Source organism: Flavobacterium sp. 1 (assembly GCF_002797935.1).
Lineage (GTDB): Bacteria > Bacteroidota > Bacteroidia > Flavobacteriales > Flavobacteriaceae > Flavobacterium.
In genome coordinates, this window is the sequence record NZ_PGER01000001.1 from 1672470 (window position 1) to 1730140 (window position 57671).

Annotated in this window: 42 protein-coding genes and 1 other RNA gene (2 of these 43 cut by a window edge); 16 read left to right on the forward strand and 27 right to left on the reverse strand. The window is 34.0% G+C overall.

The features are described from left to right. The 4 genes from CLU83_RS06750 to CLU83_RS06765 form a co-directional block, all read left to right on the forward strand. A protein-coding gene (locus tag CLU83_RS06750) for a gliding motility-associated C-terminal domain-containing protein (RefSeq protein WP_100430898.1) crosses the window boundary here: on the forward strand, positions 1-8236 show its 3' portion. It extends 1571 nt beyond the left edge of the window; 8236 of the gene's 9807 nt are visible here — the last part of the coding sequence; its start codon lies off the left edge, out of view; it ends in the stop codon at positions 8234-8236. A 129-nt stretch (positions 8237-8365) separates the two neighbouring features. Continuing rightward, positions 8366-9277 (forward strand): type IX secretion system membrane protein PorP/SprF, encoded by a 912-nt coding sequence (locus tag CLU83_RS06755; RefSeq protein WP_100430899.1) that lies wholly within the window; start codon positions 8366-8368, stop codon positions 9275-9277. A 76-nt stretch (positions 9278-9353) separates the two neighbouring features. Next, a complete protein-coding gene (locus CLU83_RS06760) occupies positions 9354-10043 on the forward strand; it encodes a tetratricopeptide repeat protein (RefSeq protein ID WP_157802020.1) in 690 nt (229 codons plus the stop codon). 50 nt (positions 10044-10093) lie between these two features. Beyond that, positions 10094-12043, forward strand: a complete 1950-nt coding sequence (locus CLU83_RS06765) for an OmpA family protein (RefSeq protein ID WP_100430901.1) — start codon at positions 10094-10096, stop codon at positions 12041-12043. Positions 12044-12116: 73 nt separating this feature from the next. On the opposite strand, the gene CLU83_RS06770 is transcribed toward CLU83_RS06765, so the two are convergent. The 6 genes from CLU83_RS06770 to pyrR all read right to left on the reverse strand — a co-directional run bounded on the left by CLU83_RS06770 (position 12117) and on the right by pyrR (position 16505). Further along, a complete protein-coding gene (locus CLU83_RS06770; RefSeq protein ID WP_369828755.1) occupies positions 12117-12620 on the reverse strand; it encodes a CAP domain-containing protein in 504 nt (167 codons plus the stop codon). Positions 12621-12780: 160 nt separating this feature from the next. Then, positions 12781-13425 (reverse strand): pyridoxamine 5'-phosphate oxidase, encoded by a 645-nt coding sequence (gene pdxH / locus CLU83_RS06775; protein ID WP_100430902.1) that lies wholly within the window; start codon positions 13423-13425, stop codon positions 12781-12783. A 156-nt stretch (positions 13426-13581) separates the two neighbouring features. Beyond that, on the reverse strand, positions 13582-14487 hold the full coding sequence (locus tag CLU83_RS06780; RefSeq protein ID WP_100430903.1) for a ribonuclease Z: 906 nt from the start codon (positions 14485-14487) through the stop codon (positions 13582-13584). A 137-nt stretch (positions 14488-14624) separates the two neighbouring features. Next, entirely contained in the window at positions 14625-14957 is a 333-nt protein-coding gene (locus CLU83_RS06785) for a ribonuclease Z (protein ID WP_100430904.1), read from the reverse strand. A gap of 11 nt (positions 14958-14968) precedes the next feature. Further along, positions 14969-15895 carry an aspartate carbamoyltransferase catalytic subunit gene (locus tag CLU83_RS06790; RefSeq protein WP_100430905.1) on the reverse strand — a complete coding sequence of 309 codons (927 nt, stop codon included), beginning with the start codon at positions 15893-15895 and terminating at the stop codon, positions 14969-14971. Positions 15896-15965: 70 nt separating this feature from the next. Beyond that, positions 15966-16505, reverse strand: coding sequence for a bifunctional pyr operon transcriptional regulator/uracil phosphoribosyltransferase PyrR (gene pyrR / locus CLU83_RS06795; RefSeq protein ID WP_100430906.1), 540 nt, complete (start codon positions 16503-16505; stop codon positions 15966-15968). 261 nt (positions 16506-16766) lie between these two features. Here pyrR and CLU83_RS22255 point away from each other — a divergent pair, with 261 nt between their 5' ends. Further along, a complete protein-coding gene (locus tag CLU83_RS22255; protein ID WP_198512266.1) occupies positions 16767-16940 on the forward strand; it encodes a hypothetical protein in 174 nt (57 codons plus the stop codon). A gap of 81 nt (positions 16941-17021) precedes the next feature. Here CLU83_RS22255 and CLU83_RS06800 read toward each other — a convergent pair whose 3' ends face one another. After that, the gene (locus CLU83_RS06800; RefSeq protein WP_100430907.1) at positions 17022-18638 is read right to left on the reverse strand and encodes an ABC-F family ATP-binding cassette domain-containing protein; all 1617 of its coding nucleotides are present in this window, start codon (positions 18636-18638) and stop codon (positions 17022-17024) included. A 388-nt stretch (positions 18639-19026) separates the two neighbouring features. Between CLU83_RS06800 and CLU83_RS06805 the strand changes: the two genes are divergently transcribed. Both CLU83_RS06805 and CLU83_RS06810 read left to right on the forward strand, forming a co-directional pair. After that, positions 19027-19545: a DUF2975 domain-containing protein gene (locus CLU83_RS06805; protein WP_157802022.1), complete on the forward strand. Its 519-nt coding sequence runs from the start codon at positions 19027-19029 to the stop codon at positions 19543-19545. Between the two features lie 2 nt (positions 19546-19547). Further along, the gene (locus tag CLU83_RS06810) at positions 19548-19754 is read left to right on the forward strand and encodes a helix-turn-helix transcriptional regulator (RefSeq protein WP_100430909.1); all 207 of its coding nucleotides are present in this window, start codon (positions 19548-19550) and stop codon (positions 19752-19754) included. A 259-nt stretch (positions 19755-20013) separates the two neighbouring features. Here the strand turns inward: CLU83_RS06810 and CLU83_RS06815 are convergent, their stop codons facing one another. The 4 genes from CLU83_RS06815 to CLU83_RS06830 all read right to left on the reverse strand — a co-directional run bounded on the left by CLU83_RS06815 (position 20014) and on the right by CLU83_RS06830 (position 29144). Beyond that, complete coding sequence (locus CLU83_RS06815; RefSeq protein ID WP_100430910.1) at positions 20014-22086, reverse strand: beta-N-acetylhexosaminidase; 2073 nt, start codon at positions 22084-22086, stop codon at positions 20014-20016. Positions 22087-22203: 117 nt separating this feature from the next. After that, the gene (nagB, locus tag CLU83_RS06820) at positions 22204-24141 is read right to left on the reverse strand and encodes a glucosamine-6-phosphate deaminase (RefSeq protein WP_100430911.1); all 1938 of its coding nucleotides are present in this window, start codon (positions 24139-24141) and stop codon (positions 22204-22206) included. A 366-nt stretch (positions 24142-24507) separates the two neighbouring features. After that, on the reverse strand, positions 24508-26088 hold the full coding sequence (locus CLU83_RS06825; protein WP_100430912.1) for a RagB/SusD family nutrient uptake outer membrane protein: 1581 nt from the start codon (positions 26086-26088) through the stop codon (positions 24508-24510). Positions 26089-26099: 11 nt separating this feature from the next. Next, on the reverse strand, positions 26100-29144 hold the full coding sequence (locus tag CLU83_RS06830; RefSeq protein WP_100430913.1) for a SusC/RagA family TonB-linked outer membrane protein: 3045 nt from the start codon (positions 29142-29144) through the stop codon (positions 26100-26102). A 281-nt stretch (positions 29145-29425) separates the two neighbouring features. Here CLU83_RS06830 and CLU83_RS06835 point away from each other — a divergent pair, with 281 nt between their 5' ends. From CLU83_RS06835 to CLU83_RS06845, 3 genes are all read left to right on the forward strand, one after another. Continuing rightward, positions 29426-30466, forward strand: coding sequence for a sensor histidine kinase (locus CLU83_RS06835; RefSeq protein ID WP_100430914.1), 1041 nt, complete (start codon positions 29426-29428; stop codon positions 30464-30466). Beyond that, positions 30456-31157 carry a LytTR family DNA-binding domain-containing protein gene (locus CLU83_RS06840; RefSeq protein ID WP_100430915.1) on the forward strand — a complete coding sequence of 234 codons (702 nt, stop codon included), beginning with the start codon at positions 30456-30458 and terminating at the stop codon, positions 31155-31157. Before CLU83_RS06835 ends, CLU83_RS06840 begins: the two co-directional genes overlap by 11 nt. Before the next feature lie 279 nt (positions 31158-31436). Then, on the forward strand, positions 31437-32876 hold the full coding sequence (locus tag CLU83_RS06845) for an MFS transporter (RefSeq protein ID WP_100430916.1): 1440 nt from the start codon (positions 31437-31439) through the stop codon (positions 32874-32876). A gap of 138 nt (positions 32877-33014) precedes the next feature. Here CLU83_RS06845 and fsa read toward each other — a convergent pair whose 3' ends face one another. The 3 genes from fsa to ffs all read right to left on the reverse strand — a co-directional run bounded on the left by fsa (position 33015) and on the right by ffs (position 34823). Next, a complete protein-coding gene (gene fsa / locus CLU83_RS06850; protein ID WP_100430917.1) occupies positions 33015-33671 on the reverse strand; it encodes a fructose-6-phosphate aldolase in 657 nt (218 codons plus the stop codon). A gap of 141 nt (positions 33672-33812) precedes the next feature. Further along, complete coding sequence (locus tag CLU83_RS06855; protein WP_100430918.1) at positions 33813-34616, reverse strand: SDR family oxidoreductase; 804 nt, start codon at positions 34614-34616, stop codon at positions 33813-33815. A gap of 109 nt (positions 34617-34725) precedes the next feature. Then, an RNA gene (ffs, locus tag CLU83_RS06860) (signal recognition particle sRNA small type) lies at positions 34726-34823 on the reverse strand. A gap of 87 nt (positions 34824-34910) precedes the next feature. Here ffs and CLU83_RS06865 point away from each other — a divergent pair. After that, entirely contained in the window at positions 34911-35960 is a 1050-nt protein-coding gene (locus tag CLU83_RS06865) for a glutaminyl-peptide cyclotransferase (RefSeq protein WP_100430919.1), read from the forward strand. A 7-nt stretch (positions 35961-35967) separates the two neighbouring features. Continuing rightward, positions 35968-37206, forward strand: coding sequence for an imidazolonepropionase (gene hutI / locus CLU83_RS06870; RefSeq protein ID WP_100430920.1), 1239 nt, complete (start codon positions 35968-35970; stop codon positions 37204-37206). 75 nt (positions 37207-37281) lie between these two features. On the opposite strand, the gene CLU83_RS06875 is transcribed toward hutI, so the two are convergent. Further along, positions 37282-38157, reverse strand: coding sequence for a hypothetical protein (locus tag CLU83_RS06875; RefSeq protein WP_100430921.1), 876 nt, complete (start codon positions 38155-38157; stop codon positions 37282-37284). Between the two features lie 88 nt (positions 38158-38245). Here CLU83_RS06875 and CLU83_RS06880 point away from each other — a divergent pair, with 88 nt between their 5' ends. After that, positions 38246-39286: a formimidoylglutamase gene (locus CLU83_RS06880; protein WP_100430922.1), complete on the forward strand. Its 1041-nt coding sequence runs from the start codon at positions 38246-38248 to the stop codon at positions 39284-39286. A gap of 106 nt (positions 39287-39392) precedes the next feature. Continuing rightward, a complete protein-coding gene (locus CLU83_RS06885; protein ID WP_100430923.1) occupies positions 39393-40643 on the forward strand; it encodes a DEAD/DEAH box helicase in 1251 nt (416 codons plus the stop codon). Between the two features lie 79 nt (positions 40644-40722). Here CLU83_RS06885 and CLU83_RS06890 read toward each other — a convergent pair whose 3' ends face one another. From CLU83_RS06890 to CLU83_RS06940, 11 genes are all read right to left on the reverse strand, one after another. Then, positions 40723-42930 carry a response regulator gene (locus CLU83_RS06890; RefSeq protein ID WP_100430924.1) on the reverse strand — a complete coding sequence of 736 codons (2208 nt, stop codon included), beginning with the start codon at positions 42928-42930 and terminating at the stop codon, positions 40723-40725. A gap of 196 nt (positions 42931-43126) precedes the next feature. After that, on the reverse strand, positions 43127-44383 hold the full coding sequence (locus CLU83_RS06895) for a dicarboxylate/amino acid:cation symporter (RefSeq protein WP_100430925.1): 1257 nt from the start codon (positions 44381-44383) through the stop codon (positions 43127-43129). 125 nt (positions 44384-44508) lie between these two features. Then, positions 44509-45570 carry a chorismate synthase gene (aroC, locus tag CLU83_RS06900; RefSeq protein WP_100430926.1) on the reverse strand — a complete coding sequence of 354 codons (1062 nt, stop codon included), beginning with the start codon at positions 45568-45570 and terminating at the stop codon, positions 44509-44511. 489 nt (positions 45571-46059) lie between these two features. Further along, positions 46060-47193 carry an N-acetyl-alpha-D-glucosaminyl L-malate synthase BshA gene (gene bshA / locus CLU83_RS06905; protein WP_100433647.1) on the reverse strand — a complete coding sequence of 378 codons (1134 nt, stop codon included), beginning with the start codon at positions 47191-47193 and terminating at the stop codon, positions 46060-46062. Positions 47194-47585: 392 nt separating this feature from the next. Next, entirely contained in the window at positions 47586-48200 is a 615-nt protein-coding gene (locus tag CLU83_RS06910) for a phosphatase PAP2 family protein (RefSeq protein WP_100430927.1), read from the reverse strand. Between the two features lie 19 nt (positions 48201-48219). After that, positions 48220-48702, reverse strand: coding sequence for an ABC transporter ATPase (locus tag CLU83_RS06915; protein ID WP_100430928.1), 483 nt, complete (start codon positions 48700-48702; stop codon positions 48220-48222). A gap of 52 nt (positions 48703-48754) precedes the next feature. Further along, entirely contained in the window at positions 48755-49546 is a 792-nt protein-coding gene (locus CLU83_RS06920) for a (Fe-S)-binding protein (RefSeq protein ID WP_100430929.1), read from the reverse strand. Positions 49547-49668: 122 nt separating this feature from the next. Further along, positions 49669-51000: a (Fe-S)-binding protein gene (locus CLU83_RS06925; protein ID WP_100430930.1), complete on the reverse strand. Its 1332-nt coding sequence runs from the start codon at positions 50998-51000 to the stop codon at positions 49669-49671. 4 nt (positions 51001-51004) lie between these two features. After that, positions 51005-51964, reverse strand: a complete 960-nt coding sequence (locus tag CLU83_RS06930; protein ID WP_100430931.1) for an MlaD family protein — start codon at positions 51962-51964, stop codon at positions 51005-51007. 55 nt (positions 51965-52019) lie between these two features. Beyond that, the gene (locus CLU83_RS06935; RefSeq protein ID WP_100430932.1) at positions 52020-53168 is read right to left on the reverse strand and encodes an N-acetylmuramoyl-L-alanine amidase; all 1149 of its coding nucleotides are present in this window, start codon (positions 53166-53168) and stop codon (positions 52020-52022) included. Between the two features lie 84 nt (positions 53169-53252). Beyond that, positions 53253-54224 (reverse strand): N-acetylmuramoyl-L-alanine amidase, encoded by a 972-nt coding sequence (locus CLU83_RS06940; RefSeq protein WP_100430933.1) that lies wholly within the window; start codon positions 54222-54224, stop codon positions 53253-53255. Positions 54225-54352: 128 nt separating this feature from the next. Between CLU83_RS06940 and CLU83_RS06945 the strand changes: the two genes are divergently transcribed. Beyond that, the gene (locus tag CLU83_RS06945) at positions 54353-57025 is read left to right on the forward strand and encodes a putative LPS assembly protein LptD (RefSeq protein ID WP_232727000.1); all 2673 of its coding nucleotides are present in this window, start codon (positions 54353-54355) and stop codon (positions 57023-57025) included. 190 nt (positions 57026-57215) lie between these two features. Beyond that, positions 57216-57596 carry a RidA family protein gene (locus tag CLU83_RS06950; RefSeq protein ID WP_100430934.1) on the forward strand — a complete coding sequence of 127 codons (381 nt, stop codon included), beginning with the start codon at positions 57216-57218 and terminating at the stop codon, positions 57594-57596. On the opposite strand, the gene CLU83_RS06955 is transcribed toward CLU83_RS06950, so the two are convergent. Further along, positions 57577-57671, reverse strand: partial view of a methylglyoxal synthase gene (locus CLU83_RS06955; RefSeq protein ID WP_100430935.1) — the 3' portion only. Its footprint extends 280 nt past the window's final position; only the last 95 of its 375 coding nucleotides appear in the window; the start codon falls outside the window, past its right edge; its stop codon occupies positions 57577-57579. The genes CLU83_RS06950 and CLU83_RS06955 overlap by 20 nt on opposite strands.

Genomic DNA, 57671 nt, shown 5'->3' on the forward strand with positions numbered 1-57671 from the left:
CACCCGAACCAATTCAGTAACCATTGATCAACCTAGCGTAGCTTTAAGTGCCTCCATCACTGCACAGACCAATGTGTTTTGCTTTGGCAACAATACCGCAAGCGTAACGGTCGCTGGGGCTAATGGAACTGCGCCTTATACTTATTCTAAAGACGGAATAGCATTTGTCGCAAGCGGTACATTCAGCGGTCTTACTGCTGGACCATATACCATTACCGTGAAAGATGCCAACGGATGTACCACGACACAAGCCGTAACCATCACTCAGCCAACTGCTGCATTGAGTGCCTCCATCACAGCGCAGACAAATGTGCTTTGTTTTGGCAACAATACCGCAAGCGTAACAGTGGCTGGTGCTAACGGAACTGCTCCCTATACTTATTCTAAAGACGGAATAACATTTGTCGCTAGTGGCACATTCAGTGGGCTTACTGCAGGGCCTTACACCATTACGGTGAAAGACGCTAATAGCTGTACCACAACGCAAGCAGTAACCATCACTCAACCAGCCATAGCTTTAAGTGCCTCCATAACAGCGCAGACCAACGTGCTTTGTTTTGGAAACAATACGGCAAGCGTGACTGTGGCCGGAGCAAGCGGAACTACTCCCTATACTTATTCTAAAGACGCAGTAACCTTTGTGGGAAGCGGCGTATTCAGCGGTCTTACTGCTGACCCTTATACCATTACTGTAAAAGATGCCAACGGATGTACCACGACACAAGCTGTAACCATCACTCAGCCAACTGCTGCATTGAGTGCCTCCATCACAGCGCAGACAAATGTGCTTTGCTTTGGCAACAATACCGCAAGCGTAACCGTAGCTGGTGCCAACGGAACTGCTCCCTATACTTATTCTAAAGATGCGGTAACCTTTGTCGGAAGTGGCATATTCAGCGGACTTACTGCTGGTCCTTACACCATTACTGTAAAAGATGCCAACGGATGCACCACTACTCAAGCCGTGACCATCACGCAACCAGCTGCTGCATTAACAGCCTCCACCACAGCTCAGACCAACGTGCTCTGTTTTGGCAACAATACGGCAAGCGTAACGGTGGCTGGAGCAAACGGGACATCTCCTTATACTTATTCTAAAGATGCAGTAACCTTTGTGGGAAGCGGTACATTCAGCGGTCTTACTGCTGGTCCTTACACCATTACCGTAAAAGATGCCAACGGGTGTACCACGACACAAGCCGTAACCATCACTCAGCCAACTGCTGCATTAACAGCTTCCATCACAGCGCAGACCAATGTGCTTTGTTTTGGCAACAATACGGCAAGCGTAACGGTGGCTGGGGCTAACGGAACTTCTCCTTATACCTATTCTAAAGATGCTGTAACCTTTGTGGGAAGTGGCACATTCAGCGGGCTTACTGCAGGCTCTTATACAATTACGGTGAAAGATGCCAACGGATGCACCACAACGCAGGCCGTAACCATCACTCAGCCCGCAGCAGCATTGAGCGCATCGATCACAGGGCAAACCAACGTGCTTTGTTTTGGAAACAATACGGCCAGCGTAACAGTCGCTGGTGCAAACGGAACCGCTCCTTATACATATTCTAAAGACGCAGTAACCTTTGTGGGAAGCGACACATTCAGCGGGCTTACGGCTGGGTCTTACACCATTACGGTAAAAGATGCTAACGGCTGTACCACAACGCAAGCCGTAACCATCACTCAGCCGGCGGCAGCATTGAGCGCATCCATCACAACACAGACCAACGTGCTTTGTTTTGGAAACAATACAGCTAGCGTAACGGTTGCTGGTGCCAACGGAACTGCTCCTTATACTTATTCTAAAAACGGAATAACTTTTGTCTCAAGCGGTATATTCAGCGGGCTTACTGCAGGCTCATACACTATTACAGTAAAAGATGCCAACGCCTGTACCACAACACAGGCCGTGACAATTACACAGCCGACTGCTACTTTAAGCGCATCAATCACAGCTCAAACCAACGTGCTTTGTTTTGGTGACAATACTGCCAGTGTAAACGTGGCTGGTGCTAACGGAACTGCTCCTTATACTTATTCCAAAGACGGAATAACCTTTGTAGCCAGCGGTGTATTCAGCGGACTTACTGCAGGCTCTTACACTATTACAGTAAAAGATGCCAACGCCTGTACCACAACACAGGCCGTAACCATCACTCAGCCAGCCATAGCTTTAAGTGCCTCCATCACAGCACAGACCAACGTGCTTTGCTTTGGAAACAATATCGCAAGCGTAACAGTAGCTGGTGCCAACGGAACTGCTCCCTATACTTATTCTAAAGACGGAACAACCTTTGTTGGAAGTGGCATATTCAGCGGTCTTACTGCTGGTCCTTACACCATTACAGTGAAAGATACCAACGGATGTACCACAACGCAGGCCGTAACCATCACTCAGCCAGCCATAGCTTTAAGTGCCTCCATCACAGCACAGACCAACGTGCTTTGTTTTGGCAACAATACCGCAAGCGTAACGGTGACCGGCGCAAACGGAACTGCGCCTTATACCTATTCTAAAGAAGGAATAACATTTGCCTCAAGCGGTGTATTCAGCGGGCTTACTGCAGGCTCATACACTATTACAGTAAAAGATGCCAACGCCTGTACCACAACACAGGCCGTAACCATCACACAGCCGGCAGCAGCATTAAGCGCATCCATAACTGCACAGACCAACGTACTTTGCTTTGGAAACAATACGGCTAGCGTAACAGTAGCTGGTGCAAACGGAACTGCGCCTTACACTTATTCTAAAAACGGAATAACATTTGTAGCCAGTGGTATATTCAGCGGTCTTACTGTAGGTTCTTACACCATTACAGTAAAAGACGCTAACGGATGCACCACAGCTCAAGCTGTAACCATCACTCAGCCAACTGCTGCATTAACCGCCTCCATCACAGCGCAGACCAACGTATTTTGTTTTGGCGACAATACGGCAAGCGTAACAGTTGCTGGGGCTAACGGAACTGCTCCTTATACTTACTCTAAAGACGGAACAACCTTTGTAGCCAGTGGCACATTCAGTAATCTTACTATAGGATCTTACACCATTACAGTGAAAGACGCTAATAGCTGTACCACAACGCAAGCCGTAACCATCACGCAGCCAACAGCTGGATTAAGTGCTACTGCTGTAATTATAAATAACAATAATTGCGTAGGATGCAGTAATGGTTCTATTATTCAAACTGTCACAGGAGGAACTTCACCTTATACTTATACTTGGTCAAATCTTGCTATAACAAAAGATTTAACTAATTTGGCAAAAGGCACTTATTCAGTTGAAATTAAAGATTCTAAAGGATGTACAATAAATAAAGAATATACTATCACAGAATCTGGAATTGCTCTTGTCAAAAAAGGTCTTTTTATTGATACCAATGAAGATGGTTTTGCTCAAGTTGGCGAAAAAATCAACTATACTTTTTCAGTAACCAATATTGGTAATGTAAATGTCTCAAATGTAGTTATTAGTGACCCCTTACTTGGAGCAATAAATATTACTGGAAATCCAATAGCTTTAATTATAGTTGGACAAACAAACAATACTGTAACCGGTACTTATACATTGACACAAGCGGACATTAATGCCGGAAAAGTAATAAACTCTGCTACTGCTTTAGGGAAAGATACTGAAAATAAAAATGTAACAGATATATCCGGAACTGCTATCGATAATGATATTCCTACTGAAACATTATTAATTCAAGTTCCTGAAATTACAATTACTAAAGACGGAACTTATGTAGATAACAACCATGACGGAATAACTAATGTAGGTGATCTAGTTACTTATAATTTTGTTGTTAAAAATACTGGAAACGTAACGCTAACAAATGTAACAGTTACCGATAACAATGCCGTGATTACTGGCGGACCAATAGCTACACTTGCAGTTGGAGCAACTGACTCAACTACATTCTCTGGCTCACATGTTATCACCCAAGGAGATATTGACACAGGCTATGTTTACAACTTAGCTACTGTAACTGCCAAAGATCCAAAAAACAATCCTGTAACAGATACTTCTTCTGACCCTACTCCATGCACTTCTTGTCCAATCAAGACTGACTGTCCTGATTGTACTATTACACAACTAACTCAGTCTCCTAAGATCGCTTTAGTGAAAAACAATGATATTACAGTTGGAGAGAATGGATGCGCAGCTCTCGCAGTGGGCAGTGTGGTAACCTATACCTTTACAGTGACTAATCCCGGTAATGTAAGTCTGCACAATGTAGCTGTCATCGATCCCCATGCCGGATTATCGGCTATTGCACTACAAAGCGGCGATGCCAACAATAACAGTATTTTAGAGGTTGGCGAAACTTGGATTTATAAAGCCACCTATAATGTAACTCAAGCTGATATTGACAATGGAACTATTACCAATCAGGCCGCAGTTAATGCTACTGCACCAAATAATGCAATAGTAACCGATCAATCAGGTAACTTGCCGACAAATAATAACCCTAATGTAATTCCTATTTGCACTAATCCTAGCATAGCTTTAGTGAAAAACAATGATATTACAGTTGGAGAAAATGGATGCGCAGCTCTGGCAGTGGGCAGTGTGGTAACCTATACCTTTACAGTGACTAATCCCGGTAATGTAAGTCTGCACAATGTAGCTGTCATAGACCCTCATGCCGGATTATCTGCTATTGCACTACAAAGCGGTGATGCCAACAATAACAGTATTTTAGAGGTTGGCGAAACTTGGATTTATAAAGCCACCTATAATGTAACTCAAGCTGATATTGATAATGGAACTATTACCAATCAGGCCGCAGTTAATGCTGCTGCACCAAATAATGCAATAGTAACCGATCAATCAGGTAACTTGCCAACAAATAATAACCCTAATGTAATTCCTATTTGCACTAATCCTAGCATAGCTTTAGTGAAAAACAATGATATTACAGTTGGAGAAAATGGATGCGCAGCTCTGGCAGTGGGCAGTGTGGTAACCTATACCTTTACAGTGACTAATCCCGGTAACGTAAGTCTGCACAATGTAGCTGTAATCGATCCGCATGCAGGATTATCCACTATTGCACTACAAAGCGGCGATGCTAACAATAACAGTATTTTAGAGGTTAGCGAAACATGGATGTATAAAGCCACCTATAATGTAACTCAAGCTGATATTGATAATGGCACTATTACCAATCAGGCCGCAGTTAATGCTGCTGCACCAAATAATGCAATAGTAACCGATCAATCAGGTAACTTGCCAACAAATAATAACCCTAATGTAATTCCTATTTGCACTAATCCTAGCATAGCTTTAGTGAAAAACAATGATATTACAGTTGGAGAGAATGGATGCGCAGCTCTGGCAGTCGGCAGTGTGGTAACTTATACCTTCACCGTGACTAATCCCGGTAATGTAAGTCTGCACAATGTAGCTGTCATAGACCCTCATGCCGGATTATCTGCTATTGCACTACAAAGCGGTGATGCCAACAATAACAGTATTTTAGAGGTTGGCGAAACTTGGATTTATAAAGCCACCTATAATGTAACTCAAGCTGATATTGATAATGGAACTATTACCAATCAGGCCGCAGTTAATGCTGCTGCACCAAATAATGCAATAGTAACCGATCAATCAGGTAACTTGCCGACAAATAATAACCCTAATGTAATTCCTATTTGCACTAATCCTAAGATCGCTTTAGTAAAAAATAATGATATTACAGTTGGAGAAAATGGATGCGCAGCTCTGGCAGTCGGCAGTGTGGTAACCTACACCTTTATCGTGACTAATCCCGGTAATGTAAGTCTGCACAATATAGCCGTCATAGACCCTCATGCTGGATTATCTGCTATTGCACTACAAAGCGGCGATGCTAACAATAACAGTATTTTAGAGGTTAGCGAAACATGGATGTATAAAGCCACCTATAATGTAACTCAAGCTGATATTGATAATGGAACTATTACCAATCAGGCCACAGTTAATGGTACTGCACCAAATGATGCAATAGTAACTGACCAATCAGGTAACTTGCCAACAAATAATAACCCTAATGTAATTACTTTTTGTATTAATCCTGGATTAACTGTTGTAAAAATTGCCACAACCTCTAGCTATAGTGCTGTTGGAAATGTAATAAACTATACAATAAACATAAAAAATACTGGTAATGTAACTTTACATGAGATAGCTGTTAAAGATCCATTAACAGGATTGGATACAATTATTGAAGTTTTGGCACCTGGTGCTAGTTCTGAATACGCGCAAAGCTATACAGTAATACAAGAGGATTTAAATAAAGGCTCCATTACCAATATCGCCACTGCTGATGGATTGACTCCAAACAACACCCCTATCAGTGCTACAGATGATGAAGTTGTTAACGAAAATGCCAATCCAATTGATGCTGTTGATGATAATACTGGAACTGTTGTTGGTGTCAATCAAATTACAGCAAATGTCATTAACGTTTTCACTAATGATACTTTAAACGCATTAGCTTTAAATCCTACTGATGTAATTTTAACAACTGTAACATCAAATCCATATTTGCAATTGAATCCTAACGGCTCAATAGATGTATTAGCTGATGCTCCTGTTGGCATACAAACAATGACTTATCAAATTTGTGAAAAATTAAACAGCACTAATTGTGATACTGCCACCGTAACTGTTACGATAGAGGCTCCAACTATGAAAATATCTGGAGAAGGCATTTGTATCAATGATGTTCCTTATTTTAGCTATACAGCAACCGCAGATAATTTCACCCCAGTAAATGGATTGACATTAACTTGGACTGACAGCAATAATAATGTAATTGCAACAATGACTAATTTGCCATTAAACGGCAAAGTATTATGGCCAGGCGCTACTGTGGATCAAAACGGAAATGGAACCGATTGGCCGGGCTGGGTTTTCGCAGATGGAAAATGGAGCGAAAGCGCTGATGGTTTTGAAGGCCTTAGACCAACCGCTTCAATAACATTTACATTAAATCCAAGTCAAACAATTATAGTTAATTATCCAGCTTCAGATCCAATGTGTACCGCCAGACCAACATTTAAAATTGATGCAGTTGATGACGCTGCAACTACACTTGAAGGGTTAGCAGGGGTTAAAAACATATTAACCGTATTTAAAAACGATTCCTTAAATACCTTGGCTTTAAATCCAGCTGATGTTACATTATCGGTTTTGATTCCAGATCCAAAAGGAGACATAACTTTAAATACAGATGGTTCAATTGATGTAAAAGCAAATACTCCTACCGGAATTTATACTTTAACCTATCAAATATGTGAAAAAGCAGATAATGGTAATTGTGATACTGCAATTGTCACTATTAACGTTACCAACATCCCTCTTGTAATAAAAGCAAATCCAGACACTTATAGTGTAACTCAATGTTCAATTGGTGAGGCGGTTCGTAATGCTCTAAGCAATGATTTATTAAATGGCACATCAGCAAACATAAGTGATTTAAAATTTAAATTACTATCTGTCATTGGACAAAATATTACAATTGATGATAATGGGAACGTGGCATTTTTAAATGGTGTGGCTGCAGGTCAATACATATTCAATTATCAGATTTGTGAAGCTGCAAATCTAACAAATTGCTCTACATCAACCATTACAATTAATGTAGCAGGAATTGAACCCATTACAATTACCAGTCCTGCATTTTGTAATGCCGATACAACTCTTATTGATTTGAATAGCTTATTGCCTCAGGGTACGGCAACTACAGGAAGCTGGGTTGATACCGATAATACAGGAGGGATAAGTGGCAGCCTTCTAAACGCTATTGGCATACCTGTAGGCAAATACAAATATGAGTATAAAATTGGCGGTGATTGTCCAAGAAGCATATTCTTAGAAATGGTAATCAATGATGACTGTAAAGTACTGCCATGTAAAACAATTATTATTCATAATGCACTCTCAGCAAATGAAGACGGCAAAAATGATTATTTCCAGATTGAGAACCTAGAAGATAACGACTGCTATAAAAACATAAAAGTTGAAATCTTTAACCGCTGGGGTGTCTTAGTTTTTGAAAGAGAGAATTATGACAACGCAGGCAATGCTTTCAGAGGTCGATCAGAGGGCAGAACCACAATCAATAAAAATGAAGGTTTACCAACAGGCACATACTTTTACATCATTAGTTATGATACTGTTGATGGAGTAGGTCAAACTCAAAATATTAAAAAAGACGGCTATTTATATTTAGTAAAATAAGCTGCTGAATACTCTGAGCCATGTAGGGCTCAGAGTATAGCATCTTATTCATTAAATAAGTTGAAATAAGACACGAATCCTCAAAACTAAGCTATCAAAAAATAGCTATTTAAACCAACAAAAGCTACTATGAAAACAAAACTATTTTCTATCGTTATGATGTTTGCAGCCATTGCAAGTTTTGCGCAACAAGATGCTCAATATACTCAATATATGTATAACACAATCAATGTAAATCCAGCATACGCTGGCTCTAGAGGAGCATTAAGCTTTTTTGCGCTACACCGTACACAATGGGTAGGGCTTGATGGAGCTCCTGTAACAAATACGATCTCTGTAAATACCCCTTTTAACAACACTATGCTGGGAGCGGGTTTTTCAATTGTAAATGATGAGATAGGCCCATCAACTTCTAATTCAGTATCAGTTGATATTTCATATACTATTCCAGTATCTGAATCGTTCAAACTGTCATTTGGCCTAAAAGGAACTGCCAACCTCTTCAATATTGATATTAATAAATTAAACCCTGGCGATCAGACTGATCCGCAATTTCAAAATTTTGACAATGAATTTTCTCCTAACATTGGTGCTGGTCTTTATTTGCATTCAGACAAAGCCTATGTAGGTTTTTCAATTCCTAATTTCTTAGAAGCAGATAAATACAATGACAATGATGTAGCTATTTATAAAGAAAAAATAAATTACTACTTAATTGGAGGATATATATTTGATTTATCCCCCACAACAAAATTCAAACCCGCATTTATGACAAAACTCGTTGAGGGTTCTCCTTTGCAGGTTGATGTTTCTGCCAATTTTATGTTCATTGACAAATTAACTGTTGGTATGGCTTACAGATGGAGTGCCTCGCTGAGTGCCATGGCTGGCTTTCAAGTCTCAGATGCATTCTATATAGGATATTCTTATGATTTTGAAACTACAGCACTGGATAATTATAATTCTGGTTCTCATGAGTTATTCTTGCGCTATGAATTATTCCAGAAAAACAGCAAAATGGTAACCCCTAGATTTTTCTAAAAAACAAAAAAATGTCTTTCTAAAGAATAAGGCGAATTAACAGGGATTAGATATTCAAAAAAATAAAACAGATATCATGAAAAATCAGATGCTCCTTTATATGCTAATCGTGAGTTTATCTTCATTTAATTATTGGCCGATGCAAAGTCAGATTTCTCCGGATAAAAAGAAACTGGAAACATCAAAAACGGCTGCTCCAATAACGAATATGAAGGATCATACTCCCGCACGAAAGATAAAATATTATCATGTAATGGAAACCGTTCCCTTAAAATTTGGCGGTTACACAAGTGAATACGATGTAACCAATCCAAACATAATAAATACATATGATCTGGGACCTAACGGCACGAGAGTCATAACTGCCATTTATGAAGATGAGGTACAAATCCAGCACGACGAACCGGCTCTTAAGCCTGACACTATAATGAACACTAAAAAGTCAGCCTCAATAGCAATCTCAGATACTCCAAAAAGGGAAAACTCTGTTGCCTATATCAATATACTAAAAACCTATGAAAGAGTGTCTGACAAAGGGTATGAATCTGTAGAAATGCTAAAAAAATTAGGGAATTCATACTTTTTTAATGACGAATTTGAAAAAGCTGAAAAATGCTACAGCAAATTATTTAGCATCACTGCTAATTTGGAACCAGACTTTTATTATCGCTACTCAATTGTCCTGAAAGCAATGGGAAACATTCAAAAATCAGAAGAATTTCTAAAAAAATTCAATCAGTTATCCAGTATTACATCTAGGCAATAATCCTGAAGAATCAAGTATCCAATTTATAGATTTCTAAAAAATTAAAGATCATGAAAAACATTGCAATACTTTACCTGACTATACTCAATCTTTTTGCAGTATCAATATATGCTCAAAAACGAAAAATAGCGAGTGCAGATAAAAAATACGATAGCTATGCCTATATCGATGCCATAAAAACATACGAGAGAATCGCCGAAAAAGGATATGAATCTCCAGATATGTACCAAAAAATCGGCAATGCCTATTACTTCAACTCTGAGTTAGACAAAGCCTATAAATGGTATGACAAATTATTTGCGTTAACAACAAACGTAGATCCAGAATATTACTACAGATATGCCTATTGCCTAAAATCTGTCGGACAAAATGACAAAGCCAAAGAGATACTGTCACTTTACAATGAAAAAACCGGAAATAAAGGCAAAGGAGAATATTATGGCAAGGACATAAATTATTTAGATAAAATAAAAGAAAACTCGGGCAGATATAAAATAAAAGATGCCGGCATTAATACTCAATATTCGGACTATGGCAGCTCAGTCTATAATGATAACAAATTAGTCTTTACATCATCAAGAGATACAGGAAGCTTAGCCCAGAGAAAACATACTTGGACTGATCAATACTTTACGAATCTATATGAATCTAACTTAACAGGAGATTCATTAACTCCAGGAAAAGCAATGAAATTTCCCAATAGTGTCAAATCAAAATTTCATGAAGCAAGTGCTGTCTTTACTAAAGACGGCAAAACAATGTATTTTACGCGAAATAATTATTTAGACGGAAAAAAAGGAAAAGATGAAAGCAGAGTTACTTTAATTAAGATATACAAAGCCAGCTTTGAAAACAATGATTGGGCAAAAGTTACGGAACTGCCTTTTGACAGCAATAATTACAGCACAGCTCATCCCTCATTAAGCCCAGACGAAAAAACTTTGTATTTTGTTTCGGATATGCCTGGAGGCTTGGGCGAATCCGACATTTATAGAGTATCTGTCAACAGTGATGGATCCTATGGAAACCCCATAAATTTAGGAAACGTAATTAATACTCCCGGCAAAGAAACATTTCCGTTTGTAACCGATGAAAATGAGATTTATTTTGCTTCAGACACACATCCAGGACTTGGCGGTCTAGATATATTCGTTTCCAAAATAATGCCAGACGGAACATTTGATGAAGTCAAAAATGTTGGTGCCGATGTAAATTCTCCTCAGGATGATTTTGCCTATCTTATCAACACACAAAACCGAATTGGATTTTTCTCCTCAAATAGACCTGGCGGAAAAGGCTTTGATGACATCTATCAGTTTTTGGAAACCAAAAGAATCAAAACAAAATGCAAACCAGAATTAAGTGGGACTATTAGCGAATTGGTTTTAAATCAAATGATTTCCAATGCCAAAATTACTCTTTATAATGACCAGCATAAAGCAGTAAGCACCACAGAATCTGATCAAAACGGGCAGTATTCATTTGACGTAGGAAGCAGTGGCACTTTTAGCGTTAGAGCAGAAAAAGAAGATTATGCAACAACTGAAAAAACTGTTGCTATAAAAGAAGATGACTGTAAAGCCCGATTGGATTTAGCCTTTGAAAAAGCTTTATGTAAAGTAGCAGTTGGTGACGATTTGGGCAAATGTTTTGGAATTAAATGGATTTACTTTGATTTAGACAAATCAGATATCAAACCTGAAGCCACATTAGATTTAGCCAAAATATTAGATGTAATGGGCCAATATCCAAATATGATGATCGATATTCGTTCCCATACCGATTGCCGAGCATCTTTCAAATACAATGAAGGCCTTTCTGAGAGAAGAGCTAAATCAACCAAAGAATGGCTAATTAAAAATGGCATTAGTTCAAATAGGCTAAGCTCTAGAGGCTATGGAGAAACCCAATTGGTCAATCACTGCTCTGATGGCGTAAAATGTACCGAGGAAGAACACCAACAAAACAGACGAAGCGAGTTCATAATTACAGCCTTATAAATTTCCTAATCCTAAAATGCGAAAAACTACCCGATGGGTAGTTTTTTTTGTTTTTTCAGAATAAATAATACTCCTAGATTTTTACAAATATATTAGTATAATACTTTTTGCCATTGGAAGGATTCTCTCTTATTGAAATACCAAAGTGAGTAAAATCTCCTTCAATATTTTCTTTATGCCCTTCACTTTTTAGCCAGGCATCAAAAGCGCCTTTTGCGCTATTATAATTATAAGCAACATTTTCACTTACCTTTTTTGCTCCTAAAACTTTCATTATATTATTTGAACGAGCTTCAAAATCATCATGGTTTACAACATTATTTGCAATCATATATTCATCATGTTCTTCTGATTTATAGGAAACATGATTAATTTTTTCTAAAGCATTTAAACCTTTGCTTACTCTATAATTATTTATCAAAGTCATCGTTTCTAATTCTATGGCAGAATAATCATACCTCAAAACAACTGCAGGAACATCAGAAGCAGTTTGATCAGAAACATCTTCAGCTGAGCAGGAAACCATAAAACACAAAACAACAGCAAAAAAAGAAAAACGAAAATACTTTAATTCCATAATATCAGTCAGTTTAAATTTAAAGCAGATTATGGGGCAAACTCCTTTAACATTAACACTTTATAAATTTGTTACTCAAATAAACTAACAATTCTTTAAACCACAAAATAAAACCGACAAACTGCACTAAAATAAAAAAATACTATATATTTTTCTTATATTACGGAGCTAAACGAGAAATTCTCCATGAATAATCTTCCTCAAGCTTATATCGAATGCGATCATGCAGACGATTAGGTCTTCCCTGCCAAAACTCAACTTCCAATGGGGTTACCAAAAAACCGCCCCAATGTTGAGGACGCAGAATTTCTTTTCCTTCAAACTCTTTTTCTAATTGTTTCAAATTTTCTTCAAGATAGGTTCTTGAAGGCACAACCTCACTTTGATTTGAAACTATTGCCCCCAGTTTGCTTCCATCTGGTCTCGATTCAAAATAACCATCAGAATTATTTTCAGAGGTTTTTCGAGCAATTCCTTTTATAATCACCTGACGTTCTAGACTTTCCCAAAAAAAAGAAAGACACACATTTGGATTATTAGCAATAGCCCTACCCTTTTCAGAATTATAATTAGTATAAAAAGTAAATCCTTCTTCGCTAAATTTCTTTAATAAAACGACACGTGATTTAGGAAAACCATCCAATCCAATTGTAGAAACTGTCATTGCATTGACTTCACCGCTTCCTTCAAAATTTTCAACCTCATGAAACCATCTGTTAAATAGATTTATTGGATCCTCAGGAATTGAAGATTCTAATAATTCACTTTTTTCGTATGATTTTCTATAATTGCTTAAATCACTCATTGTTTAGATTATTGGATTTTTAGATTATTGGATTTTTAGATTATTGGATTTTTAGATTATTGGATTTTTAGATTATTGGATTTTTAGATTATTGAAAATACTTTTTTTACATTTACTTTCGAACAGTCTAAAAATCTATAAATCTAACTATCCATTTTAAAACTCAAAACTTTTACCATCATCAGCCAATAATACTTCTTTAAAGACAGTTTCTGCTTCTTCTTTAAATAAATTAATAGTATCATAACGAGTGGAATAATGCCCTAAAATTAATTGCTGGGCATTTGCTTTCAAAGCAATTCTGGCAGCTTCTTTGGCGGTCGAATGCATTGTTTTGGAAGCCAGACTTTCTTCAGAATCTAAAAATGTGGATTCATGATACAATACTGAAACATTTTCAATTATTGGAATTATATCTTCATTGTATTTGGTATCCGAACAAAAAGCATAACTCAAAGCTGGATCTGGATCGTAAGTCAATTTACTGTTAGCAATCACACGTCCATCATCAAGAGTGATATCTTTACCGTTTTTTATATTCTGATAATAACAGGTTTCAATTTCAAAATCCTGAACCGCATTCAAATCGAGTTTGCGCTCCCCTATTTTTTCCTGAAATAAAAATCCATTGGTATAAACCCTGTGCTTTAATGGAATTGTCTTTACAATTACTTTTTCATCTTCAAAAATAATTTCACTTTGCTTAGATTCCAATTCATGAAAAAACAATTCATAATTTGTCCATGAATTTGATAATTTTAATTGCAGATCTATTATCTCTTTTATTCCTTTTGGTCCATAAATATGCAAATCCGTAGTTCTACCTAAAAGTGAAAAAGTCGATATCAAACCAACTAATCCAAAAAAATGATCCCCATGCAAATGGGAAACAAAAACATGATTAATTTTTGAAAATTTTAATTTGTTTTTACGCAATTGAACCTGAGTTCCTTCTCCGCAGTCAATCAAAAATAGTCTGTTTTTTATTTCTAAAACCTGAGAAGTGGGATTGGTTAAAGTACGAGGAGTAGCGGCATAACAGCCTAAGATGGTGAGTTTCAATTTTTTTTTGTTTAATATTGTTTTAAAATGGTTTAAACTTGTTTAAGTTAGTTTAACACAGTTTTAATCCTTAAAATTAATAATGTACAATCATTCGGCAATTTTAAACATTTAAACTCTAAACAATTTTAAACATCTTAGAAACCTAAATCTCTTTCAATTTCATCCATTTCTATTAAATCTTGAGCTTCCAATTGAGTAGGCACAACAATAATAGATCGAGGAACTTTATTAAAATCAATATTCTCTACAACCAAGACTAATGATTTTTTTGCTTTTTTATGTTTTTTGGATAAATCGGAGAAAATTTTAATTGACTTTACATCAACCGATTTATCATGGGTAATATCTAAAATAAGATTATGGTCTTTAAAGCTACTGTATTGGTTATTTATCTTTTCTAAAAAGGCTACAATATCTCCTTCAGTATCTTTAATTATAATAGTATGTCCTTTAGCAGTAACTTTCATGTATGCAAAATTTATTTAATTTTTGAAGCCAAAAGATAGATAACTGCCATCCTGATAGCAACTCCATTCTCCACTTGATTTAAAATTACCGATTGTTGAGAGTCGGCAACATCACTTGTAATTTCCACACCTCTGTTTATTGGACCTGGGTGCATGATTACAATTTCTTTATCTAATGAATCCAGTAAAGCTTTATCTACTCCATACTGTTGAGCATACTCTCTGGTCGATGGGAAAAAATTCACGTCCATTCTTTCATTCTGAACCCTTAACATATTAGCTACATCACACCATTCTAATGCTTTACGCAAATCAGACTCAACTGTTACTCCAAGTGATTCAATATATCTTGGGATAAGTGTTTTTGGTCCGCAGACTTTAACTTCGGCGCCCTGCATTTGCAAAGCATATATATTAGAAAGAGCAACTCTAGAATGCAGTATATCTCCAACAATCACCACTTTTTTCCCAGCTACATCTCCTAATTTCTCTCTAATTGAATAACTGTCCAACAAAGCTTGGGTAGGATGTTCATGAGCTCCGTCTCCTGCATTTACAATACTTGCTTTAACATTTTTGGATAAAAAATAAGCTGACCCAGGATTTGAATGCCTCATGACAACCATATCAACTTTCATAGAAAGAATATTGTTTACGGTATCAATTAATGTTTCCCCTTTTTTTACTGAAGATTGCGCCGCTGAAAAACTAATTACATCAGCAGATAATCTTTTTTGAGCTAATTCAAATGATAACTTTGTACGGGTACTGTTTTCAAAAAAAATATTGGCAATTGTAATATCGCGCAATGAAGGCACTTTCTTTATAGGACGATTAATTACTTCTTTAAAATGATCGGCAGTTTCAAAAATCAGGTTGATATCATTTTCATTAATATATTTAATACCTAATAAATGATTTACACTTAATTCGCTCATTATAATTTATTTTTTTTCAGATTTTTATAATTAATATATGGTAAAAGCGGTCTTATTGTTGTTCCTAAATCTAATTGGTCACTAAATAAACACCATCTTCTCCATCTTGTTCTGCCCAACAAACTTTTACTTTTTCACCATTAATAGCATCTACTTGACGGCCGCGATAATCGGGCTGAATGGGTAAATCTCTACTAAAACGTCTATCGATTAATGCCAGCAACTCTATTCCTGAAGGCCTACCAAAAGATTGAATTGCTGTTAAAGCTGCACGAATACTTCGTCCTGTGTACAGTACATCATCAATAAAAATGACTTTTTTATCTTCAACCAAAAAATCAATTTGTGTTTTATTTGCTTCCAAAGGCTTATTAGTCCTACGGAAATCATCTCTAAAAAAAGTAATGTCCAAATAACCTAAAGCTACATTTGGCAAGTGATATTCTTTTTCTAATAATTCTTTCAAACGTTCTGCCAAAAAAGTTCCTCTAGGCTGAATTCCAATCAATACAGTGTCCGAAAAGTCAAGATGTTTTTCAATTAATTGACAAGCCAAACGATTCAAAATAATATTGACTTCTTTTGAATTGAGTAACACTTTTTGGTTCATATTTAGAAATTATTTGTTTTTAAAAGATTACGGGATAGTATCATTTTAAAAATGCTTTATTCCATATTTATGCGTTTTTAAAACATCCGTAGATTTAGTTGAACAAATATACAAATTCCGATTGTAGAATCTGCACGCTGAGAATTTAAATATTTTTCGATTTTAAAAATTAAAATGATGAAACATAATCGCTAAATTATATGATGAATATAAATGATATCAACATAATTTTATAGAATTAACACTATAAAACTAAATTGTATGCAAAACAGAATCACTAAATTAATATTTGCTTTTACGATTCTTTTAACCCTGAACAGCTGCGAAACCATTGCAGGCATATTTAAAGCAGGCATGGATTTTGGAATATTTATTGTAGTTGCAGTTATTGCAGTTATTTTATACATAATAAGTAAGCTCTTCAAAAAAGAATAAACTAACCTTTTTACTTAAAAACACAAAAAAACTCCTGCAGTTTTTTGCAGGAGTTTATCATTATTCAGACTTATGTGTTTTTTAAGAATACATCTTCTTTCTTTGTTCCTGAATTTTTTCGTCATCCAAGTACTCATCAAATGTCATATAACGGTCGATAACTCCATTTGGAGTTAACTCTACTACTCTATTACCAACAGTTTGAGCAAACTCGTGGTCATGAGTTGTAAAAATCACAGAACCTTTATAATTTTTCAATGAATTATTGAAAGCTGTAATTGATTCCAAATCCAAGTGATTTGTAGGCTCATCTAACATTAAGACATTAGCGCGTTCCATCATCATTCTAGACAGCATGCAACGAACTTTCTCTCCTCCTGATAATACTCTGCTTGTTTTTAAAGCTTCTTCTCCAGAAAAAATCATTTTCCCAAGGAAACCTCTAATAAAAACTTCGTCACGCTCTTCTTCTGTTTTTGCCCATTGGCGCAGCCAATCCACCAATGTTAAATCATTTTCAAAAAAAGAATGGTTTTCTGCAGGTAAATAAGCTTGATTTGTTGTAATTCCCCAATCAAATTCTCCAGAATCTGGTTTTTGATTATTATTCAAAATTTCATAAAAAGCAGTTGTAGCACGCGAATCTTTTGAAAAAAGAACAATTTTATCGCCTTTAGCCATATTCAAATCTACCCCTTTAAACAAAATCTCTCCATCAATAGAAGCACTTAAATTTTGAACGTTCAAAATTTGATCTCCCGCTTCACGATCCTGATCAAAAATGATAGCTGGATAACGACGGCTAGAAGGCTTGATTTCTGAAATATTTAATTTAGAAATCATTTTTTTACGAGAAGTAGCTTGCTTAGACTTAGCCACATTCGCAGAAAAACGACGAATAAATTCTTCCAATTCTTGTTTCTTTTCTTCGGCTTTTTTGTTTTGCTGTGCACGCTGTTTAGCTGCTAACTGACTTGATTCATACCAAAAAGTATAATTTCCTGAATAATGATTTATTTTACTAAAATCAATATCCGATATATGTGTACAAACTGAATCCAAGAAGTGTCTGTCGTGAGAAACTACAATTACTGTATTTTCATAGTTTGCTAAGAAATTTTCCAACCAAGCGATGGTTTCAAAATCCAAGTCATTGGTAGGCTCATCCATGATTAGTAAATCTGGATTTCCAAAAAGAGCTTGAGCCAAAAGTACTCTCACTTTTATTTTACCTTCCAAATCACCCATTAGAGTATAATGATTATCCTCTGTAATTCCAAGATTTGACAGCATTGAAGCTGCATCTGAATCAGCATTCCAGCCATTCATCTCTTCAAATTGCACTTGTAATTCCCCTATTCTATCGGCATTTTTATCATTATAATCTAGGTAAAGTGCATCCATCTCTGATTTAACAGCATACAAAACTTTATTACCCATCATCACGGTTTCCAATACCGTATGTTCGTCAAACATATTGTGGTTCTGATTCAAAACCGACATACGTTTTCCTGGTTCCAAATGAATATGTCCCGAAGTAGGATCCATATCACCTGATATTATTTTAAGAAATGTTGATTTTCCAGCACCATTGGCTCCAATAACTCCATAAATATTTCCGTGTGTAAAGGTTGTATTTACTTCGTCGAACAAAATTCGCTTGCCAAATTGAACTGATAAATTATTGACTGTTAACATGAATGTCTTTTTATTAAAATTTTGTGCAAAAGTACAAAAAATAATCAAATTAGTACTAATTAGTAATTCCGTGATTTGTTCGTTTTTTGATTTTGAGTCGAAAAAAATATTCTACCAACAGCTGTTAAATGGAGTTATAAAATCACTATTGGATTTAACCAATTTTTGTCATAATAATTTATAGAAAAAGAATAATTTTATCGTTATAAAATATTTATTTATCGAAAAACAATAAAAATATATTGTTTTTCAATTTTTATTTCATAAGTTTGTTTTGAAATTAAAATTATTAATCAACCACAAACCATTTACCATGACAAAAAACAGACTTCTTAATGTGTCAATCTTTATTTGCAAATCATTCAGGTTAATTTATATTATCCTATTTATGATAGTTACAGGATTCTTTATTCATTTTCAAATTAATCCTTCAGCATACAAAAAATTCAATTTCAATGACTTTTCAATAGAAAAAAATACAGATTTAAAATTCAAAATTGAAACTAAATCAAAATTTAGCATGAATAATGACAAAGTACTAGAAGATAATGAAGTATATAAAATTGATAAACTAACTACCGGTTCTTCATTTTTTCTCTATATAGAAATTGCTTTATGCATGATTTTAAGTTTTTTATGTCTTAAAGAATTTCAAAATGTACTTGAATCTGTAAAAAGAATAAACACTTTTCAAGAAAGGAATGTAGCTTCTTTTAGAAAAATTGGTAAATATCTTTCTTTAATTTTCATACTATCAAGTTTTTCAATGTTAAGTTTTAAAAATGGACATATAATGTCTTTTAGTTTTTCTATTACTTTGCCATGCCTAATTATACTTTCTTTTATAATGGCTGAAATTTTCAAGGAAGGAAGTATGTTATCCGAAGAAGTTAATTTAACAGTATAAATATGGCTATCATCGTAAATTTAGATGTAATGTTGGCAAAAAGAAAAATGTCATTGTCTGAACTTTCAGAAAAAGTAGGGATAACACTTGCCAATCTTTCAATTCTTAAAACCAATAAAGCCAAAGCAATCCGATTTTCAACTTTAGATTTAATTTGCAAAGCTTTGGACTGCCAACCGAGTGATATATTGCAATATACGGAATCTTAGAAAACAAATAAAAAGGTTTGGATTCATTGAAAAACATAAATTTTCTGTTCTTACAGGATTTTATTTTTTGCCGAATTTAAGTTAACCACTTAAGTAATCTTTAATTATTAAGGTAAAAAAAACCTGACAACGAATTACCAGGTTTAGAATATTGTTTTCACAGAAAAACAATAACAATTCAAAATAAAGAAATCATAGTAAAATACAAATAACCAAACTCAATCTTAACAATTAAAACTTTAACTTTTGAATTTAAATTTTATGCTTGAACTAATTTTTTCAAGCTATTATATACTGCCAATTCAACATCGGCATGTTCTTTCGAATTGCATTTTTCAAGTAAATTATTTAATGTAGCAGCATCTGCATTTTCTTTCTTATCAATCTTAAGCAGAAGCTGTTTTGCTATATCATTTAAACTTTTTGATAATGGTAATAGTGACTGAACAAGTGGCGCATTGGTACTCAAAACATTTAAGTCAGAATCCATTTTAATCCATTTATTTAAATAACTTACAATTACAGCTTGATTTTCAAGTGATTTATTATTTAAAAAATCAGCAACCGCTTGATTAAATTCTATTGCATCAGAAGCATCCGGAGAACACACATCTGCAAATAAGGTTAATGGAGAATACATTTTATATTCAGTTCCCTCACTGTTCCTTGAATATCCTTTTAGCGGTTCACAAACATTTGACAAATCAACCAAAGCATCACTTTTTTGATTATTACTGATGTTTCTCAACAATCCTTCTTTGCTTTTTATATGTGTCAATCCCAGCTCTTCCAATCTAAAAGAAATAATTTTCAGTCTTTTGCGCAAGCTATTAATATCAGTTACATTTTCATTGGACCAAAAACGCTCTGCAATAGCTGCTGTTCTAGGCCAAATTCTGCTGTCTATTGTAGCAGAAGTTGCTAATTCTGTCCACATGGCAGCTTCTCCACCCAAAATTCTTGCTTTTTCTTCATTGGTCAGCGTTACATTTTTTGGCATTGGATCCATTGAATAATGATCTTCAACCCCATACATCAAATCAATATAGTATCCATTGGACAAAACGGTTTTATATCCTCCTTTTGCAGCTTCAACCAAAGATTTTCCTGCCACAAGACCTTCGTTTGATCCTTTCCAAGAATGAATTATTGCTTCTTTGGACATATCTTTGGTCATAATTTCTTCCCAGCCCATTAATGTTTTATTGTGTTTTTTAAGCATCGGAATTAACTGCATGGTAAAGTAGGTCTGCAGTTCGTGGTTATTAGCTAAATTATGTTTCTTTTTAAATTCTTGAATTTTAGGATTTGAGTCCCAGTCTTTACCCTCATTTTCATCTCCGCCAATATGAAAGAACTTCCCAGGAAACAGCGGGCAAACTTCATCAAAAATAGAACTTAAAAGTTCATACGTTTTTGGGTTTGAAGGATCAAGCGTAGGCGTAAAAATGCCTGCATTTCTTTCTAAATCATACTTTTGTATTTGTTTTAATTGCTGTCCTTTTTCACCAGAACCTACATTCAAAATTTCAACTTTACTTCCAATTTCCGGGTAAGCTGTCAAAATTGCCGATCCGTGACCAGGAACATCAATTTCCGGAACTACTAAGATCCCTCTTTCAGCAGCATATTTTACAATATTTTTAATTTCTTCCTGCGTATAATAATTCCCATCAGATGCCATTTGGATCAGCTTTGGGTGTTTTTTCATTTCAATTCTCCAACCTTGATCATCTACCAAATGCCAGTGAAAAACATTCATTTTAACAGCTGCCATTCCATCCAAATTTCTTTTAATCACATCAACAGGCATAAAATGTCTTGCTACGTCAATCATTAATCCTCTCCAAGTAAATCTTGGAAAATCTGAAATTTTTGAAGCTGGAAAATAAAACGAATTATTAGTGTTCTGTAAAAGCTGCAGCAACGTTTCCAAACCATGTAGTGCCCCAACATCTGTAGTTGCATTTATAGTAATCTTGCTTGGAGTTACATCCAATAAATAGCTTTCATCCTCATAAAGTTCAATTTTTCCGCTTCTCACGCAATTAATCTGCAATTGAGCATCTGGAACTTCATTTAAGCTAGTTATGAATCCTTGGTTAAAAAACAGGCCTGTTCTTCCATCCAAACGTCTCAAAAAATTAGTTGCTCCAACAAATATTCTTTCATTTGGAGATCCAGTAATATTTACTTTAAAATTCTTTGTTAGAGCAAAATAACCTTCGTTAAGACTAATATTTTGAGGCCACGGCATAATATTTAATTGCTCTTTAGTAACTTGAGCTGTAGAAATAAAAGATGCAAATAAAAAAAACAGAATATATTTCATTTGATAGAAAAAAGTATGTTAGTAAAAATGTGAAATAGTGCTAAACTCAAGTCTTAGACTTTTTCAAAAAAACTTAGAGTCCAACACTAAACTTAACACAAAACAAAAAATATGATATTAGTATTCAAAACGTTTAAAAGCTTCAATCGCTTCATATTCCGCCAAACCTAAATCATCGTATAATTTGGCTGTATTTTTATTTCTGTCCTCGGCTCTAACCCAAAATTCTCTAGAATCATTGCCTTGAAACATCACTCTGTCTTTTTGGGATTGATGGTATAAGATAGCCTGTCTTTTCAACTGCACTTCATCCGGACTTAATGGAACTGCCATGTCAATTTCATGAATGTCCCATTCGTGCCAAGCGCCTCTGTACAGCCATAACCAGCAATCGTTCATAAATGGTTTAGATTTTAATGCTTTCATGGCTACAAAAATGGCATTCAAACACACTTCATGCGTACCGTGAGGATCAGCAAGATCTCCTGCAGCAAAAACCTGATGCGGTTTTATTTTCTCAATAATATCTTTTACAACAGCAATATCATCTGGACCTAAAGGTTTCTTTTGAACCATTCCTGTTTCATAAAACGGCATGTCCAAAAAGTGCGTGTTTTCATCTTTTAAGCCAATGTGTCTTGTGGCAGCATAAGACTCGCGTCTTCGTATCAAACCTTTCAATTTGCGGACTTCTAAAGTGTCGCTTTGCCCGATTGGTTTCGAATTAATAGAATCAATTACCGATTGAAAATTAATTCCTGTTTTATCCCCTTCAACAAAATCATTACATACTTCTGCAAATTTTAATGCTTCATCATCTGTAACAGCAATGTTTCCTGAAGTTTGATACACAACATGCACATCATGACCCTGTTTGATTAATTTTGCAAAAGTTCCTCCCATAGAAATTACATCATCATCTGGATGCGGACTAAAAAGAATTACTCTCTTTTTCGCTGGGTTAGCTCTTTCAGGGCGGTAAGAATCATCTGTATTTGGTTTTCCTCCTGGCCATCCAGTAATGGTATGCTGCAGCACATTGAACATATTAATATTCAAATCATAAGAAGAACTTCCAGCTGCCAATAAATCAGACATTCCATTATTGTTATAATCTCTGTCAGTCAATTTTAAAATCGATTGATTAGTATGCTGGCAAAGCCAAACAATTGCCTTGCTTTTTAATTGTTCTGTCCAAATACATTCACCTACTAACCAAGGTGTTTCTAAACGTGTCAATTCCGAAGCTGCTCCTTCGTCTAAAACAAAAGTGGTATTATTATGATTTTGCAGAAAAGTAGCCGGAACCTCAGAGCTAATATCCCCTTGAATGGTTCTTTTTATAATTGAAGCTTTGTTTTGTCCCCAAGCCATCAACACAATTCTTTTAGATCTAAGAATTGTTGATACTCCCATCGTAATTGCTTTTTTAGGAACATTGCTGATTCCGTTAAAATCACCCGAAGCATCTACTTTGGTAATGTGATCCAATGTAATAATCCTTGTTCCCGAATTGATATGTGATCCAGGCTCATTAAAACCTACGTGACCAGTACGACCAATTCCTAATAACTGAAAATCAAGTCCTCCAGCGTTTTTAATGTTCATTTCATAATCAACACAAAACTGATTTAAATCTTCTAATGCAACTGTGCCATCTGGAATATTAACATTTTCGGGTCTAATGTCAACATGATTAAAAAGATGCTGGTGCATGAAATAATGATAACTCTGATTACTTTCCTTTGGCATTGGATAGTATTCATCTAAATTAAAAGTAATAACATTGTCAAAACTCAACCCTTCCTCTTTGTGCATACGAACCAATTCTTGGTATACTTTTATAGGAGAAGATCCAGTAGCCAAACCTAATACACATTTTTTATTTTTTTCTTGTTTGGAACGAATTAAGTCCGCAATCTCTTGAGCAACGATTATTGAAGCATCTGCAGCATTTTTAAAAATTACGTTATGGATTTTTTCAAAACGGGTGTCTTCAAACTGACCTGCTTTTTTGAAGCTTATGTCTTTACCTAAGTTTGATGTAGTTCTCATGATTTTTGTTATTATATTTTTTTTTGTATAAAAAGTTATTGTATCGCTACTATTTAATGTTAAATTTTAATAAAGATACATATATATTCTTACTTTTTAATTATTTCTAAATTAGGTTTTTGAAATAAAACTGCCTGAGTTTTATTTATATATAAATTTTATTTTCCAAAAAAATAAAAGAAATTTCGATAGTAATAAGCCCGTAAAATAAAATAGAAATACTTTACAAATCGGAGCGGTTGGCTTCTTTGCCTTTAGTCAATTAAAAAAATCTTGCAGCATCATTTTTCAATTCTTCTTTTTTATATCCAGACAGGCAATATGCCTGTCTGGAATAAAAAATAACTATTTGTATTAGGTATTCTATTAAAAATTAGCTCCAGTTGTATCCCACCAAAGTCTAGTTCCACCATTATCAGGCCCTCCTAACTTAGCAAGCCCTGTTGCGACACCACCGGGGTTTCCGTCTTTTTCAGACTGTACGAAATTTACTCTACGTGGGCCAAATGCAGTTGTGATAGTTCCTCCGCTAGTATTATGCAATGCTCTGAACAATTTAGGGTAGCCAGTTCTTCTGTATTCAGACCAAGCCTCTTGACCTTCTGGGAAATTAGCAATCCATTTTTGAGTAATAATTTTTTGCAATTTCACTTCATTTGCAACTGCTCCATCCCAAGCAATAGTCACATTATTTACAGCTGCTCCATTATTAGCAGCATCTTTAACATCAACAAAATCCTTAGCCGTTTTCACATTATCAGCGATGTAAGCGGCTGCTCCAGAGGCACCATGTTGTGCAAATGAAGCCGTTATACCCGCTTCATATAAAGCTTGAGCAGTACCGCCCATATTCCAACCTCGCAATGCACCCTCTGCCCTTAAGAAAAATACTTCGGCAGTTGTCATTAATACTTTTTCATTTGATCCAACAATTGATCCAATTTCAGACATCCCTGTACGATCTGACTTAGCAATCATATTAATACCAGTGCGAACTCCTCTGTATTGCCCAAGGAAATCAGCTGATTCCTTAAAGTATTTAGCAAGTCTAGGATCTGCATATCCATTCATTATAGATTCCATATCAGCAGACATTCTGATATCACCCCAAGAAGAAGATATAGTCAAGATAGGATCTATATAATTAGGAATGATCACTTTTGCAATATCTGCATTTGTAGTCATCACGCCAAAAGCTTGGCTAACTGCTTTTTCAGCTTCTGTTTTTGCTATAGCTGGTTTAATTTTAACAATTCTCATAGCTAAACGCAAACGCAATGAATTGGCATATTTAATCCATTGTTTGTAATCACCGCCATATCCGCTCATGTCTGTACTCACAAAAGTTGATGCTTCACCTGCATTTACTCTTTTAGTCAATTCTGTCACAGCAAAATCAAGTTCTGAAAACATTTTGGTGTAAACCTCTTCCTGTGAATCATAAGGAATTGTAGTAGCTGTAGTACCAAATTGAGAATATACAATTGGACCAAACACATCAGTAACCCTGTGCATTCCTTCCACTTTCAGAATCAAAGAAATTGCATAGAACTGATCGTATTTGCCTTTCGTTCTTTGCTCTATTTTAAGTGAATTCGCCATTACATCAACATAAGGTAAATCCCAGATAAAACCATTCCAGCCATCAACATAGTTGTAATTTGAATTATCTCCTGCAGCTCCTTTAAAAGGGGTTGGAGTAGCCATATAACCAGACCAAATGTCTGCATTTAGATTTTGTTGCAATTGGTATTTCCAATGTAAAGTATTAAAAATCCCTGTAAAAACTGTACTGAAAGGAACTCTTACATGATTAAAATCTTGTTCAAGACTTTGGGCTGTAAACCCTGTTGGATCCGTGTTGAATTCATTGAAATCGCTTGTACAACTTACTGACACAAGCAATGTTGCACATATAGCAGTTGTTTTTATTTTATTTAGTATCATGATGATATGAATTAGAAAGTTACATTTAAATTAAGACCGATACTTCTTGTAGATGGAGCTGCATAAACATCAATCCCTTGTAAACCGTTACCTGTACTCAAAGAAATATTTGGATCAAATGGAGCGTCTTTGTAGAAGAAGAATAAATTTCTGCCTACTAAAGACAAATTAGCCGTTTTGAAAATTTTGCTGTTTTTAAGATCAAATGTGTATCCTAATGCCAATTCTCTTAAACTTACATTTGTAGCACTATATACATACTCTCCTGTTGCGCCTTCTCTACCTCCAACTTGGCTATAGTAGCTTTCTGCATTGTATTTTCCTGCAAAAGCTTGTCCTGCTTTTGTTGTACCTGGAGCATAAACTGCATTAATATCAACACCGCCAGCATCTCTAGCATCTCCAGTTGTTTTAGAAACACCAAATTTATCATTCACTGCTTCAGTCAAACTCATTACATCTCCTCCAAAACGCCCATCAATTGTAAAGTTCAAAAATAATTTACCATATTTGAACGAGTTACTAAGACCTAACATATAATCAGGATTTGCATTTCCAACTTCTTCGAAACCTGTTTTTTGTATTGAACCGTCTTCATTTAATAAAACTCTGCCTTGAGCATCTTTCTCAAGGTTAATCCCTTCAATAACTCCAAATGGACGACCGTTAATTAAGGAATATCTGTAACTGTTTACTCCAGGCACAGTCAAAATAATCGACCCACCCAATTCATCAGGTAATCCCGAAACTTCATTATTATTTTTGGAATAATTTACGGTAGCATCCCATTTAAATTTATCATTATCGATAATTCTAGCATTAACTAATACTTCAATACCATTATTTTTAATTACACCACCATTGAAAGCATAATTCTGAAATCCTTCAGGATTTGTAGCTGGAGCAGGAATGGTAAGCAATTGATTTTTAGTTTTGTTATTGTAATATGTCAATTCTATTCCAAATCTGTTATTAACAAATCTCCATTCAGTACCTAACTCATAAGAATCTTGGCTTTCAGGTTTCAAACTTGTTCCCGGCCTTGGCCCTACAGTTGGATTGGAATTCATTGTTCCTGCAACAAACCTACTAGTTGGAGATGTATAGAATGCTGGAACATCATTACCAACTTGTGCATAAGAAGCGCGAACTTTACCAAATGAAATTGCTTCTGGCATTGTAAAAGTTTCAGAAATAAGCCAAGTTGCACCAATAGATGGATAAAAGAAAGACATGTCATCTGTATTTGCCAATGTAGAAGACCAGTCATTACGTCCTGTAATATCAAGATACAGCATATTTTTGTAACCAAAAGTTGCCGCTGCAAAAACTGATTGCTGCTCTCTACGGAATCCGTAATTTTGATAATTACCTGTATTAGAATTAAAATTATGAAGCGTAAACCAGTTTGTAATCCCCAAACCAGATGGATCTGAATCTAAAACAGTTTCATCATTAAGTGACGTTTTTGTAAAACTGCCGCCTACGTTTGCAAAAAATGTAAGATCCTCAGTGATTTTAGTATTAATCGTTGCAATTAAATCACCGTAATTTTGAGAACTCACGTCATCAATACTGATATATCTACCATTTGCATGAGATAGAGTGCCTTGAGTAGAAGCATAAATTTCTTTGTCAAATTGTGAAGTAACTCTATCATAATTATATCTAGATCCAACAGATAACCAGTTATTAACTTTATAGTTTACCCCAACAGATCCATTCATATACTGATTGCCATCCTTAGATTTATTACGATTTAATCCCCAATATGGATTTTGCTCAATATCTCTATTTGTCATCCAATTTTGAACCATCATGTTTCTTGCAGGATCAAATTTTTCGAAATTGTTTTTATATTCGTTAAAATCATATCCTCTAGGCATCAAATAAAGACCTGTAAGCGGGTTAAAATACAAACCGCTGGTTGGTCTGTTTGTAACATATTGAGAAGTGTAATTTGCATTGGCATTAACAGTTAATCTGTCTCCAAAGAATTTCCCCATTTGTCTGATGCTGAAGTTGTTTTTACTTAAACTGTTGGTTGGTATAATACCATTAGCAGAAGTGTTAGCATAAGAAATATTAGTAGCAGAATTTTGAGATCCAGTAGAAAAACCAAAAGAAGAAATTTGTGTTAATCCTGTTTCAAAAAAGTCTCTAGTATGATCTGGTGTACTTTGCGCAGCCCCCCATGACTCATCTGCTCCTGGCTTAGCAATATAAGAAGTTTGGAATTTTGGCAAATAAGCAGCAGTTTCAACAGTAGTATTAGAAGATACTCTGAAAGTAGCAACACCCTCTTTTGCTTTTTTTGAAGTCAGTAAAACAACTCCTCTAGCACCTTGGCTACCATATAAAGCAGTTGCTGAAGCACCTTTAAGAACTGTCATTCCTTCAAAATCATCTGGATTTAACAACCCAATCACATCACCACCGTCACGGTTACCACCTTGGGTATTACCAAATGAATCATTAGGCTGATAGGAAGAAATATTCAGCATTGGCACTCCATCAACAACATACAAAGGATTATTGTTTGTTGTGGATGAATTTCCACGAATAGTAACTTTTGTAGACCCTCCAGTACCACCGGCACTTTTAGTTACTGCAACTCCGGCAATTTTACCAGCAATTGTATTCATTAAATTCGGGTCTTTTGCTCTAACTAAGTCTTCTCCTTTTAACTCTTGTGCAGAATAAGTCAAAGACTTTTTAGATTTCTTGATCCCTAATGAAGTTACAACAACTTCGGTCAAGGCTGTAGAACTAGCTGAAATCAACTTTACATCTATAGTTGAAGACTCACCAACTTCTACATTTCGTGTTTCATAACCCAAGTAAGAAACTACTAGTGTAGCTCCAGTTTTAACTTCAATTGTAAATTTACCGTCAAAATCTGTTGAGGCTCCATTCGTTTCACCCTTTACGTTAACGTTTGCACCTGGTATCGGAGCACCCGCCGCATCTGAAACAAAACCACTGATTTTTTTTGACTGCGCAAGGGTAACGTGCGTAGTAAAAATAACCATTACGATTAAAAAAATTTTTCTCATTTTTAAATTATTTTTGTTAGTTATGGGGGTAAAATTATTCTTAACGTACTGTTAAAAAAAATAAATTAAACCAACAGCATCACTTTTTAAACCAACGACATGTTTCAATCAATAATGCGTTTTTCGAAAACGTTTTCTTGAATATTATTTTAATCGTTATAACATTTTTCCAGTTTTTTATTTACCAAAACTCCATTTTTAATAACAAAATGATTATTGTTGCAAAATAAAACACATACTCCAATTCCTTATTTTGGCCAATTTTCACTATTTAGAGCAAGATGAAAAAAATTAACTTCCATATAAAACTTCAAAATCATATTTGGTTTTGGGCTATCTATTTTATACTTAATTTTTTGAGATGGGGAGCATATTTTAATGATTATGGATATTCTTTCAAATCGAATCTAATAGAATTCTCTCTTCACATACCATTAGTATATTTCAATTTATTAATACTCATTCCCTTGTTTGTATTAAAATCGAAATACATTAAATATGCATTTTCGCTAATTGCAAGTTTAGGAGTCGTTTATTTGTTAAAAACCGGGCTGACCTATTTTATAATTTCCAAAAATATTTGGCCAGAAGCCAATAGAGATTACAGTCCTTTTGAAATTAATCATATCGTGGCTGTTTGCATAGGAGAACTTTATGTGCTTGCAGTTGCTTCTTCTATATACCTGATGCTGACATGGCTCAAAGAAAGGGATCGCAACAAAGCAATCATGGAGAATCAAAATAAAATAAAATTAAAATATTTAAAAAATCAGATTCAGCCACACTTCTTTTTTAATACGCTAAACAATCTTTATGCCCTTTCATTAGAATCATCAAACAAAGTTCCAGATGTAATTATTAAGCTTTCTCAATTGATGGAATATGTATTATATGATATTGAAGATGTCAAATATGTGCCTTTAGTAAAAGAAATCGATTATATTCAAAATTATATAGAAATTGAAAAACTGCGTTTTCAAAATGTAGATGTCAGATTTAATCTTGAATCCGATATTGACAATATAAAAGTTCCGCCATTACTATTCATCTCACTAATCGAAAATGCTTTTAAACATGGCGGAACCAATAATGAAAATCTCAAAATTAAAATCAGTTTCAGAATTGTAAACTCTATGCTTGAATTTGAAATAATAAATAATTTTGTAATTTCACAGCCAATAGCGAACAAAAAAGGGATAGGTTTATCGAATACCAAAAAAAGATTAAAACTTATTTATAAAAACAATTTCAGCATACAACAAACAATAAAATTCAAATTTTATAGTATCAAAATACAAATACCTTTATATAATGAAGATTAAATGTGTAATAATTGACGACGAACCTTTAGCTATAAAAGTATTGCTCAATTATTTTGAAAATTTTTCAGAATTTGAAGTTATTGGAACTTTCAACAATTCATTAGAAGGTCTTGAATTTATTAATTCTAATACTGTTGATGCTGTATTCCTAGATATCAATATGCCCATGATGACTGGGTTTGAATTAATCAAGCTGATAGAAAACAAAACCCGGATTATTATCACAACCGCCTTCCGAGAATTTGCCGCCGAAAGTTATGATCTAGAAGTTTTGGATTATTTAGTTAAACCAATTCCATTGCCCCGTTTCATAAAATGTATTCAAAAAATTGAAGCTGAACACAATTTAAAAAACAATATTAAAATTGAAAACCATCGTGAGGAACCACATCTATTTATCAAAGTGGATAAGAAAATGGTAAAGATAAAAATTGATGAAATCCTTTTTATCGAAGGAATGAAAGAATACATTAAAGTTGTCACCGCCGAAAAGACTTACATAACTCATAAATCACTAACTTCGTTAACTGATGAGCTGCCTTCTGAGCGTTTTATGCGCATTCATAAATCCTATACAATTGCATTAAACAAAGTAAAATCGATAGAGGGAAACAGAATTCAGATTTTATCCTATACTATTCCTATCGGAAGAAATTACAGCAAAGAAGTAAAAGTAAAAATTCTAGAATAAAATTTTTACAGAACGATAAAATAAATATTTAGTGTGTTTTTTACATTTATTTAACAGTCAAAGATGGTCTGTTTTTTATACTAAAAACACAGTTCTACATCGATTTTTCAGTTACGAAAAAGCAATAAAATCGACATTTGTAGACAAAATAATGCCGTTTGTATAAAAGTGAAAAACTTTATATCCTAAAATTTTTTTTTAAAATTCTTAACAAATATATTTACACCCTTGCAGCATCAAAAAAATTAATAATAACCAAAAAAATTAAATTTTTAAATTATGAGTTCAGAAAATTCACAAACCAAATGGGGACAGTTTATCCCCTTAGTTATCGTATTCTTCTTTTGGGGATTTGTTGCTGCAAGTAATGACATCTTAATACCTGTATTCAAAAAAGCATTTGATTTGACACAGGGAGAAAGTCAATTAGTAGCTTTTGCATTTTACATAGCATATACTGTAGGCTCTCTTATTTATATGGGAGTTTCAGTTTTAATAAAAGAGGATTTAGTAAACAAAATCGGATACAAAAATGGATTATCGCTGGGACTGCTTATTTCTGCATTGGGTACACTTTTATTTTATCCAGCTGCAAATACTGGATCTTTTGCACTAATGCTGGCAGGTCTATTTATTGTTGGATTGGGTTTTTCACTGCAGCAAACTGTTGCAAACCCACTAGCAATTGCATTAGGACCTATTAAAACAGGTTCTCAACGTTTAACATTAGCTGGTGGTGTCAACAATTTTGGAACAACAATTGGACCTTTAATTGTAAGTTTTGCTATTTTCGGTTCAAGTGCCAATGCAAATACTGATGCAAGTATTGAAAGTGTAAAAATTCCTTATTTAATTTTAGGATTTGCTTTTTTAGTTGTGGCAATTTTATTAAAGTTCTCCTCACTTCCTGAGCGTCCGGAATTAATTGAAGAAGATGATTCACATGATAAAATAGCTGTAAAAAAATCAGCATTGCAATATCCTCAATTAGTTATGGGTATGATTGCCATATTTTTATATGTTGGTGTTGAAGTATCTACAGCAAGTAATTTACCAGCATACATGGAAAGCAAATTAGGTTTTTTAACAAAAGACGTTGCTCCATACATCTCTTTATATTGGGCAAGTTTAATGATTGGCCGTTGGACTGGAGCTGTTGAAGCTTTTACTGAAAATATGAGTTTGCTTAAAGTATTGCGTTTTCTAGCACCATACTTAGCATTTGGAGTTTTTTTAGGAGTAAATGCATTAGCAAATCACGATTTAACACCTTTTTACATCTATGGATTAGTAATTTTAGTATTAATTGGAGCTGATATGGCAAGTAAAGGAAATCCAGCCAGAATGTTGTTGATTTTCTCTTCTTTAGGCATTTTGGCAACAGCCACAGGTATAGCAACAACAGGAATGGTTAGTGTATATGCTTTTACTAGTGTTGGTCTTTTCTGCAGCACTCTTTGGCCTTGTATTTTCACTTTAGCAGTAAGCGGATTAGGAAAACATACTAGCCAAGGAAGCAGTTTCCTTATTATGATGATTATGGGTGGTGGTTTTGTCAGCGTTTTTCAAGGTAAAATTGCCGAAATCATCGGAATCCAATCAAGTTACATCGTTGGTATTGTTTGCTTCGCTTATCTTGCCTTTTATGCTTGGAAAGTAAGCGGTATTTTAAAAGCACATGGAATAGATTTTGATAAAAAAATATCTGGAGGACATTAAGATTTTTGATTATAGATTAATGATCTTAGATTAACGATTTTTTAAAATATTTCTAATACAAAAAACTCCCATTATGTTTGACATAGTGGGAGTTTTTATTTATACTAAAATCGGAAATCGTAATCTCCAATCTCAAATCTATTTGTTTCCTTTTTCAAAATCAGCAACAAACTGAGCCAATCCAATATCCGTTAAAGGGTGTTTCAACAAACCATAAATTGCAGATAATGGTCCTGTCATTACATCGGCACCAATTTTAGCACAGTTTACAATATGCATGGTATGACGGACAGATGCTGCTAAAATTTCAGTTTCATAACCGTAGTTATCATAAATTTCTCTAATTTCACCAATCAAATTCAAGCCGTCAGTAGAAATATCATCCAAACGACCAATAAATGGAGAAACATAAGTTGCTCCCGCTTTAGCAGCTAATAAAGCCTGACCAGCAGAAAACACAAGAGTTACATTCGTTTTAATTCCTTTATCTGAAAAATATTTAGCAGCCATTACACCTTCTTTTGTCATAGGCAGTTTAACAACGATTTGATCGTGCAAATCAGCTAATTCTTCTCCTTCTTTGATCATTCCGTCATAATCCAAAGCATTTACTTCGGCACTTACATCCCCTTCAACCAAATTACAGATATCAACATAATGTTTCAAGATATTGTTTTTTCCTGTAATTCCTTCTTTAGCCATCAATGACGGATTAGTTGTTACACCATCCAAAACACCTAATGCTTGTGCTTCTTTAATTTGAGCTAAATTAGCTGTATCAATAAAAAATTTCATAATATATTTATATTTAATTGTGTGTTTAAAAAATTCGGTGCAAAATTACGAAATCAATACCAATAACAAGGGTAATTTCAATGGCAATTTCAATTTCAAAAATCAAAGTTCAAATTCTCATTATTTCTTCATTTTGAATTCCTAAAGTTTATAATGATTCATAAGCATTTTTTCATACACTTTGTCCGGCAGAATTCTCTTTAGCACTATAGAAAACTTTTGCATAAAAGCACCTACTTTATAATGAATTTTTGGAGACGGGTTTTCAATGATTGCAAATACAGCTTCTGCCATTTCATTAGGATTACTGCCGCTGTCTACATGTTCATCCATAGTTTTCAGATTATTTCCGTAAGGCGTTTCATAAGCCGAACCTTTTATCACTGGTGCATGAAAACGGCCTGCAGCAATATTGGTTGCAAAATCACCAGGAGCGATATTTGTAATTTGAATCCCAAATGACTTCACTTCCATACGCAAGGCTTCGGTAATTAATTCCAAAGCTCCTTTTGAAGCTGAATAAACGCTTCGATAAGGCAACCCCATATATCCTGCGATTGAAGTAATATTGATAATTAATCCCGATTGCTGTGAACGCATTTGTGGCAGCACCGCTTTCATTACTTCGATTGGCCCGAAAAAATTGGTTTCAAAATTATTTTTAATTTCCTCCATCGGAATTTCCTCCAAAGGTCCAGTAATACCAACACCCGCATTATTAATCACAACATCAAGTCTTCCTGTTGTGGCAATAACTTTGGCAACAGCCGAATGTATGGAATCTGCATTCCTAACATCCAAAGCAATTAAAGGAAAAACCGAATTAAGCACTCGTTCTGGGTTTCTGCTCGTTCCATACACCACATAACCTTTAAGATGCAAAAATTCTCCGATAGACTTACCTATTCCCGAAGATCCTCCTGTAATTAACACTACTTTATTCATTGGTATAATTGCTGTTTTAGATATACAATATTTGATATACGGTTTGGGTAAAAATAAAAAAATCCTCCCGAAGGAAGACTACTTTTGTATAATTCTTGTAAAAATAAAAAAATGGCAAGCGATCTACATCGCACCGCTCAACCACGTACCCTTGCTATGTTCCCATCCTGGGGGAGTCTGCAGGAGCTGGTCGTGTAGGACTTGCCGGTGCAAATATACAACCTTTTTATATTTTTGCAAGCGCTTTGCTCTAATAAAATAACGTTGTATATTGGTCTCTTCAAAATTTAAACCATGAAAAAACATAACTTATTAATTGCCATTTTATTAGGAATCTCATTAATTGGGTGCGGAGACACAAAAAAAGGTGAAAATTCTTTATTCACTATCGATGATGCAGCTTTTCCTGCTCATTTTACATCGCCAGAATCAGTTTCGATAGGTATTTTAAATCCAAATTCGAAAGAAATTGACAGTATTGCTTACTTTGTAAACGACAAAAAAGTTGGAAGCACAAAAGGTTCTGAAAAATTCAAATTTGAATTAAAAGATCAAAAATTAGGATATCAATTCTTGAAAGCCACCGCTTATTTTGGTTCAGATTCATCAGATGCAACCAAAAGAATCGAATTAGTTTCGAATGTTACTCCAAAATTATTAAAATATAAAATCGTCAATACTTTTCCGCACGACACAGCATCCTTTACAGAGGGATTAGAATTCCACAATGATACATTATGCGAAAGTACTGGACAAAAAGGAACATCCTATTTTAGAAAATATGATTATAAAACTGGTAAAGTCTACAAACAGATTGATTTAGATACAATATATTTTGGAGAAGGTATAACTTTTATTAACGGCAAATTATACCAATTAACTTGGCTGGAAAAAACAGGTTTTATATACGATGCGAAAACACTGAAATTAGAAAAAAAATTCACATACGAAAAAGATATCGAAGGATGGGGAATGACAAATGACGGAACTTATATTTACCAAACTGATAAAACAGAAAAAATTTGGAAAATGGATCCAAAAACACAAAAAATGATTGATTATGTCAACGTATATTCTGGAAATTCGAAAATTAAAGCCATAAATGAGCTGGAATGGATTAATGGAAAAATATACACTAATGTTTTCGAAAAAGATGCTATTGCCGTTGTTAATCCAAGTACTGGTGCTGTAGAAGGAATTCTGGACATGTCAGGATTGCGTAAATTAGTAACTGTTACCGCCGGAGATGTTCTAAACGGAATAGCATATAATCCAAAAACCAAAACCATTTTTGTAACCGGGAAAAATTGGAACAAAATGTTCGAAATAATCGTTTTTGAATAAACCGTAAATGACAACATTAATTATTAATATTAAAGAACTGCTTCAAATACGCGAAAATTCTGTTTTAAAAGTTTCTGGAGCAGAAATGGCTGTTTTACCAACCATAAAGAATGCCTATTTACTATTAAAAGACGATTTAATTGCCGATTTTGGTGCTATGAAGGATTTGCCTGAAATAGCTGCAGATATCACTATTGATGCTACAGGAAAAATTGTGCTGCCGACTTGGTGTGACAGTCATACCCATATTGTGTATGCAGGCAATCGCGAACAGGAATTTGTGGATCGAATCAATGGAATGACCTATGAAGAAATCGCAAATCGTGGCGGCGGAATCTTAAATTCTGCCAAAAAATTAAATGAAACAACAGAAGAAGAAATTTACAATCAATCAAAAGCACGTCTTGAAGAAGTTATGCGGTTAGGAACCGGAGCCGTTGAAATTAAATCAGGCTATGGATTAACCGTTGAAGGCGAACTCAAAATGTTACGCGTGATTCAGCAATTATCCCAAAACTACCCCGTGACAATAAAAGCAACTTTTCTTGGTGCTCATGCCTTCCCTACCTCTTTTAAAGACAATAAGAAAGGATATATTGACTGCATTATCAACGAAATGCTACCTGAAATTGCTAAAAACAAATTGGCTGATTTTATTGATGCTTTTTGCGAAACTGGTTATTTCTCTGTTGAAGATACTGTGCAAATTATGGAAGCGGGAATTCAATTTGGCTTAAAGCCAAAAATCCATGTCAATCAGTTCAATTCTATTGGCGGAATTCAAGCCTGCGTTAAATACAATGCTCTTTCGGTAGATCACTTGGAAATTATGAATACTGAAGATATTGAAGCTTTAAAAAATACCGAAACAATATCAGTAGCTTTACCATCTTGCTCCTATTTTTTAAGCATTCCATATACTCCGGCTCGTGAAATGATAGCTGCTGGACTTCCATTAGCACTAGCAACAGATTATAACCCTGGCTCTACTCCATCAGGAAATATGAATTTTGTAGTTGCCACCGCCTGCATTAAAATGAAAATGACACCAGAAGAAGCTATTAATGCTGCAACTATAAATGGTGCCTATGCCATGGGAATTTCAAATACGCATGGAAGCATCGCAAAAGGAAAAAAAGCCAACCTAATCATCACCAAAGAAATTTCTTCCTACTATCAATTGCCTTATGCTTTTGGGAGCAATTTAATCGACTGTGTGATTTTGGACGGCAAAAAATATTTATGATTTTTTTCTGAATTTTGAGCAAAAAAAAAGAGCGATACTCAAACAGAATATCGCTCTTTTTTATTGTTGTTATTTTTATTTCAAAGAGAAATTAGTTGAAGAAACCAATTGATCTTTATCGAAAACATTTACAGAATAAGTTCCTTTAGCAAAATCTTTTCCTGGCAAATCTTGAGAAACCTGAACCGTTTTGTTTTCATATTTTACACTAGAAACAAAACTGTAAACCAATTCTTTTTCTCCAAAAGCAGCTTTTTTAGCTTCGCCCAATACATTATTTTTACTGTCAATTACCTGCACATAATAATCTTTATCTCCTGATTTTGCAATTGAATTTTCAGCAATAGTAAAACTGATTTTAAGAACATCTGCTCTGCTCGCTTTATCTGTTGCAATTTCTTTTCCAGAGCTTTTTAATTTATAAGCTGCAGTCTGTAAATTCAAAATAGATAATTTTCCGCCTTTTTCAACTGTTTTAGATAATTCTTCATTTTGACCTACTAAAACTTCATTGAATTTTTTTGATTCTCCCAAAACAACAACAGTACTATCACGCTGTGTAGTTAAAGTAGCATTTTGTTTTTTCAAACCTTCATTCTCCTGCATTAATTCTTTCATGTGGCTTTGCATAGATTTTACCTCACTTTTGTATTTTGACATATCGCCATTAGATTTTTTAAGCTCGTCCATCAAGTTTACCACTTTATCTCTTTCTTGCAGTAACTCTTCGGACATAGAGGTGTTTTCAGATAATGCAGCGTCATACGTTGCTTTAAGATCCTGCAGATCTTTCATTACAGACTCTTTCTCCGAGCCTACTTTTACAATCTCGGTATGAACTGTATCAACCTCTGAAGACATTTTAAAAATATAAACTAAACTTCCAACTAATAAAATAGCCAAAACAGCTATTACAGCTTTAAGACTTGAATTGTTTTTTTGATTTTCCATGTTAAAATATAATTGTTTTTTACAAATTTAATAATATATATAACGCAACTTAGATCTATTATATTATTTTTGAAAAATATTTTTTTTTATGGAAAAACTCATAGCATTCAGTATTAACGACCTAGCAAAAATTACCAATCACAGAAGCGGTGAAATTAAATTTGGCGAGAAAATACTTGTTGTTCCCAAAGATACTGACCCAATTGATTTTATAAAAAATAGCGAGGCCAAATTCGTTTTATTTGGAATCCCTGAAGACATTGGAGTTAGAGCCAATTATGGAAGACCTGGAGCGGCATCTGCTTGGAAAAGTGCCATACAAAGTATCGCTAATATTCAGCATAACCGCTTTTCTAAGGGCAATCAGATTATTGTTTTAGGACACTTGGATGTTAAGCAAGAAATGAAAGAAGTCGAGCATCTTGACTTTAATGATATTGATGACCGGTCTAAACTAAGTCAGTTAGTAGAAAAAATTGACAAGGAAGTTTCCCATATTATCTGCAAAATCATTCAATCAGGCAAAATTCCAATAGTAATTGGCGGAGGTCACAACAATTCCTACGGAAATATAAAAGGAGCCGCTCTGGCAAAAGGAAAAGCCATAAACGCCGTGAATTTCGACGCACATTCTGATTTTAGAATTTTAGAAGGACGTCATAGCGGCAACGGTTTCTCTTATGCTTTTGAAGAAGGTTTTCTAAAAAAATATTTCATTTTTGGCCTTCATGAAAATTACACGTCCAAAAGTGTTTTAGATATTATAAAAAAAATTGAAGATCGGGTTCGTTACAATACTTACGACAGCGTTAACATTCGAAAAGAAAAAGTCTTTTCAGAAGAAATGGCAATAGCTCTTGATTTTATTAAAAATGACCCATTTGGAATTGAAATTGATTTGGATGCTATTCCAAATATAGCAAGCAGCGCAATGACATTAAGCGGTTTTTCAATTGAAGAACTTCGTCAATTTGTTTCCTTTTTTGCTAAAAATAAAAATGCTGCTTATTTACATATCTGCGAAGGTGCTCCAGACTTAGGTGAAGATAAAAACAATCATTTAATAGGCAAACTGATAGGTTATTTAGTAACCGATTTCATGAAAGCACATAATTCAATTGAATTATAAATTAAGTAAAATACGTCCTGAAAAGTAAAACAATTTTCATCCAAAATAACACTATCTTTGCGCACTTATCTATGTACTAAAAACAAGATATTTTAATATCAAAAATATGTTATTCGAAGATTTATCACTTTCAAAAAGTATACAAAAAGCCGTATTTGAAGAAGGCTATACACAAGCAACTCCTATTCAGGAACAATCTATACCAGTAGTTTTGGCTGGAAAAGATTTAATAGGATGTGCACAAACAGGAACAGGAAAAACGGCTGCATTTGCTATTCCAATAATACATCAATTGCACCGAATAGTAGGTTCAACAAAAAAATCGAAGGTAATCAGAGCGCTTGTTGTCACTCCTACAAGAGAATTAGCTGTTCAAATTGGACAAAGTTTCGACACTTATGGAAAATACACCAATCTGACGCAATTAACGCTTTTTGGCGGTGTATCACAAAATCCTCAAGTTGACGCTTTAAAAAGCGGAGTTGACATTGTAATAGCAACGCCAGGGCGCTTATTAGACCTGCATAAACAAGGTTTTATAGATTTGAATCATTTACACACATTAGTATTGGATGAAGCCGATCAGATGCTGGATATGGGTTTTGTTAATGATGTCAAAAAAATTGTAAAGCTTACGCCAAAAAACAGACAGACTCTTTTCTTTTCTGCAACCATGCCGATAGCCATAAGAGAATTGGCCGAAATGTTTCTTACAGATCCCGAAACTGTTACTGTATCCCCAGTTTCATCTACAGCAGAAAATGTAGAACAGCGCGTTTATTTTGTTGAGAAAACAGAAAAAAGAAACCTACTTTATCATTTGATAAAAAATGAAAACTTATCAAATGTCCTTGTTTTTTCAAGAACAAAACATGGTGCTGACAATGTTGTAAAAGCATTAAGAAAAAAAGACATTCCCGCAGAAGCCATACATGGTGATAAATCTCAAAATGCTAGACAGCGTGTACTGGATGCGTTTAAAAACAAGGAAGTTGGTGTTCTTGTAGCAACAGATATTGCAGCCCGCGGTATTGATATTGACCAATTGCCTTTTGTAATCAATTTTGATTTACCTAATATCCCTGAAACGTATGTACACCGTATTGGACGAACAGGCCGTGCCGGAAATGGCGGAATTGCAATTTCTTTTTGCAGTAAAGACGAAAAAGATTACTGGAAAGATATTCAAAAACTGATAAAAGTAAATGTAGACACCATAGATAATCATCCTTATCCTTGGCATTCTGGAAACCCTACAGCTGATGCTAATCCACCTAAAAATTCAAATCGAAGCGGAGGCGCTCACAAATCCAGAAAATCGAATGCATCAAAACAAAATAAAAAGCGCTGGTACTAAGAAGCCATAATGCTCATTTCAAATAATTAAAACATCTTTTAAAGCTATTTTAAAGGATGTTTTTTTACATAATAATTAATTAGACAAGGTTTTTGGCCTTTAAAATAAGGCTATTCATCACTTTAAACAATTGAACCGATTCAAATGGCTTAACAATAATATCATTGATTCCTGCCATTATTGCTTCATCTGTTATTTCATTTTTATCAAAAGCCGTCAATGCAATTACAGGAGTATCAACACCTTCCAGCCTTATTCTTCTTGTCGTTTCAAAACCATTCATCAAAGGCATATTAATATCCATTAAAATAATATCAAACTCTTCTTGCGCTAAAATTTCCAAAGCCTTAAAACCATCTTCCACTACTATACAAGAATAATTATTTTTCTCAATAATTTTTTTAGTAATCAACTGATTGATCTGATTATCCTCAACCACAAGTACTTTGAATGCATGATTTAAACTCATATCTACCTGTATATTATTTATTATTTCATTAGTTTTCATAGAATTATATTCAAAATCAATACAAAAAGTAAAGACAGTACCTTTTCCCAATTCGCTTTCGACGAAGATATTGCTGCCAAAAAGCTCTAACAGTCTTTTTACAATAGACAATCCCAAACCTGTACCCTGATAATCAAGTTCTTTTCTGCCTACCTGAACAAATTTATCAAAAATTTTATCTTGGTCTAAAGCCGCAATGCCAACTCCGTTATCTTTTATCTTAAATTCAATAGTATGCATTTCGCCTTTAACCGCAATTTGTCTGGCAATTATTTCAATATTACCGTCTTTAGTAAATTTTAGAGCATTGCTTACCAAATTCATCATGATTTGCGCAAACCTAAGTTTATCTCCAATTAAACTCTCTGGAATTGACTCATCTACCTCTATAAAAATTTTGTTATTATTTTTTTTTGCGATAAAGGATAACGAATTTTTAATTGTAAGAAATTCATCCATGAGGTTAAACGTCAATTTATCCAAAATGATTTTATTCTCTTCAATTTTATTAATCTGCAGAATATCATTTACCAATGACAGTAAATAACGGGCAGAAAATTTTAGTGAATTTAAGTGAGGACTTTTGGTTAGCTCTTGATGCTCTTCTAAAAGCAGATCAGTAATACCAACTACTCCATACAAAGGGGTTCTTAATTCATGGCTTATTGTCGAAATAAACTGTGTCTTTAACAAAGCTGATTCTTGCGCTTTCTTATTTGCAATAACCAGCTCTTGATTTGCAAGCATTAAATCGGCATTTGATTTTAATCTGAATCTGTTATTTTTAATTAATGAATTCAGAAAAAGCAGTAAAACAAAAATGGCAATAATAAAGAGTAAAACTATAATTCTTGATTTTTTTAAGCTTTGGAACTGTAAATCTTTTTCATTTTCAATTTTATCAATAGTCCTCTTATATTCATCTAACTGAAAATTAACCCCTTCAACATTTGCTTTTTCTAATTTTTCTTCTGCGTAAATTTCATCATTAAGACGAGTATAGATTTGCAGATGCTCATAAGCTTCTTTATATTTTTTTAATTTTAATAAAAGCTTAGAGTATTCTAAATGCGAAAAAGACAAATCTGATTTTTCATCCAGCTCCTTTCCAAGCCGAATTGCTTCTTTAAAATAAAAATCTGCTTTTGCATCATCATTTTTAAAATTGGAATACATGCCATTAAGCATATTAAGCACGACAACCACATAATCATTTTTATGCTTCTTATAGTAAAGATTAATCTGCTTTAAACTTTCTTCACCCTTTTGGAACTTGCCAATATCAAAAAGTGCCCAAGTTAAGTTGAGATTAGTAAAAGCCATTTGAGAGGAATCTGAAATATTTTTGCTGTATTCAATTGCTTTTCGATAATAAAAAACGCCTTTATCGTACTTCTTTTTTTCAAAACAATACATATTCCCCAGATTATTATTAACCCTTTGTTTTATTGTATCATTCTGAGTTAGATTAGCATAACTTAAAGCCTTATCGTAGTAAAAAATAGCTTTATCAAATTCTGCCAAAGCATTAAAATTAGCCGCAACATTATTATAATTTTCTGCAATAAGAATATTGTCTTTTATGGATATGGCTTGTCGCAAAGCTAATCTTGAAATCAGTAAAGATTTTTCAAAATCTCCAGATTCTCTTAGCTTTGTCGCTGATCCAATTAATTTATTAATCTCTTTTTTAGAAGGCAGTTGATTCTGTCCAATTAAAGTTATTCCTAAAAAATTAAAATAAAAAATAATTAATAAAACTATCCTTATTGGGGGCATAATGATATTGTTTCTCCAAAAGTACACCAAAATATATAATTTTATAACATTATTTAGGGAATATTTTAAACGTATATTTTTCTTACAAATTAAAACAAAAAAAGCAGTTACTTTTTAATAGGTAACTGCTTTTTTTGTTTTCGCTTTTATACTGACCATTCAATATAAAAATGCATTTACTTTTATATTAAACATTTTACTTTTCTTCTTCCCATTTACCCACTACTGATGTGGCCAAAGCATTTCCTAAAACATTTGTAGCACTTCTGAACATATCACAAAAATGATCTATAGGTAATATTAATGCAATTCCTTCAATCGGAATTTTAAACATACCGCAAGTTGCTGCTACAACCACCAAACTCGCTCTAGGAACTCCAGCAATACCTTTACTGGTTAACATTAAAACAAAAAGCATCGTAAATTGGGTTGGATAATCAAGATGAACACCATAAGCTTGAGCAATAAAAATACCCGCAAAAGTCATATACATCATACTCCCGTCAAGGTTAAAAGAATATCCCAAAGGCAGCATGAATGAAACTATTTTATCTTTTACACCAAACCGCTCTAATTCCTCGGTAAGCTTTGGAAAAACGGCTTCGGAACTTGTTGTTCCAAATGCTATAATTAATGGACTAATGATATGTTTTAACAATGTTTTCATTCTATTGCCCAGGAAAATGAATCCAATAGCAATAAGCACTAACCACAAAGTACCGATACCTATAAGAAAAGAACCGAAAAATTTGAAATATGTAATCGCTAATTCCTGAAAATCCCTAACAGCGAATACTCCTGCAATTGCTCCAAAAACTCCTATTGGTGCAAATTTCATTACATAATTTACCATTTTTAAAACAATATGTGAAGATCTGTCCAAAAAGTCAATAACTGGTTTTGCATTTTCTCCCACTGAAGCTGCCGCCAATCCAAAGAATATAGAAAAAATTACAATTTGCAAAATTTCATTAGTAGCTAATGCCTCAAAAAGACTTTTGGGAACAATATGCTCTATAAAATTTTCAAAAGATAAACTTTGAGTTTTAGCTGTTACATCCGAAACACTTGCTAAATCTACATTCGACAAATTTAATCCAACACCTGGCTGTAATAAATTAACATACAGCATTCCGATTAACAATGAAAAAAAAGAAGCCGTAAAAAACCATCCCAATGCTTTTCCGCCAATTCTGCCAACTGCTTTTATATCACCCAATTTTGCAATTCCAACCACCAAAGTGGTAAAGACTAACGGCGCAATAATCATTTGTACAAGCCTAATAAAAATAGTAGCCAGCATTTTTATTTTGGCACTAAATTCTTTAGTAGTTTCAATATCTGATGAGTTGTGAATAATAACACCTAATATTGCTCCCAAGAGCATTGCAATAAGGATTTGCCCCGTTAATCCTTTAAAAAAAGATGTTTTTTTTGTTTCAATTGCAGTCATTTAATTAATTTCAAGGTTAAATTTCAATATTTAGCTCGTCAAAATACTGAATATATTTTTTCTTCTTAGAAACATCCTTTTTCTGAGACTTTTAGAAAGACATTTGTTTTTGAAATCATTTTCAGTTACAAATATGTTTTATTCAAAAGGAAGAAATCTGCCAAAACAATAGCAGCCATTGCTTCTACAATTGGAACAGCTCTAGGAACAACACAAGGATCGTGACGTCCTTTTCCAACCATCTCAGTAATATTTCCTTTGTTGTCCAGAGATTCCTGTTTTTGCATTATAGTAGCTACTGGCTTGAAAGCTACTCGAAAATAAATATCCATTCCATTGCTTATTCCGCCTTGAATTCCTCCTGAAAGATTGGTTCGGGTAGTTCCGTCAGGATTGTACAAATCATTGTGTTCGCTTCCTTTCATTTTCACGCCCTCAAATCCGCTTCCAAATTCAAAACCTTTTACAGCATTGATAGAAAGCATTGCTTTTCCTAATTCGGCATGCAATTTGTCAAATACAGGCTCTCCAAGACCGATAGGCACATTTTGAATCACACATGTAACGGTTCCTCCTACTGTATCTCCTTCTTTGCGAATTTGACGAATATAATCTTCCATAATTATAGCCGATTCTTCGTCTGGACAGCGAACTGGATTACTTTCTATTTTAGAAAAATCCAATTCTTGGTATGGTTTTTCAAGAAAAATTGGACCTACAGAAGAAACGTAAGCATTGAACTTTATTTCAGGCAGCATTTGTTTTGCAATAGCACCTGCTACTACCCTGCTTGCCGTTTCACGTGCTGAGCTTCGGCCTCCGCCTCTATAATCTCTTACTCCATACTTTTTTTCATAGACATAGTCTGCGTGACTTGGTCTGTAATTATCTTTAATGTGAGAATAATCGTCTGATTTTTGATTGGTATTGGGAATAATAAAACCAATTGGTGTACCTGTAGTTTTACCTTCAAAAATTCCAGATAAAAACTGTACATCATCTGGTTCTTTACGCTGCGTAACTATTGCTGATTGACCTGGTTTTCTTCTCGACATTTCAAATTGAATTGCATCTAAATCCAGCTGAATTCCAGATGGACAGCCATCAATAATTCCGCCTAATGCTTCTCCGTGTGATTCTCCAAAAGTGGTTACTCTATATAGTGTTCCGTAACTATTTCCTGCCATTGTTTAATTTTTTAGGCAAATGTAAGTTTTATGAATTAAACTAAAAATTATAAATTAGTAATATTTCAGATAAAGCACATATAATATCGTTGCAAATTTCAATGGTTTTAATGTGTGCGAATAATATGTTCTTAAATTGATAAATTATCGTTTATAACCTGAACTCGATTATTATTTTTTGGAGCAGAAAGATTTGCTTCGCTTGTTCGCTATCGCTCGGGTCGCATTTTAACAATCATCGTCATGCTTTCCGTTGCAATATTGTAAGCTGAACCCCAGGTTACAAGGATTTTTACTTCAAACGAAGTTCACTGAACTCCTATGAAAATAAAAATATAATGAAGTAATCGAGGTTAAAAGGAAATATTTTGCTTTTATACTATTATCCAAAAAAATAATCGAATTTAGATTTCTATCAAAAATAACAAATGAAAAAATCCGCCTCATTCTTTAAATAAGGTGGATTTCCATCAAGTAATATTTAGTTAATTATTTGTATTTATTAATTGCCTTGAGGTATAATTCCTCATAAATTGGCAGGATGTTTTTAATATCAAATTGCTCAGCAACATGGAGTGCATTCTTTTTAAATTCTTTAAGAACACTATCGTCTTTTAAAATTTTCAATGCATTCTTAGCCATTTCATTTATATCTCCAACATCACTCAAATAACCAGATACGCCATCACTATTCACTTCGGGCAAACCACCGGAATTACTTGATATTACAGGAACTCCACAAGCCATTGCTTCAAGAGCGGCTAAACCAAAACTTTCGGTTTCGGAAGGCAGAAGAAACAAATCTGTGAGGCACAAAATCCGGTCAATTTCATTGCTGTTTCCAAAAAAAATCACTTTATCCTGAATACCATATTTTCTGCACATTTTCTCGGCCTTCTCTTTTTCGGGACCATCTCCTACCATCATTAATTTGGCTGGAATTTCTTTTTGGATTTTATAAAATATTTTAATAATATCCGGAATACGCTTTACTTTCCTGAAATTACTGATATGCGTAATAATTCTTTCATTTTCATTTGCCATAACCGAACGTTGACAAGGAACTGTTGGATCATATAGATTTTTTTCCAACTCAATAAAATTTGGAATGACCTGAATTTCATTTTTTATATTGAATAATTTTAAAGTATCGTCTTTCAGACTTTGAGAAACTGAAGTCACATAATCCGATTTATTAATACTAAAGGTCACTGCAGGCTTGTAAAAAGGATGGTTCCCTACCAAAGTAATATCGGTTCCATGCAGTGTTGTCACCATAGGAATATCAATTCCTTCGTCTTTGAGCATTTGTTTAGCCATATAGCCCGCATAAGCATGCGGAATAGCATAATGAACATGCAATAATTCTATTTTGTATAATTTTACCATATCCACCAGTTTGCTTGACAAAGCCAGCTCATAAGGCTGAAAATGGAATAAAGGATATTCTGGAACGATTACTTCATGATAATGAACATTAGGATTTAATAATGCCAAACGCACTGGCTGACTATAGGTAATGAAATGAATTTCGTGCCCTCTTCTAGCTAATTCTAAACCTAATTCTGTTGCAACTACACCACTTCCGCCAAAAGTAGGATAACAGACAATTGCTATTCTCATATGCTTTTTTAATTGTTTTTTGCTTGTCATATATGATTTTCAGATCACATTGATGCTATACTGCATTAAGGTTATACTGATTTTCTATATGATTTTTTAGTGTAACGAAAGTAAGGAGATTAGGCGGGGTTTACTATGAATAAAAAGTTAAATTTTAACATTTATCAGGGTAAATTTCAAATGCTGATATATTCATTTGTTTATTCTTTTTTTGCGTGAGGGGTTGCAGTGAAGCTCTTTTTTTATCCCATTTTTTTATGGGATAAAAAAAAGCGGGAACGTAAAACCCGACCCGAAGTTTTTCACGGAGGGACACGCCCACACGAACATAAAGGAACTGACGAAGTAAATCGAAATACTGTTTACTTTAAGAAATATCAAATAAACAGAAATTACTCCCAGAGCTTTTTTTGGTGAGGAGCTCTTTTTTTGTTAATCCATTTATTCAATTTATAACATAGAAATGCTGATCCGCTTCCCACAATGGCACCGGCAAAAACATCTGTCGGATAATGTACGCCCAAGTACATACGGGAATATCCAACTGCACCAGCCCATAAAAAAGACGGAGCAATAACATACCATTTTGGATAAGCCATACTCAGTGAGGTTGCTGTTGAAAACGCGGAAGAAGTATGAGCCGAAGGAAAAGAATAGCTAGACTCTAAAGTAACATTCTCTATTTCAGGATACGTTTCATAAGGTCTTTCCCTTTTGGCGATACTTTTTAAAGCCAAAGAAATAAATGCCGAAGCGGCTAAAGATTCACCAATGAAAATTGCTTTTTTCTTTGTGGTACTGTCTTTTTCAATTAATCCAACCGCATAAATAATTATGGGAGTACCAACACTTACAGGCATGGCACTATTGGTAATCCCAACCATTGTGGATTCGAGATTAGTATTCCTGTTCAGATTTATTTTTTTTAAAAGATCAATATCCGAATTTTGAGCATTTGAAATTGAAAAACAAAAAAGGAATATAGAGAAGAAAATAAGTTTTGACATCTTTCGTCTTTTTATTGGATTAAAAAAAACGGCTATGCCAGCTGTCCAAAGCAGGAACTTCCCAACATTCGTTGAACTCTTCAATATTGTTAACTAGATTATTAAAAACAATTGTGTTTTCGGTAACTGCTTTATCTTTAACCATTTTTTTAAAATCAATCAATGGTTTGTGTGCAATGTGATCTCCAAGTTTGAAGGTTACATTCATTTTATCCAATAGATCAACATTATATTTTTTCTCTAAACTTTGAATAAATTCTACTGATGAATCAATAGAACAGCCTGTTGCTGCCTGCACTTCCTGATTTACTGCTAAAATAATAAAACGGTTATATTTTAATAAATAAGAAGATTCAAGGCTGGTTCCATGTGCTGCCCATTCGGCAAGAAAGGATTGCAGATCAGTTTCAATTTCAGAAAACTCGGCATCCGAAAATTTTCTATTCGATTGATAAATCCAAATTTTAGATTCTCCGGGTAAATTTTCAAAAGGAACGTACATATTAATTATTAATTATGAGTTATGAATTATGAATTTAAAATTCATGATCGATTTATAAATCTTGAGCGTTTGCAATCAATTCAGCAATATCCATTACTTTAACGTCATCTTCTCTTTCTTTATTTTTAACGCCGTCAGTTAACATTGTGTTGCAAAAAGGACAGCCAGCAGCAATAATGTTCGGTTTTGTCTCCAGAGCATCTTCTGTTCTTTCTATATTAATTTCTTTATTTCCTGGTTCAGCATCTTTAAACATTTGTGCACCTCCTGCTCCACAACAAAGTCCATTTGCTTTTGAGCGTTTCATTTCGATCAATTCAGCATCCAGTTTTTGAATTAAATCTCTCGGTGCTTCATATACATTATTAGCTCTGCCTAAATAACAAGGATCGTGAAAAGCAATTCGTTTCCCTTTAAATTGTCCTCCTTCAATCGTTAAACGGCCAGAATCCAATAATGATTTAAGGAATTCGGTATGATGTACTACTTCATAGTGACCGCCCAGTTCTGGATATTCATTTTTCAAAGTATTGAAACAATGCGGACAAGCTGTAACAATCTTCTTAGCTTCGTAGGCATTCAGCACTTCGATGTTCATCATGGCCTGCATTTGAAACAAAAACTCATTTCCAGCTCTTTTTGCAGGATCCCCAGTACAGCTTTCTTCGGTACCAAGAACAGCAAAAGATACATTAGCACGATTCAATATTCGGACAAATGCTTTGGTTATTTTTTTTGCTCTATCGTCAAAACTTCCTGCACAACCTACCCAAAACAAAACTTCTGGCTGTTTTCCTTGGGCTAGCATTTCGGCCATTGTCGGCACTATTAAATTTTCTGACATAATATATGTTGATTCTGTTATTTCTCAAAAAGATTATTCGTCTCTATTGTCTTGGATTTTAATTATCATTTAATTCCTCTATTCATTTAAACAATTAAACTTTTAAATAAATTAATAAACAACTATTCATTTTTCCAATTCAAACGGTCTTGCTGGCTGTATTGCCAAGGTGCGCCATTATTTTCAATATTAGTCATCATGGCATTTATAGGCATTGGAGCAGCACTTTGTTCCATTACAAGATAACGTCTCATATCCATAATGATAGAAAGCGGACTGATATTAACTGGACATTCCTCTACACAAGCATTACAGGAAGTACAAGCCCACAATTCCTCTGGTGTAATATAATTGTTTAATAAGGTTTTATTATCTGGCACAAAAATACCTTTGTTTGCATCGATGTTTCGACCTACTTCTTCAATTCTGTCTCTAGTATCCATCATAATTTTACGCGGAGACAATTTTTTGCCTGTTTGATTTGCCGGGCATGACGAAGTACAGCGTCCACATTCAGTACATGTATAGGCATTTAACAATTGAACCCAGTTTAAATCCTGAATATCATTAGCCCCAAATTTACTTGGAGTTTCATTTTCTGAAACTGGAGCTGCCGCAAACGGGTCTGCATTTGGATCCATCATTAATTTAACTTCAGCAGTTACCGAAGCTAAATTGTCAAATTGTCCTTGCGGATTTAAATTGGCAAAATAAGTGTTTGGGAAAGCCAATAAAATATGGAGGTGTTTTGAAAAATATAAATAGTTCATGAAAACCAAAATTCCAACAATGTGCAGCCACCAAAAACCTTCATTAAGCAGCATCACCAGCTCATTAGACATTCCATTAAAAACAGGAGCTATAAATTGACTTATCGGAAAAGATCCAGCTTTTATAAAATGAGAAAAACCACCAGGCACATTTTGCAGATGCAGATCAGAAGCATTCATCAATAAAAACAAAGTCATTAAAGTAATCTCAAAATACAGAATATAATTAGCGTCACCTTTTGGCCATCCTTTTAAATCTGAATGGATAAATCTTTTTAGCTTAATGATATTTCTTCTTATCAAAAATATAGAAACTGCTACTAAAACTAAAAAAGCCAATATTTCAAAAGAACCAATTAAAACATCATAGACAACTCCTATAGAAGCAAAAATTCTATGAGTTCCAAATAAACCATCAATGATAATTTCTAATAATTCAATGTTGATAATAACAAAACCAACATACACTATAATATGCAGTATTCCAGCAACAGGACGTTTAACCATTTTGGATTGTCCAAGCGCAATCATAGCCATATTTCTCCATCTTGATTTTGCATTATCAGTACGGTTAACAGCAATGCCAAGATTAATATTTCTAATGATTTTTTTGACATTCAAATAAAAATATCCGAATCCAATAATCAATACAATGGCAAATAAAACATTACTAAGATAAGTCATGAAACTAGTTTTTTACTTTTGTTATAGAATCGTTTGGAGCATTATACGGCTTATTTTTTTTACCAAAAACAGAAACATTTACATAACGGGTTGGGTTCAGTCTCACGTCCTGCAAAAGCAGCTCTAACTCTTTTGAAGTTTTAGCTAAATCATTATACAAGGCATCGTCTTTCATTAATTTTCCCATTGTGCCATTGCCAGCTTCTATACCTTTCATTATGCCATCAACCTTAGTCAGTGTTGCATTTAAATTTCTAACGGTAAGACCTAAATCTGCTTTATTTAAAGAATCTGAAATCTTTACAAAATTATCCGAAACTTTATTAAAATTAGAAACTACTCCTTTCAGCTGTCCTTTATTTTCTTCTAAAATTACATTTGCATTCGATGCGGCTTTATGGAATTGCTCCATAGTTGCACTAAGTTCTGCTAGACTCTTTTTTAAGTCCGCTTTCCCTTTAGCATCTAAAACTTCATTGAAACTAACAACTAACTGATCTGCGCTAGTCATTAATTTTTCTACTTTCGCCATAGCTGGACTAACTTTGTCACCTAATGAGTCCATCAAACCCGGTTGAATAACACCTTTTAGATAATCACCACTCTCAGCAATATTTTTATCTGCATAATTAGGATGAATAGCTAATTGCTTACCGCCAATTAGACTAGCGTCGTAAACAGCCGTTGTACTTGATTTAGATATTGGAAAATCAGTATCTATTTGCAGTTCAACTAATAATGTTCCTTTTTCGGTTATTGATATTGTTTTTACTTTCCCAATAATAAGTCCATTTATAGTTACTGGAGCTGATGGTGCGAGTCCCTCTACGTTTTCATATTCTGAATAGAAAGTTTTGTAACTTTTAAAAAGGTCTTTTCCTTTTAAATAACTGTATCCCCAAATGAATAATAAAATTGATGTTATAACTAAAATAGCAGTCTTAATTTCTCTTGTAATTTTCAAAATTTTTGTCTTTTTTTTAATGGGTAAATTTAATATAAAATATTCGAACTAATAATTATTTGATTGCTTCTTGAATGCTTATTTTTTTTCCGTTTTTGAATGCAATTAAAAAAGCTGAATCATATCCTTTGGATTTCACTACTTTCAATTGATTTTTAGCATTTTCATAATCGGAAGTTTCTCCATAAAAGTATTTATAGACATTATCTTCATATACTGAGGACACATCTTTTAGTCCTTTGAAATTTTTAGGCTGTAAGGCTAATTTATTTTTACTGGCTGCTAATTGGATTTTAAAAATTGACCCTAGTGTATCCTTTTTAAAACTCCCCTTATTAATTAATTGATTTTCAGACTTTTTTACAATATTATCGTTAAGCATTTGTGAAGGTTTTGTGTCAAAATTTTCCGTCCCCCCATCTTCAAAATTTTCATTTTTATAACTTACTATAGCATCTGCAATAGCTTTGGCAATATCATTTTGGCCATTTTCTGATTCTAAAAAAGATATATCAATTGGACTAGAAATAAAACCAATCTCAATTAAAACTCCAGGCATAATAGACGCATCCAAAACCCATAGAGGTTCTTGTTTTATCCCCCTTGATTTTATTCCAGAAGAATTTGAAAAATTCTTTTGTATTCTATTTGCAAAACCAATACTGCTTGTTAAATTATTTTCTTGTACCATTTTCAACCCTATCAATGTTTCTGGGTTGTTTGGATCAAAACCTTTATATGCTTTTTTGTAATTATCTTCTAAAAAGATTACGGAGTTTTCTGCTTTTGAAACTTCAAAATTCATATTTGATCTTGACATTCCCATTACATAAGTCTCGCTTCCATTTGGCGTTGCACTTTTGTTTGAGTTACAATGAATGGAGACAAATAAATTTGCATTGGCGCGATTTGCAATTTTTGCTCTTTCTCTAAGTTCAATGAACTCATCTGTTTTTCGAGTATGTATGAAATCAATACTCGGATTTTGTTCTAATATTTTACCAACTTTTAATGTAACAGCCAAGGTTATGTCTTTTTCTTTATAGCTATTAGATTTTGACCTTGCTCCAGGATCTTTGCCGCCATGACCCGCATCCAAAACAACTTTGAATTTTGAAGCCGATTGTGCAAAACTTGGAAATGAAAAACCAAAGATTGTAAAAAATAAAATTATAATGATTTTAAATTCATTTTTTGAAAACATAATTTTAAAAGTTAATATAATTAATAAGACTTCATTATAAGTTTTGCACTAAATGTATTTATTGGCACCATCTCCAAAAACGAGTTAGACATTTTGCAATCCCTTAAAATTTATTGGCTTCATCGCAAATTTATTTTTACTGTCAAAAGGCTGAATTTTATAAATTGAACCCAGAGTATCTTTTTTAATTAAGTTCTTATTTTCCTTTGGAGTTTCAGAATCTTTTACAGGAATCTCTTTGAGTATTTGAGAAGGTTTCTCACCTAAAGTTTCTGCTCCTCCATCACCAAAATATTCATATTTATAACTGATTATGGCATTGGCAATAGCTCTAGCAATGTCATTTTGTCCCTCCTCTGAATTTAATAATTCTCCTTCTGTAGGATTAGAAATAAATCCTGTCTCAATTAGAACCCTAGGCATATAAGCTTTGTGCAAAACCATAAAAGGGGCTTGTTTTACACCTCCATGCCTTAATTTCTTACCTAACTTGGCAAATTGATCTTCAACTTTACTTGCTAATGCAATACTGTTTTCCAAATATTCCTCCTGCATCAAAGTCATGCCAATCATTGTTTCTGGAGAGTTGGGATCATAACCTTCATATTTTTGTTTGTAATCTTTCTCCATTGTGATTACGGCATTTTCTTTTTTTGCCGCTTCAAGATTAGACGCAATTTTATTCATACCCATTACATAGGTTTCGGTACCATCGGCTTCGGTGTTTTTATTTGCATTTAAATGTATGGAGACAAAAATATTTGAATCAGCTCTGTTGGCAATATCTGCGCGCTCCACCAAATCAATAAAAACATCGGTCTTTCTAGTATATATAACATCTATTTTGGGATAAGCTTCCAAAATTTTACCCACTTTCAAAACAATAGCCAATGCTATATTTTTCTCAACTCTTCCGCTATAATTCGCCCCAAAATCATGCGCTCCGTGACCCGCATCTAATGTGACTTTAAAATCATTGGACTGCCCATAAATATTGGTCATCAACATCATTATTAAAAATGTAAATGCAATTTTTATTTTTTTTGATATATCCATCTAAATAGTTAATTTTATTACAAGAGTTCTATTATAAATTTATGTTTTGATTATTTTTGCCGAAAAATATAGTAATTTTGGCTCAAATATATTCCTGTCTTCATTTTACAAAAATAGTATTTAAACCTTTGCATACAAACTTATTTAATATCGTTTTACTATCAATTTTCCTATCTCTAGGTTGTTCTAATCTATATTCTCAAGATATAAAAAAGAAACAGACTTCTATTCGTGCTAATAAACAAGAAGTTAAGAAACCTATTAATGATACTGTAGATAAAAACCCTAAAGCTGAAACTCCAACTGACACAGTCAAATTAGACACAATTAAAATTAAAAAAGCTTTCCTTAACGGACAGGTAAAATACAAAGCCGACGACTATGCAAAAATTGAGCAAAAGAAAAAACTCATTACTTTATACGATAAAGCTGAATTATATTACCAAGATGTTGAATTAAAATCAGGTATTATTGTCATGGATTATGAAAAAAACGAGGTCTATGCAGGCCGAATTAAAGATTCTCTTGGCAATTATACTCAATTTCCAAATTTCAAACAAGGTTCCAATGTCATTGAACCAGATTCCATACGCTTTAATTTCAAAACAAAAAAAGCTTTAATTTGGAATTCCAGAACTACTCAAGGGGAGTTTAATGTAAAAGCGGCAATTACCAAAAAAGAAAATGATTCTGTTTACTTTCTTAAAGGCGCAAGATTTACAACAGCAAAAGACGTTGATAATCCTGAATATTATTTTCAAACCAATAAAATAAAATTTATTCCAGGAAAAAAAATCATAACAGGTTCTACCTACATGGTTATCGCTGGAGTTCCAACCCCAATATACATGCCTTTTGCCTATTTTCCATTATCAAAAGAAACAAGCGTGTCGGGAATTATTCTGCCTTCTTATAATGATTCTAATACCAAAGGGTTTTCGTTGCAAAATGGAGGTTATTATTTTGCGCTAAGCGACCATTACAATTTAACCGTTGTTGGAGATTACTACACCAATGGAAGTTATGCGTTGGGAATGCAGTCATCTTATGCGAACAGATACCATTTTCAGGGAAACTTTAATGTTAGATTCGAGAACAATATTATTAGTGAAAGAGGATATCCTGATTATTCTAAAACAAAAATATATAATATTCAATGGTCGCATTCACAAGACTCAAAAGCGAATCCAAATTCAACATTTTCTGCTTCTGTGAATTTAGGAAGCAGTGAATACTTCAAAAAAACCATCAATCAAGTCAATGTTGGATCTTCATTAAACAACTCATTGAGTTCTTCAATCTCATATAGCACAGTATTTCATTCCGTACCAGAAAGCAGAATATCACTTACAGCAACTCATTCTCAAAACACCAATACAAAAGTGATCAATATGACCCTTCCTACATTACAATTTAGCGTAGACCGTATTTATCCGTTTGCAAAAAATGATGGTGCAAAAAAGGGTTTTTTCAAGAACATTAATTTACAATATAACTTGAATGGAAAAAACAGCTTTATTACAACTGATTCACTGTTTTTTAAACCCCAAATGTTCCAAAATGCTGATATTGGATTCCAACATTCAATTCCTTTAAGCACCAACTTTAAAGTATTTAAATATTTTAGCGTTTCAACATCTTTAAACTATGATGAAGTTTGGTATTTTAAAACTATCGAAAAACATTATGACAATCAATTAGCTACAGTGGTTACTAACGATGTAAAAGGTTTTGATGCTTTTAGAACTTATTCTTCATCAACAAGCATAGGAACTACTATTTATGGAACTTTTAATTTTGGTGATGATAAAAAAATAAAATCAATAAGGCACGTAATGAGACCTGCAATTTCTCATAGTTACACTCCTAGTTTTGAAAAATATTATGACACCTATGCAATTGACGGCAGCGGCGGGATGCAAAAAGATTACACCCGATTTGAAGGTGGTATGTATGGATCACCTGGCCTCAATAGTTCAAATTCCATTGGATTCAACCTTAGCAATACTTTTGAAGCAAAAGTTGCCGACAAGGATACTACCAAAACAGAGGCGAAAAAAATAATGCTTTTAAACAACTTAAATTTTTCTACCAGTTATGACGTAAATGCTAAAACGCTTGCATGGGCTCCTGTGAGAGTAAGCGGTGGAACACAATTTTTTGACAATAAACTGAGCGCTAATTTTGGAACAACTTTGGATCCATACGCAATTGATAATTCAGGAAACAGAATCAATACCTACAATATCAATAATGGCGGCAGTCTTTTTAGAATGACAAGTGCAAATTTGACAATGAATTACTCTCTAACCAGCAAAGGTGATAAAAAAGAAAAAAAGGATTCGCAGGCTGCAAGAAACGGAGGCCGTGAAGATGATTTATTCGGTTCAGATATTGATACCGGAAGCTATCGAAAAAACAGTCAATTTGGCGATGATGATGAAAAAGAAGATGCCGTTACTGAGTTTTTTAGAGCAAAACTGCCTTGGGATATGACATTTGCCTATTCCTTAACCTATGGAAACAACAATAGAGAGAAAAAAATAACTGGAAATTCCATTATGATTTCGGCTAATACTGATTTAACTCCAAAATGGAAAGCGGGTATTTCTACAGGTTTTGATTTTGTTCAAAAAGGTGTTACTTTTACTCAATTGCGTTTTGAAAGAGATTTAATGAGCTGGAGAATGGATTTTAACTGGACTCCATTTGGAACAAATACAAGCTGGAATTTCTATATCGGAATCAAATCAGGCGTTCTTAGTGATATTAAATGGGAAAAAAGAAAACAAAACTTCTAGGCTTCATTTAATTTAGCTGTAGCTCATTGCAAATATGACAAATATTTATCTTTAGCCCTGATTGATGTAATTGCATTTGTCTTTTTTAAAGCAAAAATATAGCACAGAGCAAGAACCCATATTCACTAAAAAAACAAATGCGACTGCTACAAAAATTAATACTAATACATAATTTAAAAATCATTCTCGTATGAAGACAATAATCTATACCCAAAAAGCTCCAGCACCGATTGGTCCATATAACCAGGCTGTTTTAAAAGGAAATACTTTATATACATCTGGTCAAATTGCACTAGATCCAGCTACAATGGAGTTAGTAATAGACAGCATCGAATCAGAAACGAAACAAGTGATGGAAAATATGAAAGCAGTTCTTGAAGCAGCAGGAATGACTTTTGAAAATGTAGTAAAGACTTCTATTTTTATTTCTGATATGAATGATTTTGGAAAAATCAATACTGTTTACGGATCGTATTTTAATGAAAAAACCGCTCCAGCTCGTGAAACGGTTCAAGTGGCATGTTTGCCAAAAAATGTAAATGTAGAAATCTCTATGATTGCTGTGCTATAGCATCTATTAACAATTGTGCTGTTGCTTCATTTGTTGCTAACGGTATATTGTGTACATCGCAAACACGTATAAGCA

What these genes read in the sequence shown, in the direction of transcription:
- CLU83_RS06755 (WP_100430899.1), top strand. Translation starts at nt 8,366, where the DNA reads ATGAAAACAAAACTATTTTCTATCGTTATGATGTTTGCAGCCATTGCA.
- CLU83_RS06760 (WP_157802020.1), top strand. Translation starts at nt 9,354, where the DNA reads ATGAAAAATCAGATGCTCCTTTATATGCTAATCGTGAGTTTATCTTCA.
- CLU83_RS06765 (WP_100430901.1), top strand. Translation starts at nt 10,094, where the DNA reads ATGAAAAACATTGCAATACTTTACCTGACTATACTCAATCTTTTTGCA.
- CLU83_RS06770 (WP_369828755.1), bottom strand. Translation starts at nt 12,620, where the DNA reads ATGGAATTAAAGTATTTTCGTTTTTCTTTTTTTGCTGTTGTTTTGTGT.
- pdxH (WP_100430902.1), bottom strand. Translation starts at nt 13,425, where the DNA reads ATGAGTGATTTAAGCAATTATAGAAAATCATACGAAAAAAGTGAATTA.
- CLU83_RS06785 (WP_100430904.1), bottom strand. Translation starts at nt 14,957, where the DNA reads ATGAAAGTTACTGCTAAAGGACATACTATTATAATTAAAGATACTGAA.
- CLU83_RS06790 (WP_100430905.1), bottom strand. Translation starts at nt 15,895, where the DNA reads ATGAGCGAATTAAGTGTAAATCATTTATTAGGTATTAAATATATTAAT.
- pyrR (WP_100430906.1), bottom strand. Translation starts at nt 16,505, where the DNA reads ATGAACCAAAAAGTGTTACTCAATTCAAAAGAAGTCAATATTATTTTG.
- CLU83_RS22255 (WP_198512266.1), top strand. Translation starts at nt 16,767, where the DNA reads ATGCAAAACAGAATCACTAAATTAATATTTGCTTTTACGATTCTTTTA.
- CLU83_RS06800 (WP_100430907.1), bottom strand. Translation starts at nt 18,638, where the DNA reads ATGTTAACAGTCAATAATTTATCAGTTCAATTTGGCAAGCGAATTTTG.
- CLU83_RS06805 (WP_157802022.1), top strand. Translation starts at nt 19,027, where the DNA reads ATGATAGTTACAGGATTCTTTATTCATTTTCAAATTAATCCTTCAGCA.
- CLU83_RS06810 (WP_100430909.1), top strand. Translation starts at nt 19,548, where the DNA reads ATGGCTATCATCGTAAATTTAGATGTAATGTTGGCAAAAAGAAAAATG.
- CLU83_RS06815 (WP_100430910.1), bottom strand. Translation starts at nt 22,086, where the DNA reads ATGAAATATATTCTGTTTTTTTTATTTGCATCTTTTATTTCTACAGCT.
- nagB (WP_100430911.1), bottom strand. Translation starts at nt 24,141, where the DNA reads ATGAGAACTACATCAAACTTAGGTAAAGACATAAGCTTCAAAAAAGCA.
- CLU83_RS06825 (WP_100430912.1), bottom strand. Translation starts at nt 26,088, where the DNA reads ATGATACTAAATAAAATAAAAACAACTGCTATATGTGCAACATTGCTT.
- CLU83_RS06830 (WP_100430913.1), bottom strand. Translation starts at nt 29,144, where the DNA reads ATGAGAAAAATTTTTTTAATCGTAATGGTTATTTTTACTACGCACGTT.
- CLU83_RS06835 (WP_100430914.1), top strand. Translation starts at nt 29,426, where the DNA reads ATGAAAAAAATTAACTTCCATATAAAACTTCAAAATCATATTTGGTTT.
- CLU83_RS06840 (WP_100430915.1), top strand. Translation starts at nt 30,456, where the DNA reads ATGAAGATTAAATGTGTAATAATTGACGACGAACCTTTAGCTATAAAA.
- CLU83_RS06845 (WP_100430916.1), top strand. Translation starts at nt 31,437, where the DNA reads ATGAGTTCAGAAAATTCACAAACCAAATGGGGACAGTTTATCCCCTTA.
- fsa (WP_100430917.1), bottom strand. Translation starts at nt 33,671, where the DNA reads ATGAAATTTTTTATTGATACAGCTAATTTAGCTCAAATTAAAGAAGCA.
- CLU83_RS06855 (WP_100430918.1), bottom strand. Translation starts at nt 34,616, where the DNA reads ATGAATAAAGTAGTGTTAATTACAGGAGGATCTTCGGGAATAGGTAAG.
- CLU83_RS06865 (WP_100430919.1), top strand. Translation starts at nt 34,911, where the DNA reads ATGAAAAAACATAACTTATTAATTGCCATTTTATTAGGAATCTCATTA.
- hutI (WP_100430920.1), top strand. Translation starts at nt 35,968, where the DNA reads ATGACAACATTAATTATTAATATTAAAGAACTGCTTCAAATACGCGAA.
- CLU83_RS06875 (WP_100430921.1), bottom strand. Translation starts at nt 38,157, where the DNA reads ATGGAAAATCAAAAAAACAATTCAAGTCTTAAAGCTGTAATAGCTGTT.
- CLU83_RS06880 (WP_100430922.1), top strand. Translation starts at nt 38,246, where the DNA reads ATGGAAAAACTCATAGCATTCAGTATTAACGACCTAGCAAAAATTACC.
- CLU83_RS06885 (WP_100430923.1), top strand. Translation starts at nt 39,393, where the DNA reads ATGTTATTCGAAGATTTATCACTTTCAAAAAGTATACAAAAAGCCGTA.
- CLU83_RS06890 (WP_100430924.1), bottom strand. Translation starts at nt 42,930, where the DNA reads ATGCCCCCAATAAGGATAGTTTTATTAATTATTTTTTATTTTAATTTT.
- CLU83_RS06895 (WP_100430925.1), bottom strand. Translation starts at nt 44,383, where the DNA reads ATGACTGCAATTGAAACAAAAAAAACATCTTTTTTTAAAGGATTAACG.
- aroC (WP_100430926.1), bottom strand. Translation starts at nt 45,570, where the DNA reads ATGGCAGGAAATAGTTACGGAACACTATATAGAGTAACCACTTTTGGA.
- bshA (WP_100433647.1), bottom strand. Translation starts at nt 47,193, where the DNA reads ATGAGAATAGCAATTGTCTGTTATCCTACTTTTGGCGGAAGTGGTGTA.
- CLU83_RS06910 (WP_100430927.1), bottom strand. Translation starts at nt 48,200, where the DNA reads ATGTCAAAACTTATTTTCTTCTCTATATTCCTTTTTTGTTTTTCAATT.
- CLU83_RS06915 (WP_100430928.1), bottom strand. Translation starts at nt 48,702, where the DNA reads ATGTACGTTCCTTTTGAAAATTTACCCGGAGAATCTAAAATTTGGATT.
- CLU83_RS06920 (WP_100430929.1), bottom strand. Translation starts at nt 49,546, where the DNA reads ATGTCAGAAAATTTAATAGTGCCGACAATGGCCGAAATGCTAGCCCAA.
- CLU83_RS06925 (WP_100430930.1), bottom strand. Translation starts at nt 51,000, where the DNA reads ATGACTTATCTTAGTAATGTTTTATTTGCCATTGTATTGATTATTGGA.
- CLU83_RS06935 (WP_100430932.1), bottom strand. Translation starts at nt 53,168, where the DNA reads ATGTTTTCAAAAAATGAATTTAAAATCATTATAATTTTATTTTTTACA.
- CLU83_RS06940 (WP_100430933.1), bottom strand. Translation starts at nt 54,224, where the DNA reads ATGGATATATCAAAAAAAATAAAAATTGCATTTACATTTTTAATAATG.
- CLU83_RS06950 (WP_100430934.1), top strand. Translation starts at nt 57,216, where the DNA reads ATGAAGACAATAATCTATACCCAAAAAGCTCCAGCACCGATTGGTCCA.